The 40,684-nt window shown below is 70.8% G+C and carries 46 protein-coding genes, 3 tRNA genes and 1 pseudogene; 17 read left to right on the plus strand and 33 right to left on the minus strand.

The window, feature by feature from the left end:
- Positions 1-74 precede the first annotated feature (74 nt).
- A complete protein-coding gene (locus tag NCC78_RS04100) occupies positions 75-830 on the plus strand; it encodes a 2-phosphosulfolactate phosphatase (protein ID WP_250791811.1) in 756 nt (251 codons plus the stop codon).
- Positions 831-965: 135 nt separating this feature from the next.
- Here the strand turns inward: NCC78_RS04100 and NCC78_RS04105 are convergent, their stop codons facing one another.
- The gene (locus NCC78_RS04105) at positions 966-2,990 is read right to left on the minus strand and encodes a carboxypeptidase-like regulatory domain-containing protein (protein ID WP_250791812.1); all 2,025 of its coding nucleotides are present in this window, start codon (positions 2,988-2,990) and stop codon (positions 966-968) included.
- Between the two features lie 160 nt (positions 2,991-3,150).
- Here NCC78_RS04105 and NCC78_RS04110 point away from each other — a divergent pair, with 160 nt between their 5' ends.
- From NCC78_RS04110 to amcA, 5 genes are all read left to right on the plus strand, one after another.
- The gene (locus tag NCC78_RS04110; RefSeq protein WP_250791813.1) at positions 3,151-3,504 is read left to right on the plus strand and encodes a sterol carrier family protein; all 354 of its coding nucleotides are present in this window, start codon (positions 3,151-3,153) and stop codon (positions 3,502-3,504) included.
- 172 nt (positions 3,505-3,676) lie between these two features.
- Positions 3,677-5,218: an amidophosphoribosyltransferase gene (gene purF, locus NCC78_RS04115; RefSeq protein WP_250791814.1), complete on the plus strand. Its 1,542-nt coding sequence runs from the start codon at positions 3,677-3,679 to the stop codon at positions 5,216-5,218.
- A 59-nt stretch (positions 5,219-5,277) separates the two neighbouring features.
- Complete coding sequence (purM, locus tag NCC78_RS04120; RefSeq protein ID WP_250791815.1) at positions 5,278-6,432, plus strand: phosphoribosylformylglycinamidine cyclo-ligase; 1,155 nt, start codon at positions 5,278-5,280, stop codon at positions 6,430-6,432.
- Positions 6,433-6,554: 122 nt separating this feature from the next.
- Positions 6,555-7,658: a cyclophane-forming radical SAM peptide maturase AmcB gene (gene amcB / locus NCC78_RS04125; protein WP_284706248.1), complete on the plus strand. Its 1,104-nt coding sequence runs from the start codon at positions 6,555-6,557 to the stop codon at positions 7,656-7,658.
- Positions 7,627-7,845, plus strand: a complete 219-nt coding sequence (amcA, locus tag NCC78_RS04130) for a multiple cyclophane-containing RiPP AmcA (RefSeq protein WP_250791817.1) — start codon at positions 7,627-7,629, stop codon at positions 7,843-7,845. The genes amcB and amcA overlap by 32 nt, the downstream gene beginning before the upstream one ends.
- Before the next feature lie 143 nt (positions 7,846-7,988).
- Here the strand turns inward: amcA and NCC78_RS04135 are convergent, their stop codons facing one another.
- Together NCC78_RS04135 and NCC78_RS04140 are read right to left on the minus strand one after the other, a co-directional pair.
- Positions 7,989-8,204 carry a DUF3073 domain-containing protein gene (locus tag NCC78_RS04135; protein WP_250791818.1) on the minus strand — a complete coding sequence of 72 codons (216 nt, stop codon included), beginning with the start codon at positions 8,202-8,204 and terminating at the stop codon, positions 7,989-7,991.
- A 292-nt stretch (positions 8,205-8,496) separates the two neighbouring features.
- Positions 8,497-9,579: a Glu/Leu/Phe/Val family dehydrogenase gene (locus tag NCC78_RS04140; protein WP_250791819.1), complete on the minus strand. Its 1,083-nt coding sequence runs from the start codon at positions 9,577-9,579 to the stop codon at positions 8,497-8,499.
- Positions 9,580-9,751: 172 nt separating this feature from the next.
- Between NCC78_RS04140 and NCC78_RS04145 the strand changes: the two genes are divergently transcribed.
- The gene (locus NCC78_RS04145) at positions 9,752-10,591 is read left to right on the plus strand and encodes a DUF8083 family protein (RefSeq protein ID WP_250791820.1); all 840 of its coding nucleotides are present in this window, start codon (positions 9,752-9,754) and stop codon (positions 10,589-10,591) included.
- Between the two features lie 251 nt (positions 10,592-10,842).
- Positions 10,843-11,052 (plus strand): BldC family transcriptional regulator, encoded by a 210-nt coding sequence (locus NCC78_RS04150; RefSeq protein ID WP_007073996.1) that lies wholly within the window; start codon positions 10,843-10,845, stop codon positions 11,050-11,052.
- A 220-nt stretch (positions 11,053-11,272) separates the two neighbouring features.
- On the opposite strand, the gene NCC78_RS04155 is transcribed toward NCC78_RS04150, so the two are convergent.
- The gene (locus NCC78_RS04155; RefSeq protein ID WP_250791821.1) at positions 11,273-11,653 is read right to left on the minus strand and encodes a PPOX class F420-dependent oxidoreductase; all 381 of its coding nucleotides are present in this window, start codon (positions 11,651-11,653) and stop codon (positions 11,273-11,275) included.
- Between the two features lie 54 nt (positions 11,654-11,707).
- Between NCC78_RS04155 and NCC78_RS04160 the strand changes: the two genes are divergently transcribed.
- Entirely contained in the window at positions 11,708-12,487 is a 780-nt protein-coding gene (locus NCC78_RS04160; protein WP_250791822.1) for a class I SAM-dependent methyltransferase, read from the plus strand.
- A gap of 46 nt (positions 12,488-12,533) precedes the next feature.
- Here the strand turns inward: NCC78_RS04160 and NCC78_RS04165 are convergent, their stop codons facing one another.
- Positions 12,534-12,830, minus strand: coding sequence for a hypothetical protein (locus NCC78_RS04165; protein ID WP_250791823.1), 297 nt, complete (start codon positions 12,828-12,830; stop codon positions 12,534-12,536).
- 164 nt (positions 12,831-12,994) lie between these two features.
- Here NCC78_RS04165 and NCC78_RS04170 point away from each other — a divergent pair, with 164 nt between their 5' ends.
- Positions 12,995-13,852 (plus strand): 3-hydroxyacyl-CoA dehydrogenase family protein, encoded by an 858-nt coding sequence (locus tag NCC78_RS04170; protein WP_250791824.1) that lies wholly within the window; start codon positions 12,995-12,997, stop codon positions 13,850-13,852.
- A gap of 52 nt (positions 13,853-13,904) precedes the next feature.
- Positions 13,905-14,648, plus strand: a complete 744-nt coding sequence (locus NCC78_RS04175; protein WP_250791825.1) for an enoyl-CoA hydratase/isomerase family protein — start codon at positions 13,905-13,907, stop codon at positions 14,646-14,648.
- A 66-nt stretch (positions 14,649-14,714) separates the two neighbouring features.
- Here the strand turns inward: NCC78_RS04175 and NCC78_RS04180 are convergent, their stop codons facing one another.
- Positions 14,715-16,061: an ABC transporter substrate-binding protein gene (locus tag NCC78_RS04180; RefSeq protein WP_250791826.1), complete on the minus strand. Its 1,347-nt coding sequence runs from the start codon at positions 16,059-16,061 to the stop codon at positions 14,715-14,717.
- Positions 16,062-16,216: 155 nt separating this feature from the next.
- Between NCC78_RS04180 and NCC78_RS04185 the strand changes: the two genes are divergently transcribed.
- Entirely contained in the window at positions 16,217-16,606 is a 390-nt protein-coding gene (locus NCC78_RS04185; RefSeq protein ID WP_250791827.1) for a hypothetical protein, read from the plus strand.
- 88 nt (positions 16,607-16,694) lie between these two features.
- Here the strand turns inward: NCC78_RS04185 and NCC78_RS04190 are convergent, their stop codons facing one another.
- A complete protein-coding gene (locus tag NCC78_RS04190; RefSeq protein ID WP_250791828.1) occupies positions 16,695-17,108 on the minus strand; it encodes a hypothetical protein in 414 nt (137 codons plus the stop codon).
- Between the two features lie 122 nt (positions 17,109-17,230).
- Between NCC78_RS04190 and NCC78_RS04195 the strand changes: the two genes are divergently transcribed.
- Complete coding sequence (locus NCC78_RS04195) at positions 17,231-17,938, plus strand: DUF2786 domain-containing protein (protein ID WP_250791829.1); 708 nt, start codon at positions 17,231-17,233, stop codon at positions 17,936-17,938.
- A gap of 3 nt (positions 17,939-17,941) precedes the next feature.
- Here NCC78_RS04195 and NCC78_RS04200 read toward each other — a convergent pair whose 3' ends face one another.
- Complete coding sequence (locus NCC78_RS04200) at positions 17,942-18,457, minus strand: SRPBCC family protein (protein WP_250791830.1); 516 nt, start codon at positions 18,455-18,457, stop codon at positions 17,942-17,944.
- A 317-nt stretch (positions 18,458-18,774) separates the two neighbouring features.
- On the opposite strand from NCC78_RS04200, the gene NCC78_RS04205 reads away from it, so the two are divergent.
- Positions 18,775-19,800 carry a hypothetical protein gene (locus NCC78_RS04205; RefSeq protein WP_250791831.1) on the plus strand — a complete coding sequence of 342 codons (1,026 nt, stop codon included), beginning with the start codon at positions 18,775-18,777 and terminating at the stop codon, positions 19,798-19,800.
- A gap of 205 nt (positions 19,801-20,005) precedes the next feature.
- Here the strand turns inward: NCC78_RS04205 and NCC78_RS04210 are convergent, their stop codons facing one another.
- From NCC78_RS04210 to NCC78_RS04290, 16 genes are all read right to left on the minus strand, one after another.
- Positions 20,006-20,464 (minus strand): GNAT family N-acetyltransferase, encoded by a 459-nt coding sequence (locus NCC78_RS04210; protein ID WP_250791832.1) that lies wholly within the window; start codon positions 20,462-20,464, stop codon positions 20,006-20,008.
- 162 nt (positions 20,465-20,626) lie between these two features.
- A complete protein-coding gene (locus NCC78_RS04215) occupies positions 20,627-21,094 on the minus strand; it encodes a hypothetical protein (RefSeq protein WP_250791833.1) in 468 nt (155 codons plus the stop codon).
- A gap of 272 nt (positions 21,095-21,366) precedes the next feature.
- A complete protein-coding gene (locus tag NCC78_RS04220; protein WP_250791834.1) occupies positions 21,367-22,443 on the minus strand; it encodes a hypothetical protein in 1,077 nt (358 codons plus the stop codon).
- Positions 22,440-22,787, minus strand: a complete 348-nt coding sequence (locus NCC78_RS04225; RefSeq protein ID WP_250791835.1) for a PadR family transcriptional regulator — start codon at positions 22,785-22,787, stop codon at positions 22,440-22,442. Before NCC78_RS04225 ends, NCC78_RS04220 begins: the two co-directional genes overlap by 4 nt.
- 108 nt (positions 22,788-22,895) lie before the next feature.
- Positions 22,896-23,456, minus strand: a complete 561-nt coding sequence (locus NCC78_RS32165; RefSeq protein ID WP_308220859.1) for a tyrosine-type recombinase/integrase — start codon at positions 23,454-23,456, stop codon at positions 22,896-22,898.
- A complete protein-coding gene (locus tag NCC78_RS04240; RefSeq protein ID WP_250791836.1) occupies positions 23,437-24,231 on the minus strand; it encodes a hypothetical protein in 795 nt (264 codons plus the stop codon). The genes NCC78_RS32165 and NCC78_RS04240 overlap by 20 nt, the downstream gene beginning before the upstream one ends.
- A gap of 663 nt (positions 24,232-24,894) precedes the next feature.
- Complete coding sequence (locus tag NCC78_RS04245) at positions 24,895-25,179, minus strand: hypothetical protein (RefSeq protein WP_250791837.1); 285 nt, start codon at positions 25,177-25,179, stop codon at positions 24,895-24,897.
- Between the two features lie 90 nt (positions 25,180-25,269).
- Entirely contained in the window at positions 25,270-26,400 is a 1,131-nt protein-coding gene (locus NCC78_RS04250) for a tyrosine-type recombinase/integrase (RefSeq protein WP_250791838.1), read from the minus strand.
- Positions 26,400-26,612, minus strand: coding sequence for an excisionase family DNA-binding protein (locus tag NCC78_RS04255; protein WP_250791839.1), 213 nt, complete (start codon positions 26,610-26,612; stop codon positions 26,400-26,402). Before NCC78_RS04255 ends, NCC78_RS04250 begins: the two co-directional genes overlap by 1 nt.
- Positions 26,597-28,336 (minus strand): replication initiator, encoded by a 1,740-nt coding sequence (locus tag NCC78_RS04260; protein WP_372495046.1) that lies wholly within the window; start codon positions 28,334-28,336, stop codon positions 26,597-26,599. The genes NCC78_RS04255 and NCC78_RS04260 overlap by 16 nt, the downstream gene beginning before the upstream one ends.
- Positions 28,333-28,977: a GGDEF domain-containing protein gene (locus NCC78_RS04265; protein ID WP_250791840.1), complete on the minus strand. Its 645-nt coding sequence runs from the start codon at positions 28,975-28,977 to the stop codon at positions 28,333-28,335. Before NCC78_RS04265 ends, NCC78_RS04260 begins: the two co-directional genes overlap by 4 nt.
- Positions 28,974-29,612, minus strand: coding sequence for a DUF2637 domain-containing protein (locus NCC78_RS04270; protein ID WP_250791841.1), 639 nt, complete (start codon positions 29,610-29,612; stop codon positions 28,974-28,976). Before NCC78_RS04270 ends, NCC78_RS04265 begins: the two co-directional genes overlap by 4 nt.
- On the minus strand, positions 29,609-31,039 hold the full coding sequence (locus NCC78_RS04275) for an FtsK/SpoIIIE domain-containing protein (protein ID WP_250791842.1): 1,431 nt from the start codon (positions 31,037-31,039) through the stop codon (positions 29,609-29,611). Before NCC78_RS04275 ends, NCC78_RS04270 begins: the two co-directional genes overlap by 4 nt.
- 3 nt (positions 31,040-31,042) lie before the next feature.
- Positions 31,043-31,444: a hypothetical protein gene (locus NCC78_RS04280; protein ID WP_250791843.1), complete on the minus strand. Its 402-nt coding sequence runs from the start codon at positions 31,442-31,444 to the stop codon at positions 31,043-31,045.
- A complete protein-coding gene (locus tag NCC78_RS04285; protein ID WP_250791844.1) occupies positions 31,441-31,674 on the minus strand; it encodes a hypothetical protein in 234 nt (77 codons plus the stop codon). The genes NCC78_RS04280 and NCC78_RS04285 overlap by 4 nt, the downstream gene beginning before the upstream one ends.
- Before the next feature lie 87 nt (positions 31,675-31,761).
- The gene (locus NCC78_RS04290; protein ID WP_250791845.1) at positions 31,762-32,187 is read right to left on the minus strand and encodes a hypothetical protein; all 426 of its coding nucleotides are present in this window, start codon (positions 32,185-32,187) and stop codon (positions 31,762-31,764) included.
- Positions 32,188-32,346: 159 nt separating this feature from the next.
- Between NCC78_RS04290 and NCC78_RS04300 the strand changes: the two genes are divergently transcribed.
- Positions 32,347-33,156: a GntR family transcriptional regulator gene (locus NCC78_RS04300; protein ID WP_284706247.1), complete on the plus strand. Its 810-nt coding sequence runs from the start codon at positions 32,347-32,349 to the stop codon at positions 33,154-33,156.
- Complete coding sequence (locus tag NCC78_RS04305; RefSeq protein WP_250791846.1) at positions 33,153-33,896, plus strand: PP2C family protein-serine/threonine phosphatase; 744 nt, start codon at positions 33,153-33,155, stop codon at positions 33,894-33,896. Before NCC78_RS04300 ends, NCC78_RS04305 begins: the two co-directional genes overlap by 4 nt.
- A gap of 370 nt (positions 33,897-34,266) precedes the next feature.
- On the opposite strand, the gene NCC78_RS04310 is transcribed toward NCC78_RS04305, so the two are convergent.
- Complete coding sequence (locus NCC78_RS04310; protein WP_250791847.1) at positions 34,267-35,070, minus strand: DUF4145 domain-containing protein; 804 nt, start codon at positions 35,068-35,070, stop codon at positions 34,267-34,269.
- A 140-nt stretch (positions 35,071-35,210) separates the two neighbouring features.
- Complete coding sequence (locus NCC78_RS04315) at positions 35,211-35,540, minus strand: hypothetical protein (RefSeq protein ID WP_250791848.1); 330 nt, start codon at positions 35,538-35,540, stop codon at positions 35,211-35,213.
- 196 nt (positions 35,541-35,736) lie between these two features.
- On the opposite strand from NCC78_RS04315, the gene NCC78_RS04320 reads away from it, so the two are divergent.
- Positions 35,737-36,201, plus strand: coding sequence for a hypothetical protein (locus NCC78_RS04320; RefSeq protein ID WP_250791849.1), 465 nt, complete (start codon positions 35,737-35,739; stop codon positions 36,199-36,201).
- Positions 36,202-36,426: 225 nt separating this feature from the next.
- Here NCC78_RS04320 and NCC78_RS04325 read toward each other — a convergent pair whose 3' ends face one another.
- The 7 genes and pseudogenes from NCC78_RS04325 to NCC78_RS04355 all read right to left on the minus strand — a co-directional run.
- Entirely contained in the window at positions 36,427-37,296 is an 870-nt protein-coding gene (locus NCC78_RS04325) for a YDG/SRA domain-containing protein (RefSeq protein WP_250791850.1), read from the minus strand.
- A gap of 373 nt (positions 37,297-37,669) precedes the next feature.
- Entirely contained in the window at positions 37,670-38,008 is a 339-nt protein-coding gene (locus NCC78_RS04330) for a hypothetical protein (RefSeq protein ID WP_250791851.1), read from the minus strand.
- 751 nt (positions 38,009-38,759) lie between these two features.
- A tRNA-Phe gene (locus NCC78_RS04335) sits at positions 38,760-38,833 on the minus strand.
- 102 nt (positions 38,834-38,935) lie between these two features.
- A tRNA-Asp gene (locus NCC78_RS04340) sits at positions 38,936-39,012 on the minus strand.
- A 33-nt stretch (positions 39,013-39,045) separates the two neighbouring features.
- Positions 39,046-39,118 (minus strand) — tRNA-Glu (locus NCC78_RS04345).
- Between the two features lie 154 nt (positions 39,119-39,272).
- Positions 39,273-40,070: a polysaccharide deacetylase family protein gene (locus tag NCC78_RS04350; protein ID WP_250791852.1), complete on the minus strand. Its 798-nt coding sequence runs from the start codon at positions 40,068-40,070 to the stop codon at positions 39,273-39,275.
- A gap of 77 nt (positions 40,071-40,147) precedes the next feature.
- Positions 40,148-40,684, minus strand: a pseudogene (locus tag NCC78_RS04355) (MerR family transcriptional regulator); the annotation flags it as partial.

Genomic DNA, 40,684 nt, shown 5'->3' on the forward strand with positions numbered 1-40,684 from the left:
CGAGGCCGGCGGGGCGTCCGCCACCGACTCCGGTGACACCGAGCGGCCCTCCGCGCCCGATCAGCGCTGAGGCCTTGGCCGCGGCCGTTCACACCCAGCCCGGATCCGGCGCCCGGTTCGACTGGGGGCTGACGGGGGCGGCCGAGCTCGGCCGGGTCTGCGCCGTGCTGGTGGTGGTGGACGTGCTCTCGTTCACCACCGCCGTGGAGGTCGCGGTCGGGCGCGGCATGCGCGTGCACCCCTTCCCGTGGGGTGAGCAGGCGGCCGACTACGCGCTGCGGGTCGGCGCGGTCGCCGCGGTGGGCCGCCGGCAGACGACCCGGGAACACCCGTGGTCGCTCTCGCCGGCGGCGTTGACCAGCGCGCCGGTCGTCGCCGACCTCGTGCTCCCCTCGCCGAACGGCTCGGCGATCAGCGCCGCGGCCAGCGCCACCGGGCTGCCGGTGGTCGCGGCCTGCCTGCGCAACGCGCGCGCCGTCGGGCGCTGGCTGCGTCGTCAGGGGTACGGCTCGACCGACACGCCGATCGGCGTGATCGCCTCCGGGGAGCGCTGGCCGGACGGTTCCCTGCGCCCGTCCGTGGAGGACCAGCTCGGGGCGGCGAGCGTCCTGGACGCCGTCTCCGGGGTGCCCGGCGGGCTCTCCGTCGAGGCGGCCATGGCGCTCGCCGCGCTGGCCAGCACGCCCGACGTCCCCGCGGCGGTCCGGGGCAGCGTCTCCGGCCGCGAGCTCATCGAGGGCGGCTTCGCCGAGGACGTGGAGGTCGCCGTCCGGACCGGCGTCTCGAACGTGGTCCCGCTGCTCCGCCACGGCGTCTTCTCCGCCGCCTGACCGACCCCCGGCCCGCCCCGGGAGTGGATCAGCGCCGACCCGGACGGGTCCGGCCGGACGAACAGCGGCGAGGAGCCGTCCGGGATCCGGAACAGCCCCTCGCCGTCGTGCTGTCGGGGCCGTGGCCCCGCGCGGTCAGTCGTCCAGCCAGTCCAGCCGGCGACTGGCCCGGTCCTGCTTCGGTGGGGCGTCCGGTCGGCCGTGACCGGGCTGCGCCTGGTCGCCGTAGCCACCCTGCTGCCCGTAGCCGCCCTGGTCGTAGCCACGGTCGTCGTAACCGCCACGCTGCTGCGGAGCCTCCTGGCCGTACCCGCCGCCCGGCTGCTGGCCGTAGCCGCCCTGGTCGTACGAGGTGGGCTGGTCGTAGCCGCCCTGCTGGCCGTAGCCGCCGCGCTGCTGCGGGGCTTCCTGGCCGTATCCGCCGCCCGGCTGCTGGCCGTAGCCACCCTGGTCGTACGGGGCGGGCTGGTCGTAGCCGCCGCGCTGGTCGTAGCCGCCGGGCTGTTCCCCGCCCCGGCCGTACGGCGCAGGCTCCGGCTGGGCGTATCCCTGGCCCTGCTCCGGCTGGGCGTATCCCTGGCCCTGCTCCGGCTGGTAGACGCCGGTCGCGTAGGGGTCGGACGGGGCCGGGTACTGGGTGGAGTCGCCCGCGTAGCGGCCGGTCGGCTCGTCGTACCGCTCGCCGTAGGCCAGGGCGCCACCCGGGGCCGGCGGGTAGCCCGCCGCACCCGCCGCACCCGCCACGCCGGCCGGGGCACCGTAGTCGTGGGCGCCGTAGCCGCCACCCGAGGCCTGTGCGCTGCCGTAGCCACCGCCCGAGGCGGGCGCGTTGCCGTAGCCGCCACCCGACGAGGGCGCGTTGCCGTAGCCGCCACCGGAGGCGGGCGCGTTGCCGTAGCCGGCGGCGCCGTAGCCGCCGGTAGCCGGCTCGTCGCCGTAGCCGTTGCCGGCCCAGCCCTGCTGGGCGCCCGCGGCGCCGTAGGGCTGCGGCGGAGCGCCGTACGGATCGGGCGGCACGTCGTCGACGACCGGGCGGTGCATCATCGTCGGGGCGTCGCCGATCGCGGTGCCGCCGACCATGGTCGGGTCCGGTGCGCCGCCGACCCGGTTGACCACCCGGGTCTGGTCGTCGGCACCCCGGTACGCCCCCCGTGCCCCCGGCCCCGCGCCGGCCGCGCCGCCCACCGGGGCGTCCTCGTCGGTCTCGTCGCCGTTGTCCTTGCGCCGCATCCAGAGCAGCACGATGGTGCCGACGCCCGCGGCGACGAGCAGACCACCGAGCAGGATGATCATCCAGTTGCCCATCCCGCCGGAGTCCTCGTTGCTGGCGTTGGCCGCCGCACCGGCGGTGGCCTCGGCAGCCTCCTCGGCCGCCTCTTCGGTGGCCTCGTCGGTCGGGAGGGCCTCCTCGGTGGCCGAGGGGGTGGCGCTCGGGGTCACCTCCACCTTGAGCGCCAGGGCGATCCGCTGGCCGGTGATGCTCTGCCCCGCGCTCGCGTTGAAGCTCTTGGTGGCGACGATCCCCTGGTGACTGGCGCCGACCGAGAGCCGGCCGGGGGCGATCGGCTGGTCGGTGGTGCCGGTGAAGCGGTAGTTGCCGCTGGAGTCGCTGATGGTGTCCAGCTTCTTGCCGTTGGCGTCCTGGAGGATGACGAACGCGTTCGGCACGGCTTCGTTGGTCGCCTGGACGACCACCTTGCCGGAAACCGACCGTACGGTCTGGTTCTGCGGCTGGGTCGGCGGCGCTTCCTTGCCGACCAGCGTGACGGTGGTCGAAGCCTGCTTTTCCTGCTTGGGGCCGATTGAGTTCACGGCCTTGATCGTGATGGTCGCTGATCCGTTGGAGGCGTCGCCGGCCAGCCGGAAGGTGGCTTGGAAGTTCCCGTTTCCGTCGACCCTGTTCCGCTCGCACCCATCAACGCAGCTGAGCTTCTGGTTGCTCGAACTGACCGTGATGTCCGCGGGCCCCACGCTGCCATCGAAATTGAGCGAGTAGCTCACGGTGGTGTTCTTGCCGGCTTCGACCGAGCTCGGCGACGCCGACACGTTCGTGATGCTGGGTTCGGCCAGGGCTGGTGTGGCGGGGACAGCGAGCACAGCGCCGACAACCAGCGCCACGACCACACCGGCCCGCTTCCAGGCACGTCGGTGTGTTGACACGTCCACCGCCTTCCGACTGACTTCCCTCCGGCCGGCGGGGCGCCGGGCCCGGGATCATCACGGTACGAATACGCCGTCGGCAACTATGCCTTGTCTGACCGGATCGGCGCGACCCAGGGCCAGCGTGAGACGTGTTGCGCTCGGGTCGTATCGTCCCGTCGTGTCCTCTCCGCACATTAAGTCCGCCGCGGTCGCGGCGGCGTTGTCGGCGCTCGACGAGGGGCGTACGCCCGAACGGCCGGTACTTCGGGAGGCGGTCCGGGCTCTGTTGGCCGTCCTCGCGGAGCGCGCCCCCGGCCGATCGGTGGAGGTGCGAGTCCCACCTTACGGTGCAGTTCAGTGCGTTCCCGGCCCTCGACACACCCGCGGCACCCCGCCGAACGTCGTGGAGATGGATCCGGCGACCTGGCTCGCGGTGGCCACGGGGCGGCTCGACTGGGCGGAGGCGGTCACCCAGGGTCGCGTACGGGTGAGCGGCGTCCGCGGGGACCTGTCGGCGCACCTCCCGCTCTAGCTGTGCGGATGCGGAGCACTCCGGTGACGGAGCGCAGCAGGATCGTGACTATCTGTATCGACACCTATTCGCGTACACTGTCAGGCGACGACAGTGGTCCCGGCCGAGAAGTGCGGATCCGCCCCCGCGATCCCCGCCAGGCCCGGTCCAGACCAGCATGAGGGAGCGGTAGGTGCCCCGAGGCGACGGCCGGCTGAGCCACGACCTTGATCCTCAACGACCCGGTCCCCAGGACGCGTGTGGCGTCTTCGGTGTCTGGGCGCCCGGGGAGGAGGTCGCCAATCTGACCTACTTCGGGCTCTACGCGTTGCAGCACCGTGGCCAGGAGGCCGCCGGCATCGCGGTCAGCGACGGCTCCGGCGTGGTGGTCTACAAGGACCTCGGGCTGGTCGCCCAGGTCTTCGACGAGCCGACCCTGGCCAGCCTGCGCGGGCACGTGGCGATCGGGCACGCCCGCTACTCCACCACCGGCGGCTCGACCTGGGAGAACGCCCAGCCGACCATCCGGTCCACCACCTCCGGCACCACCATCGCGCTGGCGCACAACGGCAACCTGGTCAACACCGCGGAGCTCCAGAAGGAGGTTGCCGAGCGCGGCCTCGTCGCCGACGGCTCGACCAACGACACCTCCCTGGTGACGATGCTGCTGGCCAGCCGCCCCGACCTCTCCGTGGAGGCCGCCGCGCTGGAGGTGCTGCCGCAGCTGCGGGGCGCGTTCAGCTTCGTCTTCATGGACGAGTCGACGCTCTACGCGGCCCGTGACCCGCACGGCGTACGCCCGCTGGTGCTGGGCCGGCTGGAGCGCGGCTGGGTGGTCGCCAGCGAGACCGCCGCGCTGGACATCGTCGGTGCGAGCGTGGTCCGCGAGGTCGAGCCCGGTGAGCTGATCGCGGTCGACGAGGACGGCCTCCGCTCGGCCCGGTTCGCCGCCCCGGAACCCAAGGGCTGCCTCTTCGAGTACGTCTACATCGCCCGCCCGGACGCCACCATCGCCGGCCGCAACGTGCACTCCGCCCGGGTGCAGATCGGCCGTCAGCTGGCCAAGGAGCACCCGGTCGAGGCCGACCTGGTCATCCCGGTGCCGGAGTCGGGCACCCCGGCCGCCATCGGCTACGCCGAGGAGTCCGGGATCACCTACGGCGCCGGCCTGATGAAGAACCCGTACGTCGGGCGCACCTTCATCCAGCCGTCGCAGACCCTGCGCCAGCTCGGCATCCGGCTCAAGCTCAACCCGCTGCGGGAGAACGTGCGGGGCAAGCGGCTAGTCGTGGTCGACGACTCGATCGTGCGCGGCAACACCCAGCGGGCGATCGTGCGGATGCTGCGCGAGGCCGGCGCGCTGGAGGTGCACGTGCGCATCTCCTCGCCGCCGGTCAACTGGCCCTGCTTCTACGGCATCGACTTCGCCACCCGCGCCGAGCTGCTGGCCAACGGGCTGGACAACGACGGCATCCGGCGGTCGATCGGCGCCGACACGCTGGGCTACGTCTCGCTCCCCGGTCTGATCGCCGCGACCGAGCAGCCGAAGACCCGGCTGTGCCGCGCGTGTTTCGACGGGGAGTACCCGATCGAGCTTCCGGCCGGCAACCTGATCGGCAAGCACGTGCTCGAAGGGGTGGGGCGGCGGGTCACCGTCGCGACGCCCGACATCCGGGAGCACACCGCCCCTCCGCTCGTCGCCACTCCGGGCGGCGTGACCTCACACCGCCCGTAGCACCACCGGGCGCGGCCGGCCACTGCCGGCGCGGCGCCAGAACCACAAAGGGGAGAACCGTGACGCACGTGTCCGAGCGCAGCGGCGCAGGAAGCAGCCCGACCGGCGCCGGCGGCGACCGCCAGCCCTGGACGGCCGGCACCGGCCGTCCGGCTCGCAAACGCTCGGTCTCGTACGCGGACGCCGGGGTGTCGATCGAGGCGGGCGACCGCGCGGTCGAGCTGCTGAAGTCCAAGGTGAAGCAGACCCGGCGCCCCGAGGTGATGGGTGACCTGGGTGGCTTCGCCGGGCTGTTCCGGCTGGACACCAAGAAGTACAAGAACCCGATCCTCGCCTCCTCCACTGACGGCGTGGGCACCAAGCTGGTGATCGCCCAGCAGATGGACATCCACGACACCGTCGGCATCGACCTGGTCGCGATGGTCGTCGACGACCTGGTCGCCTGCGGCGCCGAGCCGCTCTTCCTGCTCGACTACATCGCCACCGGCGAGGTCGTGCCGGACAAGGTCGCCGAGATCGGCGCCGGCATCGCCGACGGCTGCCGGTACGCGGGCTGCGCGCTGCTGGGCGGCGAGACCGCCGAGCACCCGGGCGTGCTCCGCCCCGACGAGTACGACGTCTCCGCCACCGGTGTCGGCGTGGTGGAGGAGAGCGAGATCCTGAGCCCGGAGCGGGTCGAGGTGGGCGACGTGGTCATCGCGATGCGCTCCTCGGGCCTGCACTCCAACGGCTACTCCCTGGTGCGGCACGTGCTGCTGGGTGCCGGCCGGATGCGGCTGGACGTGGTGATCGACGACTTCGGTCGGCAGCGCACCCTCGGCGAGGAGCTGCTCACCCCGACCAAGATCTACGCGAAGGACTGCCTCAAGCTGATCGCCGAGGCCGAGGTGCGGGCGCTGGCCCACGTCACCGGCGGCGGCATCCCGGGCAACCTGGTGCGGGTCCTGCCGGAGCACGTCGACGCGGTGGTCAACCGCTCCACCTGGAAGCCGCAGCCGATCTTCGACCTGATCCAGTCCAAGGGACGGATCGAGGACCCGGAGATGGAGGCGACCTTCAACATGGGCGTCGGCATGTTCGCGATCGTCTCCGCCGAGGACGCCGACCGCGCGCTGGCCACCCTGACCGGGCGCGGCGTCGACGCCTGGCAGGCCGGCGAGATCATCGAGGGTTCCGGCAACGTGCAGATGATCGGCCAGCACACCCGGGGTTGATCACTCTGCGGTGATCGTACGGGCACCTGATCGGGGGTTCACCCGAGTGGCCATCGCCGCCTAGCCTGAAGGGCTCAGAGGCGAGGAGGGCGATGGCTGCTCGGGGGCGCTCGTTCAGCGGGATGCGCGGTCTGGCCGCCGTTCCGTCATACGTCGTGATGCAGCCCACCACGCTCTGCAACCTGGACTGCGCGTACTGCTACCTGCCGTTCCGCGCGGCCGACCGGCGGATGTCGGTGTCGGTGGCGGAGGCGGTGGCCGCGTCGGTCAACCCGTGGGCGGCGGCGGGGCGGTTCTCGGTGGTGTGGCACGGCGGGGAGCCGCTGGCCGCCGGTCGGGAGCACCTGGCCGCGCTGCTCGCGCCCTTCGGGCCGGAGGTCGAGCACCACGTGCAGACCAACGCCACGCTCGTCGACGACGCCTGGTGTGCGTTCTTCGCGGAGCACGGGGTGCGGGTGAGCGTCAGCGTGGACGGGCCGCGGGAGCGCAACGGTGAGCGGGTGACCCGGGCGGGCCGGCCGGCGTACGACCGGATCCTGCGCGGGGTGGCGGCCTTGCGCCGGCACGGGCTGCCGTTCTCAGCGCTGGCGGTGGTGGGCCGCCCGGAGCCGGGCCTCGCCACCGAGCTGTACGACTACTTCCTCGACCTGGGCTGCGACGTGCTCGGCATCAACATCGAGGAGACCGAGGGGGTCAACACCCGCGACAACGCCCACGACGCTCCGGTGGTGACCGCCTTCTGGGCGGAACTGGTGGCGGCCTGGCGCCGGGAGCCCCGGATCCACCTGCGCGAGGTGGAGTGGTCCCTCCGGTACGCCGGGGCGGTGCTGGACGGCACCGCCGACGACCTGCTGCCCCGGCGCCTGGACCCGATCCCGACCGTCGGGCACGACGGCTCGGTGACGGTGCTCTCGCCCGAGCTGGCCGGCTTCACCGACGCCCGCTACGGCGACTTCAGCAGCGGCAACGTGCTGACCACCCCGCTGGCCGAGATCCTCAGCGGCGCGGAGCGGACGCCCTGGGTCGGTGAGTTCCTCGCCGGGGTCGAGGCGTGCCGGTCGTCCTGCCCCTACTTCGGTTTCTGCGGCGGTGGCCACGCGGCCAACCGTTACTTCGAGCTGGGGCGTTTTGACGGTACGGAGACCGAGCACTGCCGCAACAGCAAGATCCGCCTACTGGAGGGAGTGTTGGAGCATGCCCGAGACCATCAGTCACCGGCAGCCTGAGCGCGACGGGGTCGCCGACCGGGTACGGGACCTCGCCCCGGGACTCACCGCGTTGCTCCACGAGGCCGAGGCCGCGCGTCGGCTACGGGCGGAGGTGGCGGGTGGCGACGGCACCAGCGCGGTCTGCGCCTGGAACCACTTCGAGAACATCCCGACGTTCTACAACTGGAACAACCGGCCCCGGTGAGGGCGAGCCGAGATCAGGGACCTGCCGAGCGACCGGAGCGGTCTCCGGTGCGGCGAGGTCCCTGATCGTCGGTGCGGCGCACTCCCGGTGGGCACAAGCGTGAGCACGCGGGGGGTTACCGCGTGCTCAGCTGCGACGGGAGGTCAGCGGGCGGGACGGACCCAGGGATCCGGGTCCTCGTCCGCGTGATCCTCATCATCGTCGTCGACATACTCTTTGTAGTCGTCGTCGAAGTTGTGCTCAGACTTACCAGCACCTGCCAGTTCGCGCTGCAAGGCGGTGAGGTCGGTGTTCGGGGAGTGGTACTTCAACTCCCGGGCCACCTTCGTCTGCTTGGCCTTAGCACGGCCGCGCCCCATGGCTCGACCCCCTCGCACAGAATGCGGGGCAGCCCGAAGGCGGGCCCCGATGACGTCAGGCATCTCTCGTGGCTCTTACGGTACATGGGGATGCCATCGTTCGGCACCTCGGGTTACCGCCGACCGGCTCTGCGCGTCGCAGTGATCCGGCCGTCACAAATTGTACTCGGTAAGGAGCGGCGGCGGGAGCGCCCGTGACACCGGGCAAAGACCCACAAACCAAGCTTAACGGGGTGGCGGTTCCTGCTCGCTCCCGGGGGCGGAACCGCCTCGGCCCCGCCCCCGGGGACGCTCACCGCAGGTGGATGGTGCGCAGCCGGCCAACGTCGGCCATCCGCCGCTCGGCCAGCCGGTCCGCCGCCACCGCCGGGGGCACGCCCTCGGCGTCCGCCAGGCGCAGGATCTCCCGGGTGGTGTCGTAGATCTTCGTGGCGCGCAGCCTGGCCCGGTCGAAGTTGAAGCCCTCGATCTCGTCCGCGACCTGGATGACACCGCCGGCGTTCACCACGTAGTCGGGGGCGTAGAGGATGCCCCGGTCGGCGAGGAGCTTCTCGATGCCCGGGTGGGCGAGCTGGTTGTTCGCCGCCCCGGCGACCACCTTCGCGCGCAGCACCGGCACCGTGTCGTCGTTCAGCGCGCCGCCCAGCGCGCACGGGGCGTACACGTCGATGTCGGCGGCCACCAGCGCGGCGGCGTCGTCGACCAGCGTGACCTGCGGGTGGGTCGCGCTGGCCCACTCCAGGGCCTTCGGGTTCACGTCGGTGGCGACCACCTCGGCGCCGTCGTCGAGCAGGTGGCCGACGAGGTACTTGCCGACCTTGCCCAGGCCGGCCACGCCGACCCGCCGGCCGGCGAGCGTCGGGGCGCCCCAGACGTGCTCGGCGGCGGCGCGCATGCCCTGGAACACGCCCCAGGCGGTGAGGATCGAGGAGTCGCCGGCACCGCCGTGCTCCACGCTGCGGCCGGTCACGTACCGGGTCTCGCGGGCGATCACGTCCATGTCGGCGACGTAGGTGCCGACGTCGCAGGCGGTGTAGTAGCGCCCGGCCAGGGACTCCACGAAGCGGCCGTACGCGCGCAGCAGCGCCTCGCTCTTGATCTGCTCGGGGTCACCCCAGATGATCGCCTTGCCGCCGCCGAGGTCCAGGCCGGCCAGGGCGTTCTTGTACGCCATGCCGCGGGACAGGTCGAGGACGTCGGCGAGGGCGGCCTCCTCGTTCGCGTAGGGGTAGAACCGGGTGCCACCGAGCGCCGGGCCGAGCGCGGTGGAGTAGATCCCGATGATCGCCTTCAGGCCGGTCTGCTTGTCCTGGCAGAAGACGACCTGTTCGTGACCGGTCGAACCCGGGTCGTCGGTGCTGGCGAATACGCCCATCACTTGCTCCTGATGTGGTGTGCGTCCTTGTGGGACGCGGACCTGGTGGACGCCGGCGGGATGCTGCCGGTGCCGCTGAGCCTAGTATCGGCCGACGCCGTCCGACCGCCCGCGGCGCGCGTGATCGCGGCGCCGACGGCGGTCCGGTTCCAATTCGTGGGAGGATCGCGCCGTGCCGTCGCTTTTCGCTTCATACCTGCGCGTGTACGAGCCCCTGACCGCCTTCGACCGGGACCGCCAGTCGTACTGGCGGCGCTACGTGGAACAGGGGCGGGCGGTGGCCCCGGTGGAGGGGCCCGGCCGGCAGCGGACGTCGGTGATCGAGGCGCTCGGCGCCGGCTGGACGCGGCTGCCCGACCTGCCGGACGAGGCGTACGTCCTGGAGACCGACGAGACCCTGCTGGTCTGTCCCTGGAACCTGCGGATCCGGGTGGCCGAGGCGGCGCTGAGCGCGCGCGACGGCGTGCCGCCGGTGCTCGCCGACGCCTTCGTCCCGCCGGTGCTCGCCGGGCAGGCCAAGGCGGTGGTGGAGGACTGGCGCAGCGGGGCCCGGGTGCTGGAGCACGGCGTGCCCCGGGTGCACGAGCAGATCGCCACCTGGGGTGTGCCGCTGCGCTGGTTCGTGCTCTTCGACGCGGAGGAGCGGCAGCACGTCACCCGGCCGGGGCGGCGGGCGCTGCGCTACCGCACGGAGATCTCCAAGGCCCGGCGGCGGTCGTCGCGCGCGCTCTCCGTGCTGCGCAAGTCGGTCGGCGACGCGCCGATCACCGAGGCCGTCGAGGAGGCCGCCCGGTGGTTGGAGGAGTTCCACCCCCGCTCGGTGGTGGAGCTGGACTACGGCGGCCTGGTCGAGCTGCTCTCCGACGAGACGCTCACCGCGGACGACTCGTCGGAGCTGGTCGCGACCGGGTTGGCCGGGCTGTCCCGGGGCGAGCCGGGCGAGGCTTCGGCCGCGTACGACAAGTTGGTGGCGCGGTGGCGCGCGGTGCAGCTGCTGGAGCGGTGTAATTGACTGCAAATCGCCCAGAGAGCGTTCCCAAAACGAGGATGGCTCGTAGTTGACGCATCACGAACCGTGATCATGAGTCCGAATAAGGTACTTTCTGCCGTGTAAAAGTCGCATAAATCGGGCATGGTTCATCCGTCCGTCTAGGGACGTTCGGCCGTTCGGCCCATGTCGGACATCGGGGACTAGCCGGACCATGGGAGACGCGTCGGCCGGCGGGACCCCGGCCGATGTCTATACATGTGGAGGAGTGACCGATGGCATCGCGAACGCACGAACCAGAGCCGCTACTCACGCCGGCCGAGGTGGCGTCGATGTTCCGTGTCGACCCGAAGACGGTGACCCGGTGGGCCAAGGCCGGCAAGCTCAGCGCCATCCGCACCCTGGGTGGCCACCGTCGGTACCGGGAGTCGGAGGTCAGGGCCCTGCTGCAGGGGCAGATTCCCCAGCAGCGCCAGGGGGACTGACGGGCCGGGAGCCAGCAGACGATTCGAACGCAAGGGCGGTGGACTCCGGTCCGCCGCCCTTCGCCATGTCCTGGCCCGGCCATGCGCTGACCCCGGCCATGCGCTGACCCCGGCCATGCGCTGACCCCGGCCATGCGCTGACTCCGGCCATGCGCTGACTCCGGCCATGTCCTGACCCCGGCCCGGTCGCCGGTGGCCCGGTCCCGGGCGGCGGCGCCGCTCAGTCCGCGATGGTGATCCGGATGCCGACCGTGCCGCTCTGCCCCCGGCGCAGCCGGCTGCCGAGCAGGCTGAGCCGGCCGATCAGCCGGTACTTCCGCTTGATCAGCTCACCCACCCGGCGGGTGCCGGCGGGGTCGTAGAGGGTGGCGTGGGCGGGCACCGCCTCGCCGTGCGGGCGGCCCCGGACGTCGCAGGGCGCCACCGTGACCTCGCCGCTGCGCCGGATCCGCTTCACCTTGCCGGAGTCCGCCACCGTCCACACCGCCAGCGCGTCGCCGTCACGAACCGCCCAGACCGGGGTCGGCACCGCTCGACCGTCCTTGCGGAAGGTCGTGAGCAGGAGGTACTTCTCCGCGGCGAGTCGATCCAGGGTGGTCACGCCGCAAGGATACGACCGCTGCGGTCGCCTGACCGGCCGGATAGCGTGAACCCCGTGACGGGGCAGCCACGGATCGGTGACGTGTTCGGTGAGATGCTGCGCGACGCGTACGCCGTGCACACTGGGGTCGGCCCGCGGCCGCTGGTGGGCGGGCGGCTGCCCCGGCCGGTCATCGAGATCATCGAGCGGGACGACGGGCTGATCAACGGCGCGCCCGCCGCGCACTACCTGGACGGGCCCGCCGACTGGCAGCCGTACGACCACCGGGCGGTGGACCGGGTCCGGGGCGCGACGCTGGACATCGGCGTCGGGGGCGGGCGGATCGCGCTGCTGCTCCAGGAGCGTGGCGTGCCCGTGACCGGCCTGGACACCTCGGCGGGTGCGCTGCGGGTGTGCCGGCACCGGGGCGTCCGGGATCTCGTCCTCGGCACGGTCGACGAGCACGTCGCCGAGGGCCGGCGGTACGACACGTTCCTGTTGCTCGGCAACAACCTGGGCCTGCTGGAGGGGCGGGACCGGGCGCCCGCGTTCCTCGCCGCGCTCGCCGCGCTGGCCCGCCCCGGCGCGCAGGTCATCGCGCACGGCACGGATCCGTACGGCACCACGGACCCGGTGCACACCGGCTACCACGAGCTCAACCGGCGTCGGGGGCGCCTCGGCGGCCAGCTGAGGCTCCGGCTGCGCTACCGGGAGCTGGGCACCGACTGGTTCGACTACCTGGTCTGCTCGCCCGACGAGTTCGCCGAGCTGGTCCGCGGGACGGGTTGGCGGCTGACCGACGTGGACGACCGCGACGCCCCCTACTACCTGGCGACCCTGCGCTTGGCCGGCTGACGCCTCGGGCCCCCGCCGGTGACGGCAGGGGCCCGGTGCGGACGACTCAGACCTGGACGGTCGGGGGGAGCTGTTCCGGCGGGAGGCCACCGTCTCCGTCGACCACCTCGTCGGGGGTGCCGTCCTCGTCGAGGTCGACCATCGTGACGTTCACCTTGCCGTCGTGGTCGGTGTCGAACTGGAACAGGTCGGCCTTGCCGTCGCCGTCGGTGTCGACCACCCACACGTCGGTGCGGCCGTCGTTGTTGGTGTCGGCGCGCAGCAGCTCGATCCGCTCGTCCCCGCGGGTCTCCACGGTCTCCGCCGCCCCCGCGCTCTGCGCGGTCTCCGGTGCCTGGCTCATCTCGGCGCGTCCTTCCCTCGGTTGACGGCCGTGCAGTACCCGATCCGCTCCGCCCCCACGCATGCCCCGGGGATCGTCGCTGCATAGGGTCGGCCCATGAGCGAGTGGAGCGGGCGGACGGGCGCGGGTCAACCCCGTGGCGCCGCCGAAGGCAGGGAGGCGTCATGAGCGACCGCTTTGTCGTCGTCGGGGCCGGCACGATGGGTCTCGGCATCGCGTACGTGGCGGCCGGGTCCGGGCACGCCGTGGAACTGGTCGAAGTGGACCGGGCCCGGGGCGCGGCCGCCGTGGACCGGCTCGGGCAGCTGTGGGACCGGGCGGTGCAGCGCGGCAAGCTGACCGCCGAGCAGGCCGCGACGAACCGGGAGCGGGTGATGCTGCGGGCCGCGCTCGCCGAGGTCGCCGCCGGGCCGGACGTGGTGGTGGAGGCCGTGCCGGAGCGGCCGGAGCTCAAGCGGGCGGTGCTGCGCGACGCCGAGGCGCTGCGCCCTGCGCTGCTGGGCAGCAACACCTCCAGCATCGCGATCGCCGAGCTGGCGGCCGGGCTGGAGCGCCCGGAGAGCTTCCTCGGGCTGCACTTCTTCAACCCGGTCTGGGCGATGGCGTTGCTGGAGATCGTGGTGGGCCCGGCCACCGTCGACGAGACCACCGCCGCGGCCGTCGCGCTCGCCGCCCGGCTGGGTAAGGACCCCGTCGTCGTACGCGACATGCCGGGCTTCGCCACCTCGCGGCTCGGGGTCACCCTCGGCCTGGAGGCGATCCGGATGGTCGCCGACGGGGTGGCCAGCCCCGCCGACATCGACAAGGCGATGGTGCTCGGCTACCGGCACCCGGTCGGCCCGCTGGAACTCACCGACCTGGTCGGGCTCGACGTGCGGCTGGACATCGCGCGCACCCTCCAAGCCGCGTACGGGGACCGGTTCGCGCCGCCGGAGCTGCTGGTGGAGATGGTCGCCGCCGGACGGCTGGGCAAGAAGTCCGGCCAGGGCTTCTACCGCTGGGAAGGCGGCGTGAAATCGTGAGCGCGAGGAGTGAGCTTGCGAGCCCCGCAGTCGCGAGCGGAAGGTGGGCTCGGTGAGCGGGTTGCGGGTCGAGGAACTGCCGGACCGGTTGGTGGTCACCCTGGACCGCCCGGAGAAGCGCAACGCGATCGACGCCGACCTGATCGGGGAGCTGCACCAGGTCTGCGCGGAGCTGGAGGCGCGTCCCCGGCTGCTGCTGCTCACCGGCGGCACCGAGGGGATCTTCGCCGGTGGGGCGGACATCGGGCAGCTGCGGGAGCGGGGCCGGCTGGACGCCCTCGCGGCGATCAACTCGGCTGCCTTCGCCCGGATCCGGGCGCTGCCGATGCCGACCGTGGCGGCGGTCGACGGGCCGGCGCTCGGCGGCGGCGCCGAGCTGGCGTACGCCTGTGATCTGCGGGTCTGCACGGCGCGGGCGGTGTTCGGTCAGCCGGAGGTCCGGTTGGGGATCCTGGCCGGCGCCGGCGCGACCCACCGGCTACCGGCGCTGGTCGGCGAGGCCCGGGCCAAGGAGCTGCTCTTCACCGGCCGCCGGGTGGACGCCGAGGAGGCGCTGCGGATCGGCCTGGTCAACCGGGTGGTCGCCGAGCCGGATGAGCTCCTGCCGACCGCCCACGGGCTGCTGGACGAGATGGCGAAGGGCTCCGCGTTGGCGTTGCGGCTGACCAAGCTGGCCGTTGACGCGCCGGCCGCCGCCCACCCGCACCTCGACCTGGTCAGCCAGGCCGTGCTCTTTGAGGACGAGGAGAAGCACCGGCGGATGACCGAGTTCCTCCAGCGGCGGCGTCCCCGCTGAGCCCACGTACGACGACGGCCGCACCGGTTGCCCGGTGCGGCCGTCGTCGTCCGACAGGTCAGTGACTCACCGGTGGAGCTCCACGCCGGCGTCCGCCAGCGCCCGGATCACCTGCGCCGACTCGGCGAAGCCGATGACCAGGACGGCGTCCGCACCGAAGTCCTTGATCTCCCTCGCGCCGGAGCCGAAGTCGACCTCGGCCTCGGCGTCCGCCGGCGGGTCGTAGGTGAGCAGCTTCACCCGGTCGCCGCCGATGCCGGCCCGCTCCAACTCCGTCTTCACGGTGGCCTGCAGGCCCTCGCCGTAGGAGTCCTTGCGGGCCACGATGGCGATCTTCTGCGGCCCGTCGCGCAGTATCACGTCGGCCAGCGCCCGACCCTGCAGGCTGTCCGGCGGGGCGGTGCGGAAGTAGAGACCCTGGTCGTCCAGCTCCGTCAGGCTGGCGGCGGTGTTCGACGGGGAGAAGAGAACCTTCCCCGCCTTGACCACGTCCGGCAGCACCTCACGGGAGATCCCGGAACCGCCGGCGCCGATGATGACGTGCACGCCCTCCTCGACGTGCTTCGCCACAGTGGCCTTGGCGACCGCCGGGTTCGTGCCGTCGTCCCCGTCGATCCAGACCACCGGCTCGCCGAGCACCCCACCGGCGGCGTTGATCTCCCTGACCGCCAGGGCGGCGCCCGCGGCCATCGGCGGGTTGGCCAGCGCCAGGTCACCGGTCTGCGGCAGCAGGCCGCCCAGGATCAGCGGCGAGCCGTCGCTGCGGTCGGAGCGGCCACCGCGCTGCTTCCTCGGCTTCGGCGGCGCCTTGGTGCTGGCAGCCGACTCGTCACCGGCCCCGACGAACTCCGTCTTGCCGTCGTTGAGCTGCTGACCGTCGAAGTGCAGGGTGGCGTAGCTGGCGGTGGCCGGCTCGCCGGCGTCGGTGAACCCGGCCCGGGTCAGCGAGGCGCTGCGGTACTCGACGTCCTGCCCGGCGCGGGCCAGCGCCAGGCAGGACGCCACGTCCTCGCAGCGCTGCCCGTTGTTGGTGACGCCGACGATCTGCTTGGCGATGGCGGCCGAGTCGGTGGTGCCGGCCAGCTGAGCGGCGAGCGCGCTGATCACCACCGCGTCGTACGCCTCGGCAGAGTAGAGGTAGTCGGTCAGCTTCGGGTCGACGGACCGTAGCCGATTCTTGAAGTCCTCGGGCAGGGGCGTCAGCGGTGTGGTGCCCTTCATACCGTCGACCAGACCCGCGCGGTCCTCCAGCTCAGCGGGGTACGAGTTCAGCATGTTGCCGTCGGAGCCGTAGAGGCGCACCTGTTTGGTGTTCGCCTCCTCGGGCTCCTCGGTCCCGCAGGCGCTGGTGGCGAGCAGGAACGTCGCGCAAGCGGCCAGTGTGGCCGCCCGCGAGGCGCGGGAGATGAGCATGGTCGTCCTTCCTCCGGCGAAGGTCCGCTGCGCACATTAGCGTGCCGGCGCGGACGGTGTGACCACGGAGGCCGCTCAATCCGCAGGTCGCCCGCACCGGTCACGGAGAGTGACTGCCACTCCGGGGCTTGACCGGCCCTCCTACCGTGCGGTGCGTGACGGACTCACCACAGCAGACCCTCGATGACGCGACCGCCGTGCTCCGCTCGGCGCTGGCCGGGGACGGCGACGCGGTGGTGGGGGCGTTCGACGCGGTCGTCGACCGGTCCGGCCTGGCCGGGGCGTATGGGGTGGCGTGGTGCCTGGCCGCCACGATGGTGGGCGGGTCGGTGCCGTCCGGCAGGTGCGCGCTCGACTTTCCCGGCATCGACGAGGCGGGTTACGACACCCGCTGGGTGGCCCGCTTCGTCAGCGCGTACGCCAACGCCGACGCCGACACCGGCGAGGCGCTGTTCGGGGCAGCGGCGGCCGACGGGTTGCTGCCGGACTGCCTGCTCACGCTGGCCGGCTCGACGGTGGCCACCCTGCGCAGCCGGGCCGCCTGACCGGGCGCGGCGCCCGCCGGGGAACGGGTGCTGCGGGGTCGGGCCGCCTGGCGCGGCGCCCGCCGGGGAACGGGCGCCGCGCGCCGCGTCAGAAGGCGTGGTACGAGATCAGCGGCTCGTACTCGTAGCGCAGGTTGTCGAAGCGGACCCGGAAGTCGACCCCGTCGCGGACGTTGGTCGCCACGGTGATCCAGCCGGACTGCGCCGGCAGGTAGGTCCAGTAGTTGCAGTTGTCGGTCTTGTTGACGAAGATCACGCACGCCTCGGTGCCGAACTGGCTGGCGTTGCGGACGTTGATGTCGCGGCAACGACTGGTGGTGCGGAAGGTGCCGGCCTCCCCGCCCGAGCCGCCGGTGGCGAAGTAGACGCGCTTGGCGCCGCCGTAGCAGGTGGCGAAGGAGCCGGACAGGTTGACCTCGGGGGCGGCCTGGGCTGGTGACCCGACGGTGAGCACGGTCAGTGCCGTCGTCGTGGCCAGCACCCGGGTGACCGGAGCTGACATGCGTGCCTCCAACAGTTGACTTACCGTCCGTAGTGGACGGCGTTGCGGGTCGTGACGATGATACGTATCGATCAGGTGGGTCACCGCCCCGCCGGGTCGGATCGGCGTGACAATCTGGGGGCATGTCCGAGGCCATGCTGAGCAAGGTGCGCAAGCTGCTGGCCCAGGCCGAGGACCCGGCCTGCACCCCGGCCGAGTCGTCCGCGTTCACGGCCAAGGCGACCGAGCTGATCGCCCGCTACGGCGTGGACCGGGCGCTCCTGGCCGCCCGGGACCCGGCCACCGACCCGGTCGGCGACCGCGTGGTCGAGATCGACGCCCCGTACGCCCGGGACAAGGCCGGCCTCCTCGCGGCCGTCGCTGACCCGCTGCGCTGCCGCTGCGTACGCCGCCGGCACGGCAGCGGGTTCGCCATGCACCTGTTCGGCTTCGCCAGCGACCTGGAACGGGTCGACCTGCTCTTCACCTCGCTGCTGGTGCAGGCCGCGCAGAGGCTGGCCGGGGCCGAGGTGCCGCCTGGCGAGCACCCTGCCGCCTTCCGCCGCTCCTGGCTCGCCGGCTTCGCCCAGGTGATCGGCGGACGGCTCCGGGACGCCGAGGCGGGCGCGGCCAGCGAGTCCGGAGCCCCCTCGGTCGCGCTGGTGCTAGCCGACCGGTCGGACCGGGTGCAGCGCCGGCTCGCCGAGGCATACCCCCGGCTGCGGACCGCCGCGCCGCGTCGGCTGGCCGGCAGCGGATTCGGTCCCGGCGCCGCGGCCGGCCACCGCGCCGACCTCGGCGGTCGGGGCGTCACCACCGCTCCCGGCGCCCGCCACGGCATCGACCGCTGACGGTCAGTCGGCGTGCCGGGTCACCGTCATGGCGTAGCGGGAGAGCAACTCGTGCCAGCCGGCGGTCAGCGCCTGTCGGTAGCCCTCGGCCGCCTCGCCGTGCCGGTCGAAGTGCCGGTGCTCGACCTCCACCCGGGCCCGCGCCGGCCCGTCGGGGTGGAAGAGCGCCTCGACCTCACTCGCCCGCGCCGGATCCGGTACCGGCACCCGGTCCGCGCCGATCTGCCAGGTGAAGACCAGGCGTCGGGGCGGGTCCCAGGTCAGCACCCGGCCCCAGTCGCTGCGGAAGCCGTACGGGCCGATCTCGTAGAGCATGCCCCCGGCGCGCGGCTCCATCCCCAGCTCGGCCAGGTGCTCCGGGCCGGACCAGGTGTACTCCTTGACCCACCAGTCGGTCAGGGCGCCACTGAACACCGCGAACGCCTGCTCCGTGGGGGCGGGGACGGAGAGGACGCTTCGCAACGAGAACCGCTCTAGTTCCTGCTGGATGTCGACCGGATCGGTCATCCCCTGTCCCATAGGCCCGGACCATACCGGCTGATGCCCGGGTGTGCAGCTTCACGAGTTGCCCGGTTCCGGACACCCGCCGGCCCCTGGGACCCCGCCCCAGGCCACCGCCGTCGAGCGCGCGCAGTGGCGGCTTTCCGACCCACCGAACCAGCCGCCCGCCCCCTCTCGTGGGTGGGTGGGGTGGCGTTGGGGTCGCGGGTCGCTGAGTGATCGGCCAGTGGCGGCTGCGTATCGGGGTGTCGGTGGGGGGCGGATGGTCGGCGGGAAAGCGGGTATCCGCGCCGGACGGTCAGGGAGTCCGGGCCGGTGGAGGCGGAGCGGGAAGCATGGGCGAGAACGCGCAGCAGCGGGATCCGGGACGGGGCAGCGGGCGGCCGGCCCGGCGGGACGAGGGTACGGAGCCGGACGTCCTGCTGGACATACCGAGATTGTCAGTCGACTCGATCCGGCTTGCCGTGGACGGCCTCGACGCCGACCTCTCGCTGCGGGCCCGGTTGGCCAACCTGCTCCAGCTGGACGCCGGCGTCCGGGTGCACCTTCGCGGCGTCGAGCTGGACATCACCGGGGTGCGCGCGGAGGCGCTGCTCAAGGTGCGGCTGGAGAAGCTGGTGGACATCCTGGACCGGGCGATGACCACCATCGACCGGAACCCCCAGATCATCGAGGAACTGGCGCGTACGGCGAAGGCCTCGATCGGCGACGTGAACCGGGCGGCGCAGCAGCTGGCCGGCGGTGTCGCGGACATCACCGCCGGCGCCGAGCGACGCGGCGGCGCCACCGACGAGTTCGGCCAGCAGGTGGGTGCGATCGGCGCGGTGGCCGACCGGCCCCTGCGCAGGCCCGGCGGGCCGACCGAGGGCGGGGAGCGTCGGCCACCCGTTCCGTCAAGGCGGGGCGGCGGCCTGGCCAGCGGATCGGGCGGCGGAGGCGAACGCGGCCAGGAGCAGCGGGCCCAGGAGCAGCGCGAGCGGGAGCAGCGCGCCCAGGAGCAGCACGAGCGGGACCAGCGCGCCCAGGAGCAGCGCGAGCGGGACCAGCGCGCCCAGGAGCAGCGCGAGCAAGAGCAGCGCGCCCAGGAGCAGCGTGAGCGGGAGCAGCGCGAGCAGGAGCGGCAGGGACGGGGCGAGCCGCAGCCGGGCGGCGAGGGCCAGGCAACGCCCGGTGCCCGCCAGCAGGGCGGCCCGGGTGGGGCCGGGGAACAGGGCGGAGCGCGGCAAGCAGGGGAGGGTGCCGGGCCGCCGAGCGCGGCGCAGTTGGCCGAACAGTCGAGCCAGACGCTGCGGCAGGCCGGGCGCAGCGTCTGGGAGGCGATCCAGGAGGGGATGGCCCAGCACCGCCAGCAGGGACGCTAGCCCGCCCGGTACAAGACAAGGTCGCTTCGTGAGGACGGAAAGTCACTGGCTCCCGTGCAGCGGAGAGATTTCCGACGCGGCGCTTCACCAGGATGAGGTCTCGGTCGACGAGGTTCTTGTCAGGTCACTGCTTCAGGCACAGCGCCCGGGGTGGGCCCTCCTCCTTGAGAGTCCCTGAGCGATCGCCGAGGCGAGCACCAAGCCCCTACAGGTCACGCAGCACCAGCATGGTGTGCTCGTGCTCGCCGTGCCGAACCGTCCCGGTCTGCTGAAAGCCGCACTTTTCCAGTAGCCGCACCGAGCCCGTGTTTTCGGCGAAGGGATCAGCATAGAGCGGGCGGGTCTTCTCCCGGCGAAGAAAGAGCGTCAGCGCCTTCGTGCCGACGCCCCGCCCCCAGTACCGGCGACCGAGCCAATAGCCGATGAAGCGCTCATCCTGCTCCCACCAGGCCACGACATTGCCGGCCGGCTCGCCATCCACGGTGACCGTCTGCACGAAGACCGTGGGATCTCCAAGCACCTTCGTGGCCCAGTGCGTCATGAAGATTTCTCGATCCCGAGGAGCGAACTTCGACCGTCGGACGGCCTCCGGATCGTGCTCCTGCTCGAAGAACACCTCCAGATCCGTCTGTTCGACGTCCCTCAACCGCACCTCGTCGCTCATGCGAGCGAGTCTGACACCAGGCACCGACAACTCCTCGAGGCAAGCTCCGTCCGTGCACGCCGACGATGCCGCCTCCGAACGCAGGCCCTCGGCGCGGTGTCGATTGGCGTCGATCAGCACGGAGGATCCGCCCCGCCCCGCGTGGGTTCCCTGGTCAGGGAATCAGGGGAGGTCGTCAAGTGTCACGTCGAAGCCCGAGCCCTCATCGTGCAGAACGGCGTCCCACATCTCTGTCGTCACCTCGCAGATCGATCGAACGAGCTTCCAGTCGATCAAGTGACCGGAGAGGCTGAGTTCCACGAAGGCGTCACAGCTCGTCAGGACTTGAGGACCGCCTTGCGTCAAGCCCCACTCAATCTGCGCCTTGACCGCTTGGGGTCCGGTGTTGGCTTGCAGCAGTACCGGCCAGCTTTTCGGATCGGGCGGAAGCAGGTCCAGTTCGAGGTTGCTCACCTGTTCGCGTAGGTCGCGTTCTGCCGACAGCTCGTATGCAGCCCATCCAACACCGTCGCCGGCGGCAGTGGTGGTCACGGCCGGATCGCGACGCGTGACCTCTTGTGCGAGTCGGTGGATGGCTCGTTGGGCAACTGGTTCCCCAGATCGGACGAACAGGGTGATCATGTAGGCCAACGGCTGTCCTCTCAGAGTGTCCAAGGCCTCGGCAGGAGGGCCGCCTGCTGATTGTCGGAGACGGGACCTACGATGCCCTCCTACCCGGCCGGTCTCAGCAACCCCTCGTGGGACAGCGCGGTCACGGGGGGTGGGAGATGTGAAGGTCCCCGGATGTATCCCGGGACTGGACGGGTAATTCCCGCCGCGACCCACCCCCCGCCACGCAGAGCGGCGATCGGCGTGCCACTGGCTCCGCGCGTGCTACGCCGGGGCCAGAGTGGCGCTGGCCGCTACGCCTTCGGGTGTTGTCTGTCGGCGGCGCGCCCGAGCTCGACCATTGTGAGGATGTGTTCGCGGCGTTGGACTGCGAGTGCACCGATCGCGAGCGTTACGAGGGGCACGCCGATGAGGGCAACCCACTGGGCGGGCTGGAGATAGATGGCGTGGTCCATGTACATGTTGGAGGTCATCCAGCCGTCAAGGGTGAAGTTGATGAGTGCCATCAAGGAGATGACTGGTGCGAACAGTGCCCCGATGCGCCACCGCAAGGGCGCAGGCAGGCTTGTAACGGAGAACAAACCGATTAGACCGGCGGTGACCATGCCAGCCAAGTGCAGCCATATCAATGCGCTAGACGTGGACTCTAAGCCGCTGAAGATGTCGAGTTTGTAGAAGGTTACGACCTGTCCGGGTTCGGGATCCGGTGGACGGTTGAGCTGATTGGACAGGAAGACCGTTCCCACGACGGCTGCCGCGAGCAGGATCGCCGACAAGCGACGTGCCCCGAGCAGAACGAACGCGCGGCGCCGCGGTGCCGGAATCGTGAGCGTGGCCGCTGCGATCAGGGCCAACGTGAACTGCCATAGCGTGTTCACCACTGATACCGGGTCGTTGTCGTAGCGCAGCGTCAGCGATGCGGCCTCGGCGATGACAGCGATCCAGGCGAGTCCGGCTGCTGGCCACCGCCAGCCTGCCGCTATGACGGCGCATACTGCCCCCCAGCCGGCGAGCCGTGCCCAGTCGACGGCTTCTCGCTGCCATCCCAGGCCGGATGCGGTCGGGAAATGCGGGTACTGCGCTAAGGCATGCAACGACAGGGTGAGAAGCGCGAACACGGTGAGAAGCCCAGCTACTGCTGCCGCGTCTGCCCAGGCCGCTTGCGTCAGCCCTCGCCCAGTGCTGTTGAGCCGGACGCGCAGTGCGCCAGCCAGGAGGTTCCACACGTCTGGGATGCTTGGACGCCGTTGTTGAGGCTGGGCTCCAGCGAGCAGTACCGCTAGCATTTCGTCCTCGTACACGCGGCGGTGCTCCCAGGGGTATGCGGCGAGCAGCAGGCGGTAGCGGCGTTCGAGGTCATGGTTGCTCACGCGATGCCTCCGTCGGCAAGCAAGCCGCTGCGGCCAAGTCGAGCGCTGGCTGCTTCGGCGTTATGCCGAAGGCGCGCAGCTTCGGCGGCAAGACGCTGTGCCCCCAGCGCCGTGAGCCGGTAGTAGCGACGCAGCCGAGATTGCACCACTTCCTCCCGGTCGACTTCGATCAATCCATCAACCCGTAGCCGGTCCAGGGCGGCGTAGAGGGTGCCAGCGCGCAGGCGGACGCGGCCGTCGGAGATCCGCTGAACGTCCTCGACGACTCCGTATCCGTGCTGCGGCCTCTCTGCCAGCGCGGTAAGGATCAGAAACGTGGGTTCTCGCAAGGGCGCATGGTCCATGTCGAGCACTATATGCCGCCAACGGGTATATGCCGAGGAGATGCTCCCAGGCGCTGGCATCTGCCTTCCAGTTGCGCAGGTCAAAAAGCCATCGCTGCTCCGGTCCAACTAGCTGCGCATGGTGATGTGCCGGGGCAGCCGTGCGGCATTACCGTGCGCGGCGAGTTCCGACAGGGCTCTGGCGATCTCACGGTCGCGGCCGTCGATGGCGTGCAGGTACCGGCGAGTGGCCGTCATGGACGAGTGCCCGAGTCGCTTCATCAGGTCCGCCAGGGTCGCGCCGGTCTGCGCGGCGAGGGTTTGACCGGTGTGCCGCAGGTCGTGGAAGGTCAGATCATCAAGGCGGCCCGCAAGCGGGCCGTGCCGGCCCGGCCCCGGCCTGCTGGCGGCCTCCGGCCGGCATCGGCCGGGCCGGCCGGCCACAGTTGACGGAACACCAAGAGCACTGAGGCTGAGGCCGGCCGATCGCGGTCGGGGCTGCTCGCCATCGAGGTTGGGGCGATCGCTGCCGCGCAGCGGAGCTGCTTGCCTCCGAGTCTCCCGTGGACTGCCCGCGGTTCGATGGCGCCGAGGACCAGGGCGCGCCCATCCCCCGGGTGCCCGATCCTCTACGCCACCCGCCCCGGCTCGACGGGCGGTCCACGGTCGGCTAGCCACCCCTGCTGGCACTTGGGCTACTTCCCGGCGCGGCAGCCCTCGCGTCGGTGGCGGGGATGGTCGGGTTCTCTCGCCTGGCGAGAACGATCACGCCCACCAGAAGGAGCACAAGCCACAGCGGCACCAGCAGGGGAGCGAGTGCCCGCCAGATGGGCCACACCGGCTCGGCGAGCCTGTTCGCCGCCAGGTCGGTCCAGGTGAGGGCGACGCCCGGGAGCAGGGCGACCGTCACCAGCGTGCCGACCAGCCGGGGTACGGGCGGACGTCGCCGCGCCAGCACCCAGAACAGCGCCGCACCGGCGGCGGCGCCGAGGAGGGTGCCAGTGACCGTGGCGGCGAGAAACCCGTCGGGTGCGGCCGGTGCGATGCTCAGCCTCGACCCGTACGCCCGGTGGGTGAGCGTAACCGTCAGCCCGTCTCTCTCGGCCCGCCAGCCGTCGCACGGAGCACCCGGCACGCGACGGAGCTCCTGCCACCCCCGCGTCGCGGCGGTGCGCCGCAGCTGCTCCGAGAGCGTGCAGTCGGCACCTTCGCCGTACTGGAAGTCCAGGCGACTCCCGCCGAAGTCGTCGATAGCCAGAAAGACGCCGTACCGATAGCCGCGCACGATCACCGAGCCGGTTGGCTCGGCTCCAGGGAGCAGCTCTTCCGCCACGCTCTGAGATCGGTCGGGGCTGAGCGGCATGGTGCCCCGGCCGCCGTACCAGGAGCCGACGCCCAGGCCGGCCGTGCCCAGCAGCACCGCGCCGAGCAGCAACACCGCGACGTGCCGTAGCCGATACCCCACCGGCCCACCCCCTGTCACACTGCGGCACAGCCTAGCCTTGCGCGATCCATCCCTAGTGCCCAGCGCGAGGACATCAGGGGCCAGCCGAGGCCACGGGAGACTGCCGAGACCAGGCCGCCGAGCCGGTGGCCTGCCGGAGATCCACAACTCCCAAGCTGGCAGTCGCCCATGCAAGCCGGTGACCGTGACGGGCCATCCATGGGCCAGTAATGGTGGCGCGCAGCGGTCATGAGGGGGCACGAGAGGTGGCAACCTCCGCTGCCGGCCGCAGGCGTTTCGGGCATCACGACCGCTTTGAGCGCGCTCTTCCAGGCTGAGGCTCCCGAGCGTCCTGCGGCCGGAGGGGGCTGACGGCCGCCGTGCCGGGTGTGAGGCCGGCCACCGAGGCGCTCCATGCGTAGCAGCTCCGCCCGTGCGATCCACGTGCGATAAGGGGCGGCCACCAGTGGGATTCCGGGGTCGACGAGGGTCAGACCGGACAGCCGGGCCACCAGGGCACAAAGCAGAGCGCCGACCGGCGTTTCCGCTGATCGGCGCTCCTGTAGCCCGGCGAAAGGCTATGTGGCCAGGGGCGGGGTCGAACCGCCGACCTTCCGATTTTCAGGCACCCGCATTTCGGCAGGTCAGGGAGCCGCCGGAGGTCGCCGTGCAACTAGCGTGCAACTAGGCGCACGCCCCCTCGGTCGCCCGCTCCCGGTGCGTGGTTCCCGAGTCGCCCAACGCGTGCCCCGGCACCGCTATGCAGAACTGCCCAGGCTTGGCATTGCACACTGGGCAGTGGCGATATTCCGGTCTCTCGGGGCACGGCTGCCCCAGCTTTTCCAGCGCTCGGCTGATGCTTCCGGCCGCCTCGTGCAGTTGGTCGTCCTTGTGCCTTACGGCAGCGCGGTGAATGATCAGGAGCGCATCCTGCATGTCGATGTTCATGCGCTGCTGTTGTTCGGTCACGAGGGAACCTCCTACAGCTCGCTCAATGCGCCGTCTCCCCGTTCCAGGCTTCATGAAACACCCGGGAAAGGCTTCCATGGCACTCACCAACTAGTGCCGCATGGTGATGTGCCGGGGCAGCCGTGCAACATCACCGTGCGCGGCCAGCTCCGACAGGGCTTTGGCGATCTCACGGTCGCGGCCGTCGACGGCGTGCAAGTACCGGCGAGCCGCAGCCATGGACGAGTGCCCGAGTCGCTTCATCAGGTCCGCCAGGGTCGCCCCTGTCTGCGCGGCGAGGGTCTGCCCGGTGTGCCGCAGATCGTGGAAGGTCAGATCATCGAGACCCACCTTCTTCCGCGCCCGAACGAACGCCTGATACAAGGTGTTGCCACGCAGCGGCGTGCCATCGCGGCTCACGAACAGCCGATCCGTGCCCGCGTACTGATCCAGGTGTAGCCGGACCAGCGGCACGACGTGGGGCGGAATGGCGATCGTCCGCTTCCCTGCCTCCGACTTGGGATCCTTGTCGAACGCCTTCCCAAGAGCGTGCAGCGGTTCGACGCGAGCGTTCCGAACCGTGATCGTGTGCTCGGTCAGGTCCACGTCTGAGACACGGAGGCCGGCGATCTCACCGCGCCGCAGGCCGCACCACGCGGCGACGAGAACAGCGGTGCGGTAACGCGGGTTGATGGCGTCGACCAGGGCGACGACCTGAGCGGGCGTGGCGACTGGCCGCTCAGCGACGCGCACAGTACCGGCACCGGGAATCTGGCATGGGTTCCGGGCGATGATGCCCTCCCGCACAGCGGTGTTCATGACCATGCGCAGGAAGCGGTACGACTGCGAGATGGAGGTGCGTCCGCCCTTGCCCCGCAGCGCGGCAGCATGCCACTCCCGAACCCGACTGGCGGTGAGTTCACGAAGCGGCACGTCGACCAGGGGTGCCAGGTGCAGCCGCAGGTTCCGTTCGCACGTCTCCCGCCACCGAACGCCAATCTTCGGGCTGTCGCGCAGAATGGCCCGCGCGTAGTTGCCGAACGTTTCCGACGCCGCACGGTCGTCCAGCCAGGTGCCGCGTGAGATGTCCGCCTCCACCAGCGTCAACCAGCGGTTGGCGTCCATCTTCGTCTTGAAGGTGTGCGGCGCGGTCTGCCGAACACCGCCACCAGGCGGCACGAACGAGGCTTGGAACCGCCCAGAAGGCAGCTTGCGGACCATCCCGAACCGACGCTTGCCCATCAGGCCACCACCTTCCCGCCCGACCACGACACGGTGACCGGCTCCACCACGCCGGAGGCGATGAATTCCGCCAACGCGCTCTCGGGGATGCGGACGTGAGAACCGCCGAGCTTGACGTAGCGGATGCGCCGCTCTGCGATGAGCCGGCGGGGGAAGCGCTCGGTGGTGCCGAGGCGCGCCGCGGCTTCCTTGACCGTCAGCAGCTTCTCCACTCGGTGACCTCCTTCCCGGTCGTGTCCGTGGTCTTGGTTGCCGAAACGTCGGGCGGCCCGTCGGCGGCGCGTCTGGCAGCGTCGAGCTGGGCGCGCCATTGGATGCGTTCGGAGATGGCGCGCAGGACCCGGTGGCCGAGGGGCGCAACGTCGGGGTCGGTGGGTCGGGCGAGTTCCCAGGCGTGGCGTTGTTCGCCGCCGGCTGGGGCGGTGTCGGCGTCGATAGTGACGCCGAGCAGGGCCTTGACCCAGTCGCGGCGGTCGGCGCGGTGGTCGGTGAGGGTCTTGCCGGACCACTGCCGGGAGATGAGCACGCGGCGCCCGCCGATGCCGAGGGTTTCCCGCTTGTGGACCTTGTTCTTGCAGTTCCCCGGCCGCAAGCCGGGCCGTGCCTTCTTCGGCTGGACGCCGTAGAGCAGCCAGTTGGCGCACCGCTCCGAACACGGCGTGTGCCGCAGCTCCATCCAGAGGCGTTCCAGGTGGGCGCGTTGCCTGCCGGTGATGACCTGGTGGCAGTCGGCAGCTTGCTTGGTGAGGTACTTGGTGATGTAGCCGACGCACCGGTCGGCGTCCTTTGTGCCGGCGAGCACGCCCTTGGCGTCGACCTGGACGCCGAAGCGGACGACGTGCACCGGGGTGGCGTCGGGGTCGGCGTCGACCTGGTCCAGGGCGTCGTCCCACGTCGGCAGCAGCCGGCCGGTGGTCGGGTCGGTGTAGCCGGCGGCGTCGGCGTCCCACTGCGGAGCCTGCCCAGGTTCGTAGGTCCGCTGGTCGACGGACGGCCACCACACCTGGTGGTAGGTGGCGGCGGCGACCTGCCGGACCAGCGCCCGGGGGATGGTGCCCCGGATGGCGAAGTGCGCGTGCGGGGCGAGGCGTCGTTGTGGTTCGACGGCTCCGGCGTATTGGACGTTCCAGCCGACCGCTCGGCGCAGGTTCTGCCAGAACCGGTCGAGCAGTCGGGGGAAGTGCACCGCATCCCAGGCTGCCCGTCGGTAGTCGTAGCTGTCCGGGTCGACCGGCGTCCCATCGGAGTGCACGCGGCCGTAGGAGCCGAGGGTGAGGGTCAGAAACATCGACGGCCGGAATACCTGCCCGTCGCGGCCCTCATACGTGCGGCCGACCGTGCGGTTCTCGACGGGTAGCCGGGGCAGGTCCGGGGCATCCTGCCGGCGCTTCGTGGAGCGCACCCGGCGCTTGCCGTCGCCGTCCTCCTGGTCCTCGCTGGCGTGCGGGGGCGCTGGTCGGCCGCGGAGTCCTTCGGTGGTGATCTGGCTTTCCAGCTCCGCGATGGCGTCGTCCAGGTCGGTGACCTGGTCCCACTGCGAGGCGCGGGCGGCTTCGTCACGGGCGAACTCCAGATGGGCGCGGGCGACGATCAGCCCGCGTTGCGCGTCGGTGGCCGGCTCCGGTCCGGGGTCGGGTTCGTCGGTACGGTGCCAGCCCTCGCGGATCTGCTGCTGCCGCAGCCGGCGGGCGCGGGTGGCGCAGGCCGGACACTTGGCTTCCTGCGTGGCGCCGCAGGGCATGTCGATGACCTCGGTGCGCCCCGAGTCCAGGTCGGTGCGGCGCAGGGAAACGGGGCGGGTGCAGACGCCGTAGTCGGCGGCCAGATCCTTGACCACGTCGACGGAGCGGGGCATGAGCATCCGGGCGGCCCGGGAGCCCGGCCTCGGAGCCCCGGTGTCGGGGGTGAGGCCGGGCAGCGTCGGGATGATCGTCACCGGCCCACCCCCACAGCCGTGCCGAGGTCGCGGACCCGCAGGACGGGGCGGGGGTTGGCGGTGGCGTGGTCATCGCGCAGCGGGTCGAAGGCCACCACGCCAGCCCGGGTGGTCTTGGCCCGATACATGGCGGCGTCAGCGTCGGCCAGGGCGGCGGCGAGGCCGGCCGGACTGGCGGGGGCGAGGCCGATGCTCGCGGTCACCGACACCGCCACACCGGAAGGGAGGCGGACCGATGCGGCGATGGCGGCGGCGAGCTGGCGGGCAGCCGTGGCCGGATCGGTGTCGAGGAGCAGGGCGGCGAACTCATCCCCACCGAGGCGGGCGGCAACGCCGTGGACGGTGCGGAGCCGGGACGCGACGGCGGTCAGCACCAAGTCCCCGGCGGCGTGGCCGTGGGTGTCGTTGACCGGCTTGAAGCCGTCCAGGTCGACCACAACCACCCACGGGCGCAGCGGCGCGAGCTGCTCCCAACCGGCGGCGAGGCCAGCCCGGTTCGCCAGCCCAGTCAGCGGGTCGCGGAGGGTGGCGCGTTGCAGAGCGGCCAGTTCGTAGCGGGCGACATAAAGCCGGTACTGATCCCATGCGAACAGGGCGAGGATGGCGACGAGAAGCAGGCCGGACAGGAGTGCGTCGGTCATCGGGTCACCTCTCCGATCAGCGGGACACCATTGCGGCGAACGAAGGCGGTCGGCGGCACCGGGGCGACCTGGGCCGGGCGGGCAGGCTCGACCGGCACCAGAGCGACGGGCTCAGCCACCGCCGGCGCGGCGACCGGGGCGGGAGCCGGCGGGGCAGGCTGCTCGACGGGGCGGGCCGGCGCGGTGGCTTCCCCTACCGGGCGGGCCGGCGCAGCGTCGGTGGCGGAGGTCGGGGCGGGGGCGGTGGTCAGGACGAGCTTGGACAGGCCGATGAACGCCAGCGCGGGCACGGCCGACAGCAGCCACCCGGACAGGCCCGGCTTTGCCACGGCCAGCTGCGCGGCGAGGGAGAGCGCGACGGCGGCGACGAGCAGGGACATCGGGTAGCCGATCGGCCCACCTGTGCGACGTCGGCGGCGGATCGTCAGCAGCGCGGCGACGGGGACGAGTTCGGAGATGACGGCGTTGGCCCAGCCGAACCACTCGCCGGTCCCAGGTGGGGAGTTGTCGAGGGTCCAGTCCTTGACGTGGGTGAAGGACGCGGCCCCGGCGAAGCCGGCGACGATGAGGAGGATGGCGACGAGGACCAGGCCCTCAGCGCGGTCGGCGCGGGTGTTGATGGGGTGGGGCTTCATGCGGCACCGTCCAGGATCTCGCCGTCGATGACGCGCAGCCGGCCGTAGGTCTGGGCCATGTCGCGGATCTCGTCATCGGTCAGGTAGGAGAAGCGGACCCGCATCGGCGTCGGGTCACCGTCGATGACCACGAAGCCGACACCGGGCAGGGATTGAGGGATGCGGTCGCACAGCGCGCCCCGGTCGCGCATCCCCTCGCCCAGCACCAGGTCCACCTGAGCGGCCTCAGCCAGCCGCAGCCCGATGCGGGTCGGGAACAGGTCGCGGAACGGCAACACCTCCTTGCGGGGGTCCTGGATCGCGGCGACCACGTGGACGCCGACCGCCCGCCCTTGGCTTAGCAGGATCGACAGGGCGGCCTTGACGCGGTCCTTCAACTGCCGGTCGGTCAGGTACGCGGTGAGGTTCGCCAGCTCATCGATGACCAGGACGATCAGCGGCTCGTCCGGGGTCGGCGTGTGCTGGCGGGTCCGGCCGCGCAGGTTGGCCGCCCGGTCGCGGGCCGTCGAGGCGGCTTCCTCGATCAGGCCGGCCATGGCGGCGTAGTCCTTGCAGGCGAAGCGGGTGAACATCGGCGCCCCGATGCCCAGCTCCATGCCGCCCTTGGGGTCCAGGCCCCAGATCTGGACGAGGCCGGTGGTGACCCCGGCGGCGAGGGAGCGGACCACGGACCAGATGACCGAGCCCTTCCCCGCACCTGTGGCGCCCACGACCAGGACCTGAGTGCCGAACAGCCGTAGCGGGTAGCCGTCGCCGTCTTCCTGGCGGCCGACCGGGAGGGCGGTGAACTCGGGGACCGCCGGCACGGGCAGGGGGCGGACGAGCTTGGCGAGGGGGTCACCGCGGAACAGGTGCAGCAGCACCACATCCGGGCGCGGACCCGGTGCGGCTTTGACCTGCCGGACGCCGAAGGTGTGGGCGAGGCGTTCGGCGACCTTGGCGAAGTCGTCGGGGATCTGCCCGGTGACCATCCGCACCGTCACCACGTCCACCCCGGAGGCGCAGCGGACGCGGCGCAGGACGGGCAAGACCGTGTGGGCGTCAAAGGAGACCGCGAGCTTGGCGGTGACCATCGCGGCGTGCCAGTTGCGGCGGTAGACCATCCGCCGGTAGCGGGACAGGACCGGCCGCCAGCCGAACCGCAGCCACGACGGCCGGTGCCCGAACGCCCACCCGGTCGCCACGGCGGCGACGGCGCCCACGACGACGGCGGGACCAGCCCAGCCGAACCGGAGGTACAGCCAGCCGAAGAACACCGCCGGGCCGGTGACGTACCAGAAGCGCACCAGGACCACGGCCAGGCGGCCGAGAGCCTTGGCGGTCCACCAGGACAGCGCGAGCCACATCGGGATGCGGACGAACGGGGTGCGGACGTTGATCGGAGCGCCCTCGATCCGGTCGCCCCGGATCACGTTGACCAGCGGCACGGCTCAGCCCTCCCCGACCGTCGCGGCGAACAGGGCGGTCTGCCCCGACGAGGCGGGACGACGACGCACCACGCGGCGACGCACCGGCATCCGGGCCGGTATCAGGGCGGCCAGGTCGACCGGGCCGGACTGCGGGGCGGGGACGTGGCGGGTCATGGTCGGCAGCCACCGACCCCGGCCGAGCACCGCGCGCAGGTCAACGCGGTCGGAGACGTGCGGGGCGATCAGATCCGGGTCCAGGTGGCGCAGCTTCACCACAGTCCGCGCCAGGGCAGCGGCGGCGGCGGAAATCTCCACGAGGGCGGCGACCCGGACGGCGTCGGAGGGAATCGTGGTGTAGACGTCGCGGGCGGCCCGGATGCCGGGGCCGGCCAGGCGCATCACGGTGCGGCGGTGGGTCTTCACTGCGACCACCCCGCCCGCACCCGCGCCGACTCAGCCCGAGCACCCGCCGCACGAGTGGCGGCCTGCTCGGCGTCGGGTCCGCCTTCAGCGGCGATCCGCTCCCACAAGTCCGCGAGCTGGTCCTGCCAGCCCGCCCACGCCCTCTCATCCAGCACGCTCGACGGCATCGCCGCCGACACCGCCGCGATGTCCGCGACCGTCACCCGGGCAGCGTTCGATACGGTGGGCATCAACCCACTCCTTTCAGGGAGATCAGGGGAGACGCGGGGCGGGAATCGTCTTGGCGGAGGAGGCCCGCCCCGCGCGTCCAGATCTGGTCAGGCCGCCTGCTTCACGGCGGCAGCTTCGGTCATCGCCCCGGCACGGATCGACCACGCCTGACGCGCCCGGCACTTCCCCGAGCCCTTGCACCGCTGCGAGTCCACGTACGGCGTGAGCGTCACGTCGGTGAACTCCACCGCCGGCGGATAACCCGGGATCTTCGACGCCGGCGGCACCGGCTGCACCGGCGCGGCGATCTTCACCTTGACCTCCTTCGACCCGCCGAACTTCCCGGCCTCCGGGTCCAGGTCCAGCACCTTGACCACCCACAGCCGCTCACCGGTGTCCTTGTCGCGGGCCTGGTCGTCGCCCTGGCCGCGCTTGTCGAAGTCCGTCACCGGCTCCACACCCAGGCACAGCGCGCCAGCCGGGAACACGTAGTCGAACGGAACCGGCACCTTCAGTGCGTTCGGAACAGCCACCTCGGCTCACTCCCTCTCGTCGCGAGACGCCGTCGGGTTCTCCCGACGCACGCGCCCGCATCACATTGTCTTGGGATAATCGGCTACCGATAGTCTGGGGACAATCGTGGACGCTGTCAAGGATTGTCTTGGGATAATCGCGGAGGAAGAGGTGTCGAGATGCCCGTACACTCGCGCTACCAGGACATTGCTTCCAAGATCCGCGAACGGATCGAAGCTGGAGAGTGGGGACCAGGCGCCCGGCTTCCTCGCTTGGACGACTTCGCGACCGAGTACGGCGCTAACCGTGACACCATCGGCCGGGCCATCGCTGTGCTGGAAACAGAGGGCTACGTCTGGGCGGTGCAAGGCCGCGGGATCACCGTGCGCTACGGCACCATGCGCCCGCGTCGTCCTCGTGGTGACTTGGTCAAACGCAACGAGCAGGCCACCGGCTACTCGTTTCCCTCTGCGAGTAGCCAGGAGGTGTGGGTTCGCCACGGGGAGGCGGTCAACGCTCCCGCACCGCTCAATGATCCACGCATCGCCAAGCTGCTAGGCGTCACGCCGGGCACCGAGGTGCTGCGCCGGTTCCGAGTGACCGGCCCAGCTTCCGAGGCGCCGTTTCAGATCAACATCTCCTGGATTCACCCACGAGTTGCGGACATCGTCGCCGACGTCGACGCGAACCCGGCGGCCGGTGAGTGGCTGTACCGCATCGAGAAGGCCGGCCACTGGCCGATCAGTTGGATGGAGCTCCACCGGGCGCGAATGCCCAGCAAGGACGAGGCCGCGCTGCTCGACATCCCGACCAGCCTGCCCGTCCTAGAGATCGTCCGGGTGGGCACATCAGGAGCCGACAAAAAGCCGGTTGAGGTCACCGAGTACGTGGTCGCCAGCGACCGTGTTGAGACCGTGCACATCCTGCACCGGGACGAGAACGCGCGTGATCCGTGGCCTGACGATGACACGTTGGCAGGTCAGGCATGACTTCAAAACCCGGTGTGCACGCTGCAAGCCGGACTCACGTGGGCCTGGTCAGGCGACGCAACGAGGACTCCTTCTACCAGGGGCAATGGCTCTACGCAGTCGCCGATGGCCTCGGTGGCCACGTCGCCGGTGACATCGCGAGCACAACGGCAATCGACGCCGTGAAGGCCTACGACCGGCTGGTGCCGGCGGCAGACCTTGCCGACGTGCTCGGAAGGGCGATCCACGACGTCAACGACAAACTTCGTCAGCGAATCCGCCAGGAGCCTGAGCTGGCAGGCATGGGAACCACCATGGTCGCCGCCCTGTGGTCAGGCGACACGGCAGTCCTGGCGAATGTCGGCGACTCCCGCGCGTATCTGATGCGCGACTTCCGAGCCACCCCCAGCCCGTTGGTTCGAGTCAGTGAGGACCACATCTATCGGCACCTCGTATCCGACGCGGGGGACGTGCCGGACCTGCCTGAGAAGCTGGCGCGCTTCCTTGACGGGCGAACCGACGGTCGATCACCGGATCTGACCGTCCTGCAGCTCCGCCCTGGTGACCGGTTGCTGTTGTGCTCGGATGGGCTGAGTTCGTACGTGCCGCCGGAGCTGATCCGCAGTGCTCTCAACTCGGCTGACAGTCCGCCGCACGTCGCCGACACGCTCATTGCCGCCGCCCTCGATCATGGTGGGCACGACAACGTCACGGTGATGGTCATCGACATCGCGGACCAAGCACTCGACGACCGCCGCTGATCGGTCACCCAGGACAACGGGCACGGTAAACCCACTGCCGAATTGGCCTCTTCTGAATCAAGGCGGCCCGCAAGCGGGCCGCGCCGGCCCGGCCCCGGCCTGCTGGCGACCTCCGGCCGGCATCGGCCGGGCCGGCCGGCCACGCTAGGGATGATCAGGCCCTTGAAGACCTCGGGGCTCCGCCCCGAACCCCGGCCCTCCTCAGAGATCAGCCGGGAGCGGATCACCTCGCCGGGCACCACAAGGGCTACCAGCCTCCCCGGACGGGGCCAAGGTCGTTCGTCCGGTAGGGCGCTCCACCTTGTCCCCGTCCGGGGAGGCTGGACGGTCTACGACTGCCCGACGAGGAGATCCGCAGAGGCCGCGAAAGCTACTCAGTCCCCGCATCCGCTTCTTCTGAAGCCGTCTTGAGCAACTCAAGTTCGCCAGGCACCTCGAACAGGTTTCGGAGCAGCTGAGCCGTGAACCGTAGAGCGCGCTGAACATCGTCTTCCGTCAGCTTTTCGTCCGTGAAGTGTGCACCAAGGTTCCCCAGCTTCCGCACGTAGTGGAGGACCTCGGAGAAGTCGACCGTCACGGCGCCGTCTTCGATCAGCTTCTGGATGCTCTGGACGAGAGTCCGCTCGCGAATCCCTTTGTGAGCGGCTGCGGCCTCCAACGTCTTGCGGAGCTGGACAGCAGCGGCATCCGGAACACCCGCCCCAAGTACCACCTCCGCATCGCGGAAGAACCCTTCAACGTCCTCTGGAAGGTGCGCGATCTCGTGGGCACGGTTGCCGTCTTCCGGCACCTGCTTCATGACGAAGACGTTGAGCCCTCTGTTGATCTCGCTGTAGCTGGTCAGGTTGGCACCGGTCGCTGGCTTAACCTCGACGAGTACCGCCCCAGCACACCGGGGGCAGGTGAAGACTCCCCAAAACCGCTGCTTTCCCGAGTCAGCTTGCTCGACTCGCGACCACTGCACGTTCAGCGCGATGTTGCGCGTCTTGCACCAGGGGCAGTCCCGATAGCCCACCTCAGCGAACCGCACGTAAGCCTCCCATCGCCGTGGGCCACCGTAGCCTAGGAGTACGACGCAGGAAAGATCGCTCGTTTCGATGGGGTCCTCTACAACCTCAACAGTTGCAAGGCAGGGGTTGGCGATTCGCTTCCGGCCTGCGGTCGCGGCGAGCACCCGGCGTGCCATTGGGCGAGGACAACAGGGGCAGCCGAGGCCACGAGAGTGTGCCGAGACTAGGCCGCCAAGCCGTTGGCCCGCCGGAGATCGACAACTCCCAAGCTGACAATCGGTGCGGATGTCTAGCCCGTCGCCGGCTACGAGAGTTGGTCCTCATCACCGAGGTTCAGCATGAACGGCGATCCGGAATGATCCGGCTGCCATCCACGGTCAAGCGCTTGCCGTATGGCGCTGGCGACCGCCGAAGGCAGCACCGGAGACGCCGGAGCGTCCATCCAGTTGCCCGGATGAGGGGACGGCAGCCGGACGATGAGGGTGGCGCAGCCAGGTGCGTCCGTCCGCTCAACGGCAAGGTTCAGCGGTGACCAGGTCAAGCCCTGGCTGTACGTCGGCTTCCGGCGGACGAACCAGCGGTAGCGGATCCCGTCGACAACGATCGGCCTACTGCCCCGCTTGTTGAGCGCCACTCGTCCCCCCGCCGTGCTGTGGCCAGCATTCCGCCGCCGTGCAGCCATTCGTACAGCCAAGACCGCCAGCCAATGCCGACGTGATCCGACACTGACGGACGGCTTGAGCAGGGGCAGGCTACCGTGACCAGCCATCCGCAATCTTCTTCTAATCCCCAGGCCGCGAGACCTACGGCATTCCGCTACGGTGCGGCCCATGCTCAGGGAGTTTCGGCGGCGGGAGCTTTCGAGTCTGACCGCGTGGACTGGCGGCGACGGTCCGATGCCGGCCGAGGTTGACGTCGTCGGCGTCGAGTACCGGGGCCGTCTGGGGCATCCGTCCTCGTATGGCTTGCTAATGGCGCGTGCTACCGACTCGCCGGGAGTCCGGCTCGACCTCAACCTGATGCCCGTTGCGCTCTCCGTTCCGTGTGATGAAGTCACGCTCGGGCCAACCGAGCCGGAGTACGCCGAGGCCCTCCACGCCGCAGGCCGGGACCTCGCTACGGGTCTGGTCATCACGGCCGTAGGCGAGGGCTTGTATGGCTCCTCGGTTGTGGTCTTCACCCGCCTGGTCGCTGTCATCTCTCTGCTGATGGCAACGGGTCTGGAGTCGGCTGACGAGGTTGACATCTGGGCACACTGGGACAGCGCGTGGCCTGAACCGCGCCGCAATGCGTGAGCACCGCCATTGCGGGACGCGAGCTGTGACGTCGCGGCTGCGCGCCGGCAGTTGCCGAAAGGCCGAACCCGAAGCGGTCCGCACCTAGTCCGCAAGAGGTCGGCGGATGGCGGGGAGCGGTGAGAGGTGTTGAGAGGCATTTCCGCTGCTAGACGCCCATCAACCCAGCTCGCCGGGTGGCCCATTTTGATCTCATAATTCCTCGGTCGCGTGCCCATCAAGTCGCTAGATGCCGCCGCTGCAGAGCGACGCTCGGTAGGCGAGGTGCCCGTAGGCGATCCCGTGATCCGCGGCCATGCGCACTCTGCCGATTTGCCGCCCCGTCGCGGTCTCGTACACGCCGAGATCCTCACCGATCCAGATCGCTCCGGCGTCGAAGAGGACGTGGTGATTGGGGCAGAGGCAGAGGATGTTGTTGAGGGCGTCCGGCCCGTTGTGAGGACGACCCATCGGGCGGACGTGCGCGCCCTCGGCGTAGGGGCCAGCCGGCGTCTCGAGGCGTGTATCGCAGATTTGGCAGCGGTAGTCGTAGAGCTGCTTCACCCTCAGGGCGAGGGCGGTGTTCCGTACAAGGCGTTGGATCACGGCCGGGACTCGGGGCGCCGGCTGGGTAGACGGCTCGTGGGTGGGTGGCTGATCGATGTTGTCAAGGCTGACGAGCCGGAACCTCCAGATGCGGAAGCCGTCCTTGCCACCTGCCGGCCAGTGATCGACCACCCTGAAGAGTCCGTCATACCGGAAGCCTTTGGAGGGCGAGAATCCCGGGTGGCCGCCAGCGCCGCGGATGACCCGAACAGGGTTGCCCTCTAGCTGGTTTCGGGCGAGCCCGGCATTACCCAGGGCCAACTCCTGGTGGGCTATTTGCCGCTTCGTGCCAGGGTCGTTGCCGCCTTGCCCGGTGTACACGATCTCATCGCCGTAGTCCTCATCATCGATGTAACCGCCGGACACGACGATGGACTCAGCGCCATCCCTGCCGCCACAGATGCCGCCCTGTAGGGGCCGATGAACCTTGGACGCAGCCAGCTGGGTCCGGTTGAGGAACGTTGAACCCACCGGATATCCAGGGATCTCACCGTACGTCCGCACACTCATAGCGGGCACCGTAAACCATGCCCCTGACGAGACAAACGGAACGAGCCCACCCTGCCTGCCTCTACGGATCAGAAGGTCGATGGTGCATGGCTGTACAGCCATCCGTACAGCCAACACCACCCGCTGACACCGATGCAGCCCGACAACCGCGGACGGGTTTACCAGGGGCGCAGCCATCTGACCAGCCGCCCCTGATCTTTTTCTAATCCCAAGGCCGGTCCAGGCCGCCGGCGCCAACGTTGACAACCGCTATTGAGACTCGTCCGGTAGGGCGCTCCACTTTGTCGCCCTGGCCCTGGCCCGCTCCGCAGAGTGTGGGTCGGCGGCAGAGGACATGGCAGCCAGCGAGTGAGCTATCGGGCCGGCCTGCGCGCTACGCCACCAGGTTGCCGGCTGTGCTCAAGACGACGCCCAGGCCCAAGAAGACGACGGTAGCCAGAGCGCTCCGAGCCGACTCGCGACTGATGGCGTAGGTGATCAGCGTCCTGACGAACATGACGTCACCCCAAGTCATGTCAGGTACAACGCCTCGTTGTCGGCGGTACTCGGCCGCGGCCTCTCCGTCGCTTCTGTGCAGGTGGCTGGATTCCCGGATGATGGCGACGCGTGCTGCCGCCTGCCGGTAGGCGACGACGGCAGAGACCGTGGCGATGCCGATAGCGACCAGTTCGAGGATGCCGCCGATCAGCGACAGCCATTTGCCGAGCGTCATAACGCCATGGTGGCGCACCTGATCAACCGAGCGGTGAGGCGGGACGTCAAGAGGCCGTGAGGTTGCGGCGAGGCCCTAGCGTTGGCGTCTGCCTGATGCCTTTGATCCTAGGGAGCGGGATGGACCCGTCCGGCGTTGCTGACCTGGTAACTGTCCTCGTCTCCGTGCTAGCCGTCGGTCTGTCCGGTTGGAGCATCGTTTACGCCCGGCGGGCTGCCCGGACTGCGACCGAGGCAGAAACCCGCGCGGGTACACCAAAGCTGACGGGCACTCTCGTCAACGCGATGGGTGGCAGCCAGCACCTCCGCATCCTGAACGAAGGCCCAATCGATCTTGACCATGTGGCGGCCGAGCTGGTCCCTCCCCGGATGTTCCAAGATTCATCGCCCGTCACCGCCATTAGCTCCGGCCAGGTGATGACGAAGTCCGGGCAGTCGGTCGACCTCGGATCGTTCAGAGTGGGTGAGATCCACGACTTGGTCCTCTGGCGAAACGGCCGCTTGCAGGGTGAGGTGAGGTGCCGGTGCCACTGCCGATCTGGTGAGCGTTCGTGGGTGGTACTCGTCAGGGTTGACCTGACTGCTCTGCTCTAGATCAAGGCGTGCAGCGAACGTGCAACATGCGGCGGCGATCACCGGCCAAGAGTGGTCAATCAGGGCCAACGGTGACGAGCGCAGCCGAGGGCATTACAGCAAGATCCCCACCGGCGTTTCCGCTGGTGGGGATCTCTGTAGCCCGGCGAAAGGCTATGTGGCCAGGGGCGGGGTCGAACCGCCGACCTTCCGATTTTCAGTCGGACGCTCGTACCAACTGAGCTACCTGGCCGTGTTGCTCCGGCTCATGCTACCCGCACGGCGGGCTTGCCGCCGCGAGGGTCACATGCTCCGATACGCAGAACGCCGCGCATGGTGGGCGCGGCGTCAGCGCTGGCGGTCCTGACGGGACTTGAACCCGCGACCTCCGCCTTGACAGGGCGGCGAGCACTCCAACTGCTCCACAGGACCTAGCTTTTGTTGCCTCCGACCGAAGCCGGATCGTGCCCCCAACGGGATTCGAACCCGTGCTACCGCCTTGAAAGGGCGGCGTCCTGGGCCGCTAGACGATGAGGGCGGCCCCGCCATCATTGCACACTCGCAACTTCAAGCGGACTTGCTCCCATCCGGCCCCGCCGGAGGCTTGGATAGCTTACGTGATGGTCGGCCGGTGGACCAAACCGGTATGGCTCCAGCCGCAAGCAATCGTAAAACCGCAGCTCAGCGGGGGTCTACCGGAGTCGGGTGATGCCGAAGCGGCGTTTCAGGTCGGTGATCAGGTGCGGGCAGGCGGCCAGCGTCTGGGCCCGATTGCCGCCCCCGTCGTGCAGCAACACGACCGCACCGGGCCGGGCCGCGGTGTGCACCCGCTTGGTGATCGTCGCGGCGGTCGGCTTCCCCCAGTCCTGCGGGTCGACGGTCCAGTGCAGCGACCGCATGCCGAGCCGCTTGGCGACCGTTACCACCTCGGGCGTCCACCGGCCCCCCGGCTGCCGGTAGAACGGCACCTTCGCGCCGGGGACCGCCGCCCGGATCGCCGCGTTGGTGCGGACCAGGTCGGCGCGGATCTCGGCGACCGGTCGCCGGGCGAGGTCCATGTCGTGGTGCCAGCTGTGGTTGCAGAGCTGATGCCCCTCGCGGACGATCCGCCGGATCAGCTGGGGATGCCGCCGGGCGTGGGTGCCCACCACGCAGAACGTGGCGGTGACCCGGGCCGCGCGGAGCCGGTCGAGGACCTGCGGCGTCCAGACCGGGTCGGGGCCGTCGTCGAAGGTCAGCGCCACCGGTCGTACGCCGGTCGTGCGGTGCAGCCCCGGCGGCAGAGCGGTCGGGAGCGGGCGGACCGGGCGCTTGGGCGCGGCGCTGCGGGTCGGGCGCGGCGTCGCCGTCGGCGACGGCTCGGCGGGCAGCGTGCCCGAGGCGACGGGGTCGGGCGCGGCGGTCCGGGGGCCGGATCCGCTCGGCTCGCCGCAGCCGGCGAGGAGGAGGACCAGGGACAGGCCGGACACCAGTGCGGCGCGTGGGCGCATCGTTCGCTCCCGAAGGGGGGTCGGGGTCTGCGGACGCACCGACGCTAGTGGACGGCTTCCCGCCCCGACACCCCCGGTCAGTCCGCCGTCGACTGGTCCAGCGAGTCCCGTACGGCCAGCGCCAGCGAGACCGCCTCGGCCAGGTCGACCGGTCGCACCACCCCGGCGGGGAGCGTGTCGGCCCGCCAGCCGGGCCCGGCGGCGAGCACCAGCAGCGGCCGTCGGGGCGCGGCAAGCAGGGCGGTGAGCTGGGTGGGGTCGGCGGTGGCCCGGGTGTGCGACCAGACCACGACGGCGGCGGGTCCCACCCGGTTGACCGCCTCGACCAGCGCCGCCACGGGCACCCGGGCGCCGAGCATCCGGTAGGCGACGCCGGCCTCGGCGAGGGCGGCGGCGAGCGCCTCCAGCGGCAGGGTGTGCTGCTCCTCGTCGGCGCAGGAGAGCAGGATGCGGGGCGGTCCGGTGGGCGCGTCGGCGCGGGCCGTCGCCGAGAACGCCTCCGAGACGCAGCGGGACATCAGGTGCTCGACCTCGATGAGGCCGGCCGTGGCGGCGTGCCGCTCCCCGATGCCGGCGAGCACCGGGCGCAGCAGCCCGTCCCAGGTGGCGACCAC

The organism is Micromonospora phytophila (assembly GCF_023656545.1).
GTDB lineage: Bacteria > Actinomycetota > Actinomycetes > Mycobacteriales > Micromonosporaceae > Micromonospora > Micromonospora phytophila.

Coding starts and splice junctions, on each gene's coding strand:
- NCC78_RS04170 (WP_250791824.1), top strand. CDS start 12,995: ATGAGCGACCGCTTTGTCGTCGTCGGGGCCGGCACGATGGGTCTCGGC.
- NCC78_RS04180 (WP_250791826.1), bottom strand. CDS start 16,061: ATGCTCATCTCCCGCGCCTCGCGGGCGGCCACACTGGCCGCTTGCGCG.
- NCC78_RS04205 (WP_250791831.1), top strand. CDS start 18,775: ATGGGCGAGAACGCGCAGCAGCGGGATCCGGGACGGGGCAGCGGGCGG.
- amcA (WP_250791817.1), top strand. CDS start 7,627: ATGCCCGAGACCATCAGTCACCGGCAGCCTGAGCGCGACGGGGTCGCC.
- NCC78_RS04320 (WP_250791849.1), top strand. CDS start 35,737: ATGCTCAGGGAGTTTCGGCGGCGGGAGCTTTCGAGTCTGACCGCGTGG.
- NCC78_RS04325 (WP_250791850.1), bottom strand. CDS start 37,296: ATGAGTGTGCGGACGTACGGTGAGATCCCTGGATATCCGGTGGGTTCA.
- NCC78_RS04265 (WP_250791840.1), bottom strand. CDS start 28,977: ATGACCGACGCACTCCTGTCCGGCCTGCTTCTCGTCGCCATCCTCGCC.
- NCC78_RS04195 (WP_250791829.1), top strand. CDS start 17,231: ATGTCCGAGGCCATGCTGAGCAAGGTGCGCAAGCTGCTGGCCCAGGCC.
- NCC78_RS04225 (WP_250791835.1), bottom strand. CDS start 22,787: ATGGACCATGCGCCCTTGCGAGAACCCACGTTTCTGATCCTTACCGCG.
- NCC78_RS04285 (WP_250791844.1), bottom strand. CDS start 31,674: ATGCCCACCGTATCGAACGCTGCCCGGGTGACGGTCGCGGACATCGCG.
- NCC78_RS04250 (WP_250791838.1), bottom strand. CDS start 26,400: ATGGGCAAGCGTCGGTTCGGGATGGTCCGCAAGCTGCCTTCTGGGCGG.
- NCC78_RS04300 (WP_284706247.1), top strand. CDS start 32,347: ATGCCCGTACACTCGCGCTACCAGGACATTGCTTCCAAGATCCGCGAA.
- NCC78_RS04165 (WP_250791823.1), bottom strand. CDS start 12,830: ATGAGCCAGGCACCGGAGACCGCGCAGAGCGCGGGGGCGGCGGAGACC.
- NCC78_RS04305 (WP_250791846.1), top strand. CDS start 33,153: ATGACTTCAAAACCCGGTGTGCACGCTGCAAGCCGGACTCACGTGGGC.
- NCC78_RS04135 (WP_250791818.1), bottom strand. CDS start 8,204: ATGGGGCGCGGCCGTGCTAAGGCCAAGCAGACGAAGGTGGCCCGGGAG.
- NCC78_RS04200 (WP_250791830.1), bottom strand. CDS start 18,457: ATGGGACAGGGGATGACCGATCCGGTCGACATCCAGCAGGAACTAGAG.
- NCC78_RS04210 (WP_250791832.1), bottom strand. CDS start 20,464: ATGAGCGACGAGGTGCGGTTGAGGGACGTCGAACAGACGGATCTGGAG.
- NCC78_RS04270 (WP_250791841.1), bottom strand. CDS start 29,612: ATGAAGCCCCACCCCATCAACACCCGCGCCGACCGCGCTGAGGGCCTG.
- NCC78_RS04190 (WP_250791828.1), bottom strand. CDS start 17,108: ATGTCAGCTCCGGTCACCCGGGTGCTGGCCACGACGACGGCACTGACC.
- NCC78_RS04350 (WP_250791852.1), bottom strand. CDS start 40,070: ATGCGCCCACGCGCCGCACTGGTGTCCGGCCTGTCCCTGGTCCTCCTC.
- NCC78_RS04140 (WP_250791819.1), bottom strand. CDS start 9,579: ATGGGCGTATTCGCCAGCACCGACGACCCGGGTTCGACCGGTCACGAA.
- NCC78_RS04150 (WP_007073996.1), top strand. CDS start 10,843: ATGGCATCGCGAACGCACGAACCAGAGCCGCTACTCACGCCGGCCGAG.
- amcB (WP_284706248.1), top strand. CDS start 6,555: ATGCGCGGTCTGGCCGCCGTTCCGTCATACGTCGTGATGCAGCCCACC.
- NCC78_RS04330 (WP_250791851.1), bottom strand. CDS start 38,008: ATGACGCTCGGCAAATGGCTGTCGCTGATCGGCGGCATCCTCGAACTG.